The 56641-nt window shown below is 73.3% G+C and carries 50 protein-coding genes and 3 pseudogenes (1 of these 53 cut by a window edge); 29 read left to right on the forward strand and 24 right to left on the reverse strand.

Annotation, left to right across the window (positions count from 1 at the left end; translation table 11 throughout):
* Positions 1-1021: acyltransferase family protein (locus ABEA77_RS15060; protein WP_345646713.1), on the forward strand; the 1021-nt coding region annotated here is incomplete at its 5' end.
* Positions 1022-1193: 172 nt separating this feature from the next.
* Here ABEA77_RS15060 and ABEA77_RS15065 read toward each other — a convergent pair.
* Positions 1194-1646: an Lrp/AsnC family transcriptional regulator gene (locus ABEA77_RS15065; RefSeq protein WP_345646718.1), complete on the reverse strand. Its 453-nt coding sequence runs from the start codon at positions 1644-1646 to the stop codon at positions 1194-1196.
* Between the two features lie 123 nt (positions 1647-1769).
* On the opposite strand from ABEA77_RS15065, the gene ABEA77_RS15070 reads away from it, so the two are divergent.
* From ABEA77_RS15070 to ABEA77_RS15080, 3 genes are all read left to right on the forward strand, one after another.
* On the forward strand, positions 1770-2387 hold the full coding sequence (locus ABEA77_RS15070; RefSeq protein ID WP_345646721.1) for a LysE family translocator: 618 nt from the start codon (positions 1770-1772) through the stop codon (positions 2385-2387).
* Positions 2388-3053: 666 nt separating this feature from the next.
* Positions 3054-3266, forward strand: coding sequence for a type II toxin-antitoxin system CcdA family antitoxin (locus ABEA77_RS15075; protein WP_345646724.1), 213 nt, complete (start codon positions 3054-3056; stop codon positions 3264-3266).
* Positions 3263-3583, forward strand: a complete 321-nt coding sequence (locus ABEA77_RS15080) for a type II toxin-antitoxin system PemK/MazF family toxin (protein WP_345646727.1) — start codon at positions 3263-3265, stop codon at positions 3581-3583. The genes ABEA77_RS15075 and ABEA77_RS15080 overlap by 4 nt, the downstream gene beginning before the upstream one ends.
* 1967 nt (positions 3584-5550) lie before the next feature.
* Here the strand turns inward: ABEA77_RS15080 and ABEA77_RS15085 are convergent.
* The gene (locus ABEA77_RS15085; protein ID WP_345646981.1) at positions 5551-6441 is read right to left on the reverse strand and encodes an amidohydrolase family protein; all 891 of its coding nucleotides are present in this window, start codon (positions 6439-6441) and stop codon (positions 5551-5553) included.
* Between the two features lie 180 nt (positions 6442-6621).
* Between ABEA77_RS15085 and ABEA77_RS15090 the strand changes: the two genes are divergently transcribed.
* On the forward strand, positions 6622-7239 hold the full coding sequence (locus ABEA77_RS15090; RefSeq protein WP_345646729.1) for a TetR/AcrR family transcriptional regulator: 618 nt from the start codon (positions 6622-6624) through the stop codon (positions 7237-7239).
* 138 nt (positions 7240-7377) lie between these two features.
* Here ABEA77_RS15090 and ABEA77_RS15095 read toward each other — a convergent pair.
* Positions 7378-8037, reverse strand: a pseudogene (locus ABEA77_RS15095) (MmyB family transcriptional regulator); the annotation flags it as partial.
* Between the two features lie 404 nt (positions 8038-8441).
* Here ABEA77_RS15095 and ABEA77_RS15100 point away from each other — a divergent pair.
* The gene (locus ABEA77_RS15100; protein WP_345646732.1) at positions 8442-9281 is read left to right on the forward strand and encodes an SAM-dependent methyltransferase; all 840 of its coding nucleotides are present in this window, start codon (positions 8442-8444) and stop codon (positions 9279-9281) included.
* Between the two features lie 598 nt (positions 9282-9879).
* On the opposite strand, the gene ABEA77_RS15105 is transcribed toward ABEA77_RS15100, so the two are convergent.
* Both ABEA77_RS15105 and ABEA77_RS15110 read right to left on the reverse strand, forming a co-directional pair.
* The gene (locus tag ABEA77_RS15105; protein WP_345646735.1) at positions 9880-10410 is read right to left on the reverse strand and encodes a DUF4241 domain-containing protein; all 531 of its coding nucleotides are present in this window, start codon (positions 10408-10410) and stop codon (positions 9880-9882) included.
* A 384-nt stretch (positions 10411-10794) separates the two neighbouring features.
* Positions 10795-11445, reverse strand: coding sequence for a TetR/AcrR family transcriptional regulator C-terminal domain-containing protein (locus tag ABEA77_RS15110; RefSeq protein ID WP_345646737.1), 651 nt, complete (start codon positions 11443-11445; stop codon positions 10795-10797).
* Between the two features lie 59 nt (positions 11446-11504).
* Between ABEA77_RS15110 and ABEA77_RS15115 the strand changes: the two genes are divergently transcribed.
* The 9 genes and pseudogenes from ABEA77_RS15115 (at position 11505) to ABEA77_RS15155 (ending at position 22591) form a co-directional block, all read left to right on the forward strand.
* On the forward strand, positions 11505-12977 hold the full coding sequence (locus ABEA77_RS15115) for an FAD-dependent monooxygenase (protein WP_345646740.1): 1473 nt from the start codon (positions 11505-11507) through the stop codon (positions 12975-12977).
* Between the two features lie 307 nt (positions 12978-13284).
* Positions 13285-14508, forward strand: coding sequence for an amidohydrolase (locus ABEA77_RS15120; RefSeq protein ID WP_345646983.1), 1224 nt, complete (start codon positions 13285-13287; stop codon positions 14506-14508).
* Between the two features lie 138 nt (positions 14509-14646).
* On the forward strand, positions 14647-15711 hold the full coding sequence (locus tag ABEA77_RS15125) for a BMP family lipoprotein (protein ID WP_345646743.1): 1065 nt from the start codon (positions 14647-14649) through the stop codon (positions 15709-15711).
* 261 nt (positions 15712-15972) lie between these two features.
* Positions 15973-17688, forward strand: a complete 1716-nt coding sequence (locus ABEA77_RS15130) for an ABC transporter ATP-binding protein (protein WP_425588279.1) — start codon at positions 15973-15975, stop codon at positions 17686-17688.
* Entirely contained in the window at positions 17685-18818 is a 1134-nt protein-coding gene (locus ABEA77_RS15135) for an ABC transporter permease (protein ID WP_345646746.1), read from the forward strand. Before ABEA77_RS15130 ends, ABEA77_RS15135 begins: the two co-directional genes overlap by 4 nt.
* On the forward strand, positions 18815-20110 hold the full coding sequence (locus ABEA77_RS15140; RefSeq protein WP_345646749.1) for an ABC transporter permease: 1296 nt from the start codon (positions 18815-18817) through the stop codon (positions 20108-20110). Before ABEA77_RS15135 ends, ABEA77_RS15140 begins: the two co-directional genes overlap by 4 nt.
* A pseudogene (locus ABEA77_RS15145) lies at positions 20107-20499 on the forward strand (cytidine deaminase); the annotation flags it as partial. The gene ABEA77_RS15140 and the pseudogene ABEA77_RS15145, both read left to right, overlap by 4 nt.
* A gap of 95 nt (positions 20500-20594) precedes the next feature.
* Positions 20595-21872 carry a thymidine phosphorylase gene (locus tag ABEA77_RS15150; protein WP_345646989.1) on the forward strand — a complete coding sequence of 426 codons (1278 nt, stop codon included), beginning with the start codon at positions 20595-20597 and terminating at the stop codon, positions 21870-21872.
* Between the two features lie 128 nt (positions 21873-22000).
* Positions 22001-22591, forward strand: coding sequence for a Uma2 family endonuclease (locus tag ABEA77_RS15155; RefSeq protein WP_345646752.1), 591 nt, complete (start codon positions 22001-22003; stop codon positions 22589-22591).
* A gap of 11 nt (positions 22592-22602) precedes the next feature.
* On the opposite strand, the pseudogene ABEA77_RS15160 reads toward ABEA77_RS15155, so the two are convergent.
* Both ABEA77_RS15160 and ABEA77_RS15165 read right to left on the reverse strand, forming a co-directional pair.
* Positions 22603-23135 (reverse strand): annotated as a pseudogene (locus tag ABEA77_RS15160) (sigma factor).
* A 119-nt stretch (positions 23136-23254) separates the two neighbouring features.
* Positions 23255-24511, reverse strand: coding sequence for an MFS transporter (locus tag ABEA77_RS15165; protein WP_345646755.1), 1257 nt, complete (start codon positions 24509-24511; stop codon positions 23255-23257).
* A 63-nt stretch (positions 24512-24574) separates the two neighbouring features.
* On the opposite strand from ABEA77_RS15165, the gene ABEA77_RS15170 reads away from it, so the two are divergent.
* Positions 24575-25567: a LysR family transcriptional regulator gene (locus ABEA77_RS15170; RefSeq protein WP_345646758.1), complete on the forward strand. Its 993-nt coding sequence runs from the start codon at positions 24575-24577 to the stop codon at positions 25565-25567.
* Between the two features lie 209 nt (positions 25568-25776).
* Here the strand turns inward: ABEA77_RS15170 and ABEA77_RS15175 are convergent, their stop codons facing one another.
* Complete coding sequence (locus ABEA77_RS15175; RefSeq protein WP_345646760.1) at positions 25777-26652, reverse strand: SigE family RNA polymerase sigma factor; 876 nt, start codon at positions 26650-26652, stop codon at positions 25777-25779.
* 233 nt (positions 26653-26885) lie between these two features.
* On the opposite strand from ABEA77_RS15175, the gene afsQ1 reads away from it, so the two are divergent.
* The 5 genes from afsQ1 (at position 26886) to ABEA77_RS15200 (ending at position 31094) form a co-directional block, all read left to right on the forward strand.
* Positions 26886-27563: a two-component system response regulator AfsQ1 gene (afsQ1, locus tag ABEA77_RS15180; protein ID WP_345646763.1), complete on the forward strand. Its 678-nt coding sequence runs from the start codon at positions 26886-26888 to the stop codon at positions 27561-27563.
* Between the two features lie 139 nt (positions 27564-27702).
* The gene (locus tag ABEA77_RS15185; RefSeq protein ID WP_345646992.1) at positions 27703-29364 is read left to right on the forward strand and encodes an ATP-binding protein; all 1662 of its coding nucleotides are present in this window, start codon (positions 27703-27705) and stop codon (positions 29362-29364) included.
* A complete protein-coding gene (locus ABEA77_RS15190) occupies positions 29361-30011 on the forward strand; it encodes a hypothetical protein (RefSeq protein ID WP_345646766.1) in 651 nt (216 codons plus the stop codon). The genes ABEA77_RS15185 and ABEA77_RS15190 overlap by 4 nt, the downstream gene beginning before the upstream one ends.
* A gap of 174 nt (positions 30012-30185) precedes the next feature.
* Positions 30186-30794, forward strand: coding sequence for a VanZ family protein (locus ABEA77_RS15195; RefSeq protein ID WP_345646769.1), 609 nt, complete (start codon positions 30186-30188; stop codon positions 30792-30794).
* 96 nt (positions 30795-30890) lie between these two features.
* The gene (locus ABEA77_RS15200) at positions 30891-31094 is read left to right on the forward strand and encodes a PspC domain-containing protein (protein WP_345646771.1); all 204 of its coding nucleotides are present in this window, start codon (positions 30891-30893) and stop codon (positions 31092-31094) included.
* Between the two features lie 254 nt (positions 31095-31348).
* On the opposite strand, the gene ABEA77_RS15205 is transcribed toward ABEA77_RS15200, so the two are convergent.
* Entirely contained in the window at positions 31349-31690 is a 342-nt protein-coding gene (locus tag ABEA77_RS15205) for an ATP-binding protein (RefSeq protein WP_345646774.1), read from the reverse strand.
* 147 nt (positions 31691-31837) lie between these two features.
* Entirely contained in the window at positions 31838-32980 is a 1143-nt protein-coding gene (locus ABEA77_RS15210) for an adenosine deaminase (RefSeq protein WP_345646777.1), read from the reverse strand.
* A 114-nt stretch (positions 32981-33094) separates the two neighbouring features.
* Between ABEA77_RS15210 and ABEA77_RS15215 the strand changes: the two genes are divergently transcribed.
* The gene (locus tag ABEA77_RS15215; RefSeq protein ID WP_345646780.1) at positions 33095-33898 is read left to right on the forward strand and encodes an alpha/beta hydrolase; all 804 of its coding nucleotides are present in this window, start codon (positions 33095-33097) and stop codon (positions 33896-33898) included.
* Between the two features lie 42 nt (positions 33899-33940).
* Here ABEA77_RS15215 and ABEA77_RS15220 read toward each other — a convergent pair whose 3' ends face one another.
* Positions 33941-34612, reverse strand: a complete 672-nt coding sequence (locus tag ABEA77_RS15220; RefSeq protein WP_345646783.1) for an ATP-binding protein — start codon at positions 34610-34612, stop codon at positions 33941-33943.
* Positions 34613-34779: 167 nt separating this feature from the next.
* Between ABEA77_RS15220 and ABEA77_RS15225 the strand changes: the two genes are divergently transcribed.
* Positions 34780-35178, forward strand: a complete 399-nt coding sequence (locus ABEA77_RS15225) for a hypothetical protein (RefSeq protein WP_345646786.1) — start codon at positions 34780-34782, stop codon at positions 35176-35178.
* 108 nt (positions 35179-35286) lie between these two features.
* On the opposite strand, the gene ABEA77_RS15230 is transcribed toward ABEA77_RS15225, so the two are convergent.
* From ABEA77_RS15230 to deoC, 3 genes are read right to left on the reverse strand one after another with little or no spacing between them, the layout of a single operon-like run.
* The gene (locus tag ABEA77_RS15230; RefSeq protein ID WP_345646788.1) at positions 35287-36192 is read right to left on the reverse strand and encodes an aldehyde dehydrogenase family protein; all 906 of its coding nucleotides are present in this window, start codon (positions 36190-36192) and stop codon (positions 35287-35289) included.
* Positions 36185-37657: an aldehyde dehydrogenase family protein gene (locus ABEA77_RS15235; RefSeq protein WP_345646790.1), complete on the reverse strand. Its 1473-nt coding sequence runs from the start codon at positions 37655-37657 to the stop codon at positions 36185-36187. Before ABEA77_RS15235 ends, ABEA77_RS15230 begins: the two co-directional genes overlap by 8 nt.
* Positions 37658-37662: 5 nt before the next feature.
* The gene (gene deoC, locus ABEA77_RS15240) at positions 37663-38616 is read right to left on the reverse strand and encodes a deoxyribose-phosphate aldolase (RefSeq protein ID WP_345646793.1); all 954 of its coding nucleotides are present in this window, start codon (positions 38614-38616) and stop codon (positions 37663-37665) included.
* A gap of 217 nt (positions 38617-38833) precedes the next feature.
* Here deoC and ABEA77_RS15245 point away from each other — a divergent pair, with 217 nt between their 5' ends.
* Complete coding sequence (locus ABEA77_RS15245) at positions 38834-39535, forward strand: PH domain-containing protein (RefSeq protein WP_345646795.1); 702 nt, start codon at positions 38834-38836, stop codon at positions 39533-39535.
* Between the two features lie 206 nt (positions 39536-39741).
* On the opposite strand, the gene ABEA77_RS15250 is transcribed toward ABEA77_RS15245, so the two are convergent.
* The 3 genes from ABEA77_RS15250 to ABEA77_RS15260 all read right to left on the reverse strand — a co-directional run bounded on the left by ABEA77_RS15250 (position 39742) and on the right by ABEA77_RS15260 (position 43081).
* A complete protein-coding gene (locus ABEA77_RS15250) occupies positions 39742-41394 on the reverse strand; it encodes a phospho-sugar mutase (RefSeq protein ID WP_345646797.1) in 1653 nt (550 codons plus the stop codon).
* Between the two features lie 110 nt (positions 41395-41504).
* Complete coding sequence (locus tag ABEA77_RS15255) at positions 41505-42341, reverse strand: purine-nucleoside phosphorylase (protein WP_345646800.1); 837 nt, start codon at positions 42339-42341, stop codon at positions 41505-41507.
* 302 nt (positions 42342-42643) lie between these two features.
* On the reverse strand, positions 42644-43081 hold the full coding sequence (locus ABEA77_RS15260; RefSeq protein WP_345646803.1) for a gamma-glutamylcyclotransferase family protein: 438 nt from the start codon (positions 43079-43081) through the stop codon (positions 42644-42646).
* A 237-nt stretch (positions 43082-43318) separates the two neighbouring features.
* On the opposite strand from ABEA77_RS15260, the gene ABEA77_RS15265 reads away from it, so the two are divergent.
* Positions 43319-44758 (forward strand): NAD(P)H-quinone dehydrogenase, encoded by a 1440-nt coding sequence (locus ABEA77_RS15265; RefSeq protein WP_345646806.1) that lies wholly within the window; start codon positions 43319-43321, stop codon positions 44756-44758.
* A 186-nt stretch (positions 44759-44944) separates the two neighbouring features.
* Positions 44945-45931, forward strand: a complete 987-nt coding sequence (locus ABEA77_RS15270; RefSeq protein WP_345646808.1) for a DeoR/GlpR family DNA-binding transcription regulator — start codon at positions 44945-44947, stop codon at positions 45929-45931.
* A 63-nt stretch (positions 45932-45994) separates the two neighbouring features.
* Here ABEA77_RS15270 and ABEA77_RS15275 read toward each other — a convergent pair whose 3' ends face one another.
* Both ABEA77_RS15275 and ABEA77_RS15280 read right to left on the reverse strand, forming a co-directional pair.
* Positions 45995-46612 carry a TetR/AcrR family transcriptional regulator gene (locus ABEA77_RS15275; RefSeq protein ID WP_345646810.1) on the reverse strand — a complete coding sequence of 206 codons (618 nt, stop codon included), beginning with the start codon at positions 46610-46612 and terminating at the stop codon, positions 45995-45997.
* Positions 46613-46734: 122 nt separating this feature from the next.
* Positions 46735-48489: an acetyl/propionyl/methylcrotonyl-CoA carboxylase subunit alpha gene (locus ABEA77_RS15280; RefSeq protein ID WP_345646813.1), complete on the reverse strand. Its 1755-nt coding sequence runs from the start codon at positions 48487-48489 to the stop codon at positions 46735-46737.
* A 370-nt stretch (positions 48490-48859) separates the two neighbouring features.
* Between ABEA77_RS15280 and ABEA77_RS15285 the strand changes: the two genes are divergently transcribed.
* Positions 48860-49375, forward strand: coding sequence for a hypothetical protein (locus ABEA77_RS15285; protein ID WP_345646816.1), 516 nt, complete (start codon positions 48860-48862; stop codon positions 49373-49375).
* Here the strand turns inward: ABEA77_RS15285 and ABEA77_RS15290 are convergent.
* The 4 genes from ABEA77_RS15290 to ABEA77_RS15305 form a co-directional block, all read right to left on the reverse strand.
* On the reverse strand, positions 49319-49921 hold the full coding sequence (locus ABEA77_RS15290; protein WP_345646819.1) for a nucleoside triphosphate pyrophosphatase: 603 nt from the start codon (positions 49919-49921) through the stop codon (positions 49319-49321). The two genes, ABEA77_RS15285 and ABEA77_RS15290, sit on opposite strands and share 57 nt — an antisense overlap.
* Before the next feature lie 123 nt (positions 49922-50044).
* A complete protein-coding gene (gene mmpB / locus ABEA77_RS15295) occupies positions 50045-50173 on the reverse strand; it encodes a morphogenic membrane protein MmpB (RefSeq protein ID WP_345646822.1) in 129 nt (42 codons plus the stop codon).
* A 72-nt stretch (positions 50174-50245) separates the two neighbouring features.
* Positions 50246-50461 carry an acyl-CoA carboxylase epsilon subunit gene (locus tag ABEA77_RS15300; RefSeq protein WP_345646825.1) on the reverse strand — a complete coding sequence of 72 codons (216 nt, stop codon included), beginning with the start codon at positions 50459-50461 and terminating at the stop codon, positions 50246-50248.
* Between the two features lie 50 nt (positions 50462-50511).
* Positions 50512-52134, reverse strand: a complete 1623-nt coding sequence (locus ABEA77_RS15305; RefSeq protein WP_345646828.1) for an acyl-CoA carboxylase subunit beta — start codon at positions 52132-52134, stop codon at positions 50512-50514.
* Positions 52135-52231: 97 nt separating this feature from the next.
* Here ABEA77_RS15305 and ABEA77_RS15310 point away from each other — a divergent pair, with 97 nt between their 5' ends.
* Together ABEA77_RS15310 and ABEA77_RS15315 are read left to right on the forward strand one after the other, a co-directional pair.
* On the forward strand, positions 52232-53110 hold the full coding sequence (locus ABEA77_RS15310; RefSeq protein WP_345646831.1) for a biotin--[acetyl-CoA-carboxylase] ligase: 879 nt from the start codon (positions 52232-52234) through the stop codon (positions 53108-53110).
* Positions 53111-53500: 390 nt separating this feature from the next.
* Positions 53501-54619 (forward strand): adenylate/guanylate cyclase domain-containing protein, encoded by a 1119-nt coding sequence (locus tag ABEA77_RS15315; RefSeq protein ID WP_345646995.1) that lies wholly within the window; start codon positions 53501-53503, stop codon positions 54617-54619.
* 67 nt (positions 54620-54686) lie between these two features.
* Here ABEA77_RS15315 and car read toward each other — a convergent pair whose 3' ends face one another.
* On the reverse strand, positions 54687-56641 hold the 3' portion of the coding sequence (gene car, locus ABEA77_RS15320; protein WP_345646834.1) for a carboxylic acid reductase. Its footprint extends 1594 nt past the window's final position; only the last 1955 of its 3549 coding nucleotides appear in the window; the start codon falls outside the window, past its right edge; its stop codon occupies positions 54687-54689.

Consider the following 56641-nt stretch of genomic DNA (forward strand, 5'->3'; position numbering starts at 1 on the left):
CTATGGGGGCCGCGAGGGCGACGTGAGCACCGCATGGGGCAGCTCGCCCGCCACCCAGTTCCCCTCGCTGCACCAGTGGTTCGCGTACGGGCCGCTCGGGGTGCAGATCTTCTTCGTCATCAGCGGGTTCGTGATCTGCATGAGCGGCTGGGGCCGCTCGCTCGCGGCGTTCTTCGCCTCCAGGGCCGCCCGGCTGATGCCCGCGTACTGGTGCGCGGTCGTCCTGATCACCGTCGTCTTCGCGCTGCCGGGCGTCGTGTACGAGACGGTCTCCGCGAGCGACGCGCTGCTCAACATGACCCTGCTCCAGATGCCCGCGGGCGGAGCGCGGGTCATCGGCGTCGACTGGACGCTGTGGGCGGAGATACGGTTCTACGCCCTGTTCGCGCTGTGCGTGGTGCTGCCCGGTGTGACCAGGCGCCGCGTCGTGCTGTTCGGCGCGCTGTGGACCCTGGGCGCGGTTCTCGCGGACGCCGCGAACTCCGCGCTGCTCGAACAGGTCCTGATGCCGGAGTACGCGCCGTTCTTCGTGGGCGGCATGGGCCTGTACCTGGTGCACAGGGACCACCGCGACCCCCTCGGCTGGGGCCTCGCGGGCGCCGGATTCCTGCTCGGTCAGCACTACGCGGTCGCCGGCCTCTGGCACCCGACCAGCCACTTCGGCTACCGGCACACCACTGTCGTCATCGCGATCGTCGCGCTCGGCTTCGCCGCGGTCGCGGCCGTCGCCCTCGACCGGCTGCGCTGGGCGCACTGGGGGTGGCTCACCACGGCAGGCGCCCTCACCTACCCCTTCTACCTGGTCCACGAGCACCTCGGCTGGGTGGTGATAGGGGGCCTGCACCGCACCCTCGACCTGCCCGCCGCGGCCACGCTCCCGCTGACCGTGCTCGCCATGCTGCTGCTCGCCTGGCTGCTCCACCGGCTCGTGGAACGCCCCCTGACCCCCTGGCTGCGCACCCTGCTCGCCCGCGGCGGCGGCGGACCCGCGGGTCCGCCGCGCGGCGCGCACACCGGGTGAGCGGCGACGGCGCCGCGCCGGCCTGCGCGAGACGTACGGCCGCGGGCCACCGCGCCCCCCCGTGCCCCGGCCGGCGGCTGACCCGCCTGGCGCGCGCCCCGGCCGGCGGCTGACCTGTCGGGGCTGCAGAGAGGCCGCGGCGCACCTTTCGGGGGCTGCAGAGAGGCCGCGGTTACTCCGGCAGCGGCCGGTCGTGCACGACGTTCTTCATGACCAGCGTCGAGACCAGCCGCTGTACGCCCGGCAGCTTGGCGAGCCGCTCGTCGTAGAGGCGCTGGAAGGCAGGCAGGTCGGCGGTGGCGACGCGCAGCAGGTAGTCGGGCTCGCCGAACAGCCGCTGGGCCTGCAGGACATGGGGCACGGCCGCCACCGCCTCCTCGAAGGCCGCGACGGTGTCGCGGTCCGCCGAGCGCATCGTCACGAAGACCAGCGCCTCGAAGTCGAGGCCCACGGCACCCGGGTCCACCACGGCGCGGTAGCCGCTGATCACGCCCGCGCGCTCCAGGTCGCGCAGACGCCGGTGGCACGGCGAGACGCTCAGCCCCACCCGGCCGGCCAGCTCCGTCACCGTCAGCCGGCCGTCCACCTGCAGCTCGGTCAGAATCTTCCGGTCCAGGGCGTCCATGGAGAAGATTCTCCCCCAGTTCCCGCGGTCGCGGCGAAAAGACACAAACACTTTCGGGCCTTCTCCGCCTAACGTTCCCTCCCGTAGTGAGACACGCCCTTACGCACGAGGGAACGACGCCCCATGAACACCACCACGCTCGCGGCCTTCCTCGCGGTGGACCTGCTGCTCGTCCTCACCCCCGGCGCGGACTGGGCCTACGCCATCGCGGCCGGGCTGCGCGACCGGTCGATCGTGCCCGCGGTCGCCGGGCTGATCGCCGGGTACGCGGGCTACACGCTGCTCGCCGTGGGCGGCCTCGTGCTGATCGTGGCCCGTTCGCCCGGCGTGCTCACCGCGCTGACCGCGACGGGCGCCGCCTACCTGATGTGGCTCGGCCTGGGCGTCCTGCGCCGCCCCACGGTCCCGGCCGCAGGCACCCCGGCACCGGCCGCCCCGCCGGGCCGCACCCTGCTGAGGGGCGCCGGGGTCAGCGGCCTCAACCCCAAGGCGCTGCTGTTCTACTTCGCGCTGTTCCCGCAGTTCGTCGATCCCGCGCACGGCTGGCCCGTCGCCGCCCAGACCGCCCTGTTCTGCGTGGTCCACCTGGTGTCCTGCACCCTGGTCTACCTGGCCGTGGGCGCCCTGGCCCGCACCGTACTGCGCACGCGCCCCACCGTGGCCCGCACGGTCACCCGCGCCTCGGGCGCCGCGATGATCGCCATCGGCGCCCTCCTCCTCCTGGACCGCCTGCCCCACTGACCGCGCGGCCCCTGCCGGCACCCCCGCGTGCGGGCGGGCTGCCGGTCGCCTCTCGGCAACCAGTAGCCTGTGGGGGCTACTTGACGCTCGGCATGAGGAGAGGGTCATGTCGGGCACGGCGGACTGGATGCGGGCAGGCGGGGCGCGGGAGCGGATCGACCTGAAGACTCATCAGCCGCATCCCGTGCGGGTCTACGACTTCCCGCTGGGGGGACACGACCAACTACGCGCCCGGCCGGCAGATGGCAGCCGAGGCGTTCGAAACGCTGCCGACGGCCGAGCGGAACGCCCGCGGTCCGCGTGCCCCGTAACGCCGGGCCGTCCCTGAACGTCACGCCCCTGGAACGGCAGAATGCCGCCGCCCTGTGCCGCTGCGCTCCGTGGCAGATCGGGCCATGCGCAGGCTGCGGCACACCAATACACGGCTACGGCTACGGCTCCGGCTCCTGGCACGCTTGCCGTCGGTGCCGCGACCGCGCCCCGGTCTGAGGGGCGCAGCAGCAGTATCTGCGGACCGAACAAGGACCAACGGCGACCGACGGAGCGCAGCCTGGCCTTGTCGGGCAGTAGCGCCTGGAGGAACCGCGTGACCCGGCTCAGGGCGTCTTGCACGCGTTCGCACCCACCATCCACGCCGGGTTGTCACACGAATGTATGCTGCTGTGTATGACTTCACGTGCGCGTACCACGGTCACGCTGCCGGCCGACCTCCTGGCGCATGCGCGCGCCGCTTCCGGGGGCAACCTGTCGGCCTACGTCGAGCACGCCCTGCGGGCGCAGCAGCTCCGTGACGCGGCCCCCGCCGTGCGGGCCTGGCGCGAGCAGGCCGCGCGCGACACGGAGGAACTCGCCGATCTCTTCGGCGAGGACGTCGCGTGACCGCTCTCGCCCGGGGGCAGGTCTGGCGGGTTCAGCTGGCGACCAAGAGCCGGGCGGTCGTCATCGTCGAGTCGGACGCCGCACTGGACGCCCTGCCCGGCACCGCCGTGTGCATGATGGTCGATGAGACCCGGGGAGCCCCGGACACCGTGGTCACCATCCCCGTGACCGACCCGGTGCGCGGTGCCGCTGTCGCTGTCGACCTGACGGCCCTCACCGACAAGCGCCTCGCGGCCGGGGAACTCCTCGGCACACTCGACACCGAGGCCATGGACCGGATCTCCGCAGCCCTGCGCGTCACCCTCGACCTCACCTGAGCAGGGCCGGGGACCGACGCGGTGGCTTCCGCTCCGTTTCCAGTCCCCGACTCTGCTCAGCCGCTGGGCAGAACGGCGTGAAGAGCAGACCGGAGAGGGAAGCGACGGAGCGGGTAGACCCGTGGAACGACCCCAACCACCGTTGGAACAAGGTCGCTTCGGAACCGGAGCCGCCTTGCGGCGTGTGGTGAACGAGGCTCGCCCGCCCCGGAGGAACAGGGTGAGTTCTGGATCTCTTCGCAACGCAAGACCCCGAAGGCGTTGCAATGGCGAGGAAACGTAGAAGAGGGGGGCGGATTCCAGCACCCGTCGCAGACAATTTGCCCGCCAGCGCCTGCTCACCCCCGCTCCCCCCAACCCTCCCCTGTCTCTCCCGACCGCATCCCGGCAGGACCGCAGGACACCCCAGCCAGACAGAGCCACGCCACACACCCCGCGGCCCTGCCGAACCGGCCAGGACTATCCTCGATCCTGTGCCCGGACGCAGACGAACCGGCTGACCCGCCTGACAAAGTACGGGCAAAGCCGCCTCTAAATGCCTGATCAGGAAGCGTCCTCCCCGCAGGCGCGGGGGTGTTCCGCCCGCGAACTGCATGCGCACCTGCGAGCCGAGGTCCTCCCCGCAGGCGCGGGGGTGTTCCGGTGCGGTAGACGGCGCGCTCCTGCCCCAGGGTGTCCTCCCCGCAGGCGCGGGGGTGTTCCGTCGGACTCGGGACCGGCGGAGTGGAAGCCGGAGCCCTCCCCGCAGGCGCGGGGGTGTTCCCGTACGCGCGGCGGGTGCTGAAGCTGGTCGGCGCGGTGTGACTGTCTCCGAGCGGCACGACCGCTGCGGCGTCGGCTCTCCGGAGCGGCAGTACTTCGGGCTGGAGGGGCTGGCACCCGCCGAGGTGCGGTGCCGCCTGGTCGGGCTGGTCGCCGCGGGCCGGGGCGTCGGGCCCGGTCTGACCGGCTCGGGACGGTTGAAGCCTGCGGCGTGTGCCCGGGGCGGGGCCGCCCACCGACGGGCGGCCCCGCCCCGGGCACTGCGACGGTGAGCATCGCTGTCGCCGAGCTTTTCGCTTGGAGGGGGCCGAACTCGGACGGTGTGGGGGGAGCTGCGCCCGGCCCGGTCTGTGACGTGTCCGGTACACCTCAGAGCACTGGACTCGACAAGAGCGGAGGGCCATCCTCCGTTTTTGCGGTGATCCTGTCGTTTCGGGCTCGTCGCCAGGCGGCTGCTGTGCGGACCGCCGCCACGGGAAAAGGGCGCCGGGACCGGGCAGGGGGCGCCGCCGTGGCTACCACGTCTGCCGGAGGGTCCCCCTCGCTCCGTATTCGAGCACGGTCTCCACCCCGGTCGCCGCGGCCGGGCCGAGTTCGCGGGCGACCAGCCACAGCCACAGCCACAGCCCCAGCCCCAGGTCCAGCCCCGAGGTGATGCCTCCCGGTGATGCCTTTCTCCGTCACCCTCGCGGGTGGCGGTCGCGTAGGACGAGGCGTGCTGTGCAAGCGGATGCCGAGAGCAGGGCGGCGCTCCGGGCGGCCGTGCTTGCTCCGAGGACCGCGCCCACGATCGCTGCCGCCGCGTACAGCGCCGTCAGAAGCGAGCTGGCAGCTTGGGAGTGGCGCCTGCGGCGAGCGGTCGTGCGGTTCGGGTCCCTCGGGTCCATAGCGGTCTCCTGCCGTGGGTTTGCAGCGACGAGGCGCGGCGGCAAAGTTTCTGCGGTGGAGCGGGAGCGTGTCGCGCAGGCGAGGGGCTGTGGTTCGACGGGGGAGGCGCCTCACGTGCACAGGAGCGGCCCGCGGCCGCAGAAGCCGACGGTGCATTGCGGAGGTCGGCCGTCCAGCCGGGTGGTGGCAAGCGCGCTTGCTCTCGCCGGGGATGCGCCGGCCCCCTCCGCTCCCGCCGGGCGGTGAGTCCCACCTCGGGGATCAGGTCGACACGGCGAGAGCGGAGGCGACGGGGCCGTTGTCCACCAGGTGTGAGATCAGTGCTCGTGGGCGTGGAGACGTTCCGCGAGGCGCGGGAGGATGCGCAGTGCGTTGCCGCTCGCGACGCGCCGTGCCGCGTCGGTGCCGAGCAGACGCGTGAGATCGTGTTCGCCGGTCCGCGCGTGGTCGAACAGCTTGTCGGCGTAGATCCAGTCGGTGCCGAAAAGCATCCGGTCCGTGCCGACGGCGTCGGCCATCGTGTTGATCTGCACCGGGGAGTCGGCCACCGCCACGTCGTAGTAGACCGAACTCAGGTATGCAGACATCGGACGGCGGACGAGTTCGCGGTAGTGCTCGACGACCCGGGGGGCGGCGGCCATGCGGTGGCCGAGGTAGGGGACGGCCCCGCCGCCGTGCGAGAGGATCCAGTTGATGTGGGGGTAACGGTCCAGCACGCCGTTGAAGACCAGAGTCATGAAGACCCGTGTGGTGTCGAATACGTACTTCCCGATCCAGTGCTGCCAGGGCAGGTCCGGAGTCTGCTTCGGCTCCACCGGGTGGAGGAGGACGGTGGCGCCCCGCTTGTCGAGGGCGTCATACACAGGTTCCCACTTCGCATCCCCCACGTAGGTCCCGTCCACCTGCGACACCACATACACCCCGTCCAGGCCGAGGTCGTCGTAGATGTGGTCTATCTCCGCCAGTGTTGCGTCCACGTCCGGCAGCGGCACCGCCCCGAACACACCGAACCGATTCGGATGCCTTTGCATGATATCGGCGCCGATGTCGTTGACGTTCCTCGCCAGCTCGGTGGCTTCTTGCTGGTCTCCGAAGTAGACCCCGGTCTCGGCCAGGCAGGACAGCACCCCGACATCGATCGCCCAGTCGTCCATGAAGCGAAGGTGGGCTTCGGGGTCCACGGGTCGAGGTCGACACCGCCGGTCCAGTTGATGTCGTGACGGATCAGGGTCTCGATGTAGGGCTCCGGCAGGAAATGCGTGTGCACATCGATCTTGGGCATGAGCACCTCTCTTTTTGGGTCAAGCTATCCAGAAAGCTAGCACTCCAGTTTCTGGGTAGGCAACACCAGAAATCCCGTAGGCTGCATCCAGGGAGGTGGTGCCGACATGGCGTCGGAAGGGTGGACAGCGAAAGGGGCGGCCACACGGGCCCGTATCATCGACGCAGCCGCGAAGCTGATCTACGAGCGTGGCCTCGGATCGTGCGGCATCAACGACGTGCGGGCAGCCAGCTCCACGAGCCATGGCCAGATCGCCCACTACTTTCCCGGCGGGCGGGCCGAACTGCTCAGAGCCGTTGTGGAACGACAGGCGCGACAGGCCATGGAGGACCAGGGGCCCGAGCTCGACGCGCTGGACTCCTGGGAGTCGTGGGAACGGTGGCGCACCCATCTGCTCGCGGTGCACTCGGCCCGCGGCGGTGTCGGCGGATGTCCCCTGGGCTCACTGGTGGCACAGATGACGGAAAGCGATCCGGTCGCCGCCCAGCTGATCGCCGCCGGATTCAACGCCTGGAGCGGCGCGTTGGAGCGTGGAATCGACACCATGCGCCACAAGGGAGACCTGGCGCCGGACACGGACGCGCCGCTGCTCGCGACAGCCGTCCTGTCCATCGTGCAAGGGGGCCTCGTGCTCATGCAGGCATCCCGTTCCGTCGAGCCGCTGGCACAGTCCCTGGACACCGCGCTGCGCACGCTGCGCAACCACGCGTTCACCCCTGAATGAGCTTGCCGTACCGCACCTGGCTTGGGCGACCAGAACGGACGGCAGCCGTACACCATTTCGGGAGGCGCGCCGCCGCACACGCAAATCGAACCGTCCAGCAGATGCGACAGCGGCCGGCGCCATCCCTGTGGAAAGCCGTCAGCCCCGAGGTGTCCCCGGCGCTGGGTGGGCGTTGTTGGGTCGCTCGCGGACCGGAGCGTTCGCTGTGGGATGCCCGTCATCGCTGTCCGCGCCCAGGCCCGCCAGCCGGCGCGGCCCGTCCTCGGCGGGGCTGCCGGGGGCCGCGGACTGCGGCAGCGGCTCCGTGCTGGATTCGTCCGGTGGTGCGACGTTCTCCCGGTGCACTTCCAGCACCCCGACCAGCGGATGCCGATACGCCTTGCGTCCATGCGTGCGGGCGCGCGCGTCCGCGCGGGCCCAGAGGTGGCGGAAGCGCTCGCCGCCCATCGCCAACTCGCCGGTGAGCGAAGCCGGGCGAGGGTCCTCGGGGGCATTTGCCGGCGCCCAGGCGCCGGTGCCCGACCACGTTGAGGGCGCATGTCTCCCAGTCCGCGTAAAAAGACCCGCTCGGCCTCCTCGCGGAAGATGTGCCGGGCGGTGTTCAGGCCTGGCATCGGCCGTCCGTAGAGGAGCCCGGCGAGACGGTTCCCGGCGAGCGCGGCCAGGCGGTGATCCATGATCAGCGCGGGTGCGTCGGCGACCAGATCGAGGACGCGCGGGAGCTCCGGCCGGTCCGCCCGCCCGGCGGCGGCGCTGCCGGGCGAGCCGGTCAGGGTGCCCGCGTTCGGTCTCGTCGAGGGCGGCGCACGCACCATGCCTGCGCCGGGGAGCCGTTGGCCCCGCACCTTGCACGATGTCGAGAACGGGCGCCAAACACTCAAGACCACCCCGAAAAACACCAGGAGATGGTCAAACGGACATGGCAAGTAGTTGCATTCTCAAAAAACGGCGTCAAATCGGGTTCTGACCTGGCGTTACATCGGCGGTGACGAACCGCGCCTTGCACCTGAAATCGCGTAAGTGGGCAGGACCATGCGGGAGTTGACGCTTTCTGTAGGTGTAGAGGGAGCCGAATGCCCGCCGCGGTGTGATCCGCCGAGGGCGGGGCGGCTCCTGCACCGCCGGGCGGCAGACGTCGGCGGGGGTCTATCGTGCGGTTCCTGACGGCGACTTGGGAGGGCGCGATGACGAGTACGGGCTGGATGAGCGGATCAGACGGCGGCCGGGAGGCCGTGGACCTGCACACCGACCGCCCGCACGCGGCGCGGGTCTACGACTTCCTGCTGGGGGGCAAGACCCATTACCCGGCAGACCGGGAGGCGGGGGAGCGGACGCTCGCGAACGTCCCGACGGCGGCGGTCACCGCCCGGGAGGGGCGCGCGTTCATGCACCGCAGCGTCCGCCATCTGGCGGCCGAGGCGGGGGTGCGGCAGTTCCTCGACATCGGTACGGGCATCCCGACCTCGCCCAACCTCCACGAGATCGCCCAGGGCATCGCCCCCGAGAGCCGCGTCGTCTACACGGACAACGACGCGATCGTGCTCGCCCACTCACGCGCGCTGCACACCGGGACGCCCGAGGGGCGCACCGCGTACATACAGGCCGACGCGACGGACCCGGAGGGCATCCTCGGCCACCCGCTGCTGCGGGAGACACTCGACCTCTCGCGGCCCACCGCGCTGATCCTCAGCCTGCTGCTGCACTGGCTGCCCGACGACGCGGATGCCTACGCGATCGTCCGCACGCTCGTGGGCGCGCTCGCGCCCGGGAGCTATCTGATGATCGCCCACGTGGCCAACGACATCTTCCCGACCGAGCAGGTCGGCGCGGTCGCCAGGGACTTCAAGAGCAGCGGGGGCCAGATGAACCCCCGCAACCGGGCAGAGGTCGCCCGGTTCTTCGAGGGGATGACGCTCGTCGAGCCCGGCATCGTCGTGCCGCAGCGCTGGCGCCCCGACACCCCGCCCGTCGAGGTGGGCGCGCCCGGCGCGGGCCCCGGTGACGGCGACGTCCCCGTCTGGGCGGGCCTCGCCAGGATCTGACGGCCCGGCCCCGCGGCGAGACCACTGGGTGGACACGCGAAAGCCGCGTCCACCTTCCCCGGTGTCTCACTTCCCAGGGGCGTGGCGACCGCCGCCGCCGGTCCGAGGCTCCGTTCGTGACCGGCAGCGGCCGGTTCGCCAGGAACCCGCAGGGCCGGTACCCCGTCGACCGGGCCCGACGCGTCTGCTGCCTGCGGGTCCCGGCTCCGCTCCATTCCCCTGGTGTGACCTCGGATCGACCCGCCGCCCCTGCCGGGAGTTTGTCGCAGGGCGCGGTGAAGCGTGCGATCGTTCCGGTCTCCTGAGCGGTCCGCATCGCGCCGGACGAAGTCCGACTCCGGATACCGCACCACCACGTGCGGCCTCATCCGCCGCAGCCTCGCCGGATCCCGCCCGGTCCCGACCGACCGGCCCTCGGCCGTCCGCGTGCCCGCGGCCGGCGTTCGCCTCCGCAAGCGCCCTCTTGGGCGTCAGCGGGCGGTCCGTCGTCGGCCGGGCGATCGAGTTGCCCTGCTCCTCCGTCGCCGTGCGCTCGCCGGAGGCTCGCCGCGGTCCGAGTCCCGGGCCGTACGGCCCCGCGCCGATGGTCGGCCGCTCCTCACTCTTCCCCCTCGGTGGAATGGAGACGGAAGTCGACGACGACGCAGCCGACCTGTCCGTCATCGGTGCGGCCGATCCAGACGGGGTGGGCCCCGTCGCCCTTGCCGGCGCGGAAGGCGATGAGGTTCGGCTCGGGCTCCCTGCCGGGCCATTCGACGGCGAAACGGCTGTTGAGGGGTATGAACAGGTCCTCGTCCAGCTGGTCTTCGGCCACCGTCCGAGTCGCGTCCATGAAGGCCACAGTGCCGGTATCCACGCCAACCCCGTAGAACTGGCCCTCACCGAGCGGCCCCAGGTCCTCGTCGGGCTGGACGGCCATGTCCCACTCGCGGGGCGGGGCGTCCAGGAACGTCACCCTGGCCGCGGCGACATCGGCCTCGCCCGTCGTGCGCACAAGCGACAGCGTGACCGGGAACTCGCCCGGTGGCACGGCGACGGTCAGCGGGGTCTCTCCGGTCAGGCCAGGGTCCGAGACCGCCAGCCGCCCCGACGTGATCCGCAGCGGGTCGGCGTCAACGGGCTCGACCACGGCCGGTCCATCCGGAGTGTCGCACGGGCCAGGACTGAGCAGTTGCTCGATCCCGGTGGCGCGCAGCGGTCCCGATCCCTCGTCCACCGGCACGTCGCTCAGGACGACGGTCGCGGCGGGCTCGTGGCCCTGCTGGGCGAGGAACGGCGCGACACCTGCCAGTCGCCGAACTCCGGTACGGGGCAGGGGAAGCTTTCGACGGGCTCCCGGAACCGCCGCACGGGGACGCTCGACGGGCCGGATGCCCACGCGTGTCGCGCGGGGGCGCGGGCGGCGTCGAGGTCGGCGCCCGGCGCCGTCCGCCGGTACGCGGCCCCGCAGCGGAGCCTTCGTCCGGAACGGGCCGGGGCGGCAGGGCACCCGGCGCGGGCACGCGCCCTGCCGCTACCCGTCCCGTGGCAGCAGGGTCGCCGCGATACCCGCCACCACCGCGGCGAGGCCGGTCTCGAAGCCCTCGTCCTGGGCGGCGAAGAGTTCGTAGCCCGCCTGCGCGGCCAGCGGGTAGTCGGTGAGGCGCTCGGCGCGGGCCGCCAGGTCGATCGCCTCGCGGTCGGGCGCGGCCGCCACCGACTGCTCCTCGATCACGTAGCCGATCGTGTAGTGGTACGCCGTCGCCCAGGCGCGGGCGGCGCGCGGCGGCGTGAAGCCCGCGGCGACGAGCATCGAGAGTGCCGCGTCCATGCCGCCCGCGTACGCGGTGTCGGTGAAGCGGCTGCCGCTGTAGACCTTCGCGCCGTCGCGGTAGCGCAGCAGGTGCGCGCGCAGGCCGCGCATCATCAGCGTGACGCGCTCCCGCCAGTCGCCCCCGGCCGGGGGGAACTCCCCGTCCGGCGTGTCGAACATGCGGCGCATCATCTCGGTCGCCATCTCGTCGAGCAGCGCCTGCTTGTCCTTGAAGTGCCAGTACAGCGCGGGCGCCTTGACGCCGAGCTCCGCCGCGATGGCCCGCAGGGTCAGCCCTTCGAGACCCACGTCGTTGAGCAGGCCGAGGGCGGTGCGGGCGACCAGCGCGCGGTCGAGTCGGGGAGCAGCCACGCCCCCAATCTATCCGGAGCGCTTGACAGCTTAACAACGTTAAGTGCATGCTCGCGGACATGGAACTTAACGACGTTAAGGAGGGTTCCGCGGTGCAGGAGAGTCCCATGGTCGACGTCCTGGTGGTCGGCGCGGGCCCGACCGGCCTCACCCTCGGCTGCGACCTGCTGCGCCGCGGCGTCTCCGTACGGGTCGTGGAGCGCACGGACGGCCTCTTCCCCGGCTCCCGGGGCAAGGGCATGCAGCCGCGCACCCTCGAAGTCCTCGACGACCTCGGCGTCGTCGCGCGGATGTTCGCCGCGGGCGGCCCCGCGCCGGTGAACATGGTCTGGGCCGGCGGCGAGCGGCAGGGCGAGTACCGCATGTTCGACGAGGTCGAGCCCACCGAGGACGCCCCGTACGCGATCCCGTGGATCGTCCCGCAGTACCGCACCACGCGGATCCTGCACGACCGGTTCACCGCGCTCGGCGGCCGCGTCGACTTCGGTGCCGCGCTCACCGGCCTCGACCAGGGCGCGGACACCGTCACCTGCACCCTCGCCACCGGCGAGAGGATCACCGCCGCGTACGCGGTCGCCGCAGACGGCGGCCGCAGCACCGTGCGGGCCCTGCTCGGCGTCGCACTGCGCGGCGAGAGCGTGGACCCCGCGCCGATGGTCGTCGCCGATGTGCGGGTGCCCTCCCTCGACCGCCGCAACTGGCACGTCTTCCGCGAGGAGGACGGCAGGTACGCCGCGCTCTGCCCGCTCCCGCACACCGACGACTTCCAGCTCGCCGCCGCGTACGAGCCCGGCACGGTGCCCGACACCTCGCCCGAGGGGGTGCGCGCCCTGATCGCCGAGCGCACCCACCTGGACGCCGACGACGTCACCGACGTGCTCTGGGCCTCCGACTTCCGGGTGCGCGCCGCGCTCGCCGACCGCTTCCGCGCGGGCCGCGTCTTCCTCGCGGGCGACGCCGCCCACGTGCACTCGCCCGCGGGCGGCCAGGGCCTCAACACCAGCATCCAGGACGCCTACAACCTCGGCTGGAAGCTCGGCCAGGTCCTGCGCCACGGCGCGCCCGACGCGCTGCTCGACACGTACGAGCAGGAGCGCAGGCCGCTCGCCGCCGAGATGCTCGGCCTGTCCACCCGTATCCACCGCGGCGAGCAGCGGCGCGGCGCCGCCACCCGCCAGCTCGGCCTGCACTACCGCGGCGGGCCCCTCGCCTCGGGAGCCGCGGGCGCGCTGGTCGCGGGCGACCGTGCTCCGGACGGTCTGCTGGCCGACGGCACCACCCTCTTCGACGCCCTGCGCGGGCCCCACTTCACCCTGCTGCGCATGGCCACGGACGCGCCGCTGCCCGAGGAGCTGCCGGCCGCGGTGCGCGTCGTCGACCACCCGGCGCCGTACGCGCCCTACGGCACGGGCCTCTTCCTCGTCAGGCCGGACGGCTACGTCGGCTGGGCGGGCGAGCACGCGGAGGGCCTGCTTGCCTGGCTCGCCCGGGTCGGCGTGACCGACCGGCCGACAGGCCTCCAGGCGGCGTGAACCTGCGGGCGCCAGGGGCGTACGGCTCCGATGCGGACGGTCGGCGCGCACTCCGGCGCGGACCTCGTCGCCCGTTACGGCTCCGGCGCGGACGCCCCGGCCCGCACGGGGCCGCCCCGGGCGTCGCCCGCACGGACGCCCCGGCCCGCACGCGGGCGCGCACGGCGGCGAACCGGTCGCTCTACCCATCCCGGGCCCGGACCATGCGCCCCGGCACGCCCCCGGTTCGCTCCTGTGGCTGAAATTTTGCCCAAGCGGGCATGGTGGATCGTGTGGGGGCCCTACCCTTCAACAGGTGAGCCAGACGATGTCGCACGAGCCCGACGCCGAACTCCCCGGCGAAGTCGCACTTCCGGGCGGGCTGCCGGAGGCGCTGCGCGCGGAGCTGATCGCCTTCCGCCGGGACATGCACATGCACCCGGAGCTCGGGCACCAGGAGGTGCGGGCGACCGCCGCGATCAGACGGCGTCTTGAAGCCGCCGGTCTGCGCCCCCGCGTCCTCTCCATGGGGACGGGTCTCCTGTGCGACATCGGCACCCCCGACCCCGCCCGCCCCATGCTCGCCCTGCGCGCCGACATCGACGCGCTGCCGATCCCCGACACCAAGACCGGGGTCCCGTACCGCTCGACCGTGCCCGACCGGGCGCACGCCTGCGGGCACGACGTGCACACCACCGCTGTGCTCGGGGCCGGCCTCGTCCTCGCCGACCTGGACCGCGAGGGCCTGCTGCCGGGCGCGGTGCGGCTGATCTTCCAGCCCGCCGAGGAGGTGCTGCCGGGCGGTGCCCCCGAGGCGATCGAGTCCGGTGTGCTCGACGGCGTCGGCCGGATCCTCGCCGTCCACTGCGACCCGAAGGTCGACGCGGGCCGCATCGGGCTGCGGGTCGGTCCGATCACCTCCGCCTGCGACCGGCTGGAGATCGCGCTCGACGGCCCCGGCGGCCACACCGCGCGCCCGCACCTGACCACCGACCTGGTCACCGCGGTCGCCAAGGTCGCCGCCGAGGTGCCCGCGCTGCTCGCCCGCCGTGTCGACGCGCGCGCCGGACTCGCCGTGACCTGGGGCCGCATCGCCTCGGGCCACGCGGCCAACGTCATCCCGCAGCACGCCGAGCTCTCCGGCACGGTCCGCTGCCTCGACCTCGCCGCCTGGCACGACGCGCCCGACCTGGTGCACGCGGCGGTCGACGAGGTCGCCGCGCTGCACCACGCGAAGACCGAGGTCACCTACGTGCGCGGCGTCCCGCCCGTGGTCAACGACGCAGCGGCGGTGGAGCTGCTGCGCGCCGCGCACAGCGCGCGCCGTGGCGCCGACGCCGTGGAGGACACCGAGCAGAGCCTCGGCGGCGAGGACTTCTCCTGGTACCTGGAGCAGGTGCCGGGCGCCATGGCCCGCCTCGGGGTGCGCCCGCCCGGCGACGGGGCGCGCTACGACCTGCACCGCGGCGACTTCGACGTGGACGAGCGGGCCATCGAGGTCGGCGTGGAACTCTTCACCGCCGCCGCGTTGATCGACGGCAACCGGCTGTGACCGGGCCCGACACCTGGCGTTCGCGACGATCCGATAACGGCTTCCACAGGGGGCTTTATCTGACATCTACGCGCGTTACGATCGCCGCGAAACCAGCGCCGGAAGAGGCGCTTCGGTCAGTTTGAAGGGACCACCCTCTTGCGCCGGGTAACCAAAGTCGCCGCGTCGGGGATAGCCTCCGCCGCGCTCGCGCTGTCTCTCGCCGCTTGCGGCAGCACCTCGGAACAGAAGGCCCAGGCGGACTCCTCGTCGTCCGGCACGGGCGCGGCCGGCGGCGTCAAGGTCGGCGTGGCGTACGACGTCGGCGGCCGCGGCGACCACTCCTTCAACGACTCCGCGGCGCGCGGCATCGACAAGGCGAAGAAGGAGTTCGGCGGCTCCGTCAAGGAACTGACCGCGAAGACGACGGACACCGAGGCGGACCGCCTCGACCGCCTCTCGCAGCTCGCCGAGGCCGGCTACAACCCGGTCGTCGGCATCGGCTACGCCTACGCCAACTCGATGAAGCAGGCGGCGCAGAAGTACCCGGACACCACCTTCGGCATCGTGGACTCCTCCGTCGACGCGAAGAACGTCGACAGCATCGTCTTCACCGAGGAGCAGAGCTCCTACCTCGGCGGTGTCGCCGCGGCGCTCAAGACCAAGACGGACCAGGTCGGCTTCATCGGCGGTGTGGACGTCCCGCTGATCAAGAAGTTCCAGGCCGGCTACGAGCAGGGCGTCCACGACACCAACCCGAAGATCAAGGTGGACGTGCAGTACCTCTCGCACGGCTCCGACACCTCCGGGTTCGCCAGCCCCGACAAGGGCCAGGCGGCGGCGCAGGGCATGCTCGACAAGGGCGCGGACGTCATCTTCGCTGCGGCCGGCTCCTCCGGCTCCGGCTCGATCGAGGCCGTCCACGGCAAGAAGGGCGCCTGGGCGATCGGTGTCGACTCCGACCAGTACCAGCAGGCGTCGCTCGCGCAGTACAAGACGTCGATCCTGACCTCGGTCGTGAAGAACGTCGATGTCGGTGTCTACGACCTGGTGAAGTCGATCCACGACAAGAAGCCGCTGACCGGCACCAACACGTACTCGCTCGCCGAGAACGGCGTCTCGCTGACCGCCAGCGGCGGCTACCTCAAGGACATCCAAGCGAAGATCGACGCCGCCAAGCAGAAGATCGTCGACGGCAAGGTCAAGGTCAAGACCACCCCGTGACCCGTTGAACCCGGCGCGCGGCCCCGCCTCTGGGACGGCCCGCGCCACCGCGGGCCCGGAGAGGGCGTCCCGTACCCCCTCACCGGGCCCGCGCCATGCCCGCCGGATCTCCGCCGGGCCGCGGCCACAGCCATGACGAAGTGTCAACTCTACGCGCGTAGTGGGGAGTTGGCGCCCTATGGGCACCCCCGGCCGTAGGCTGAGGGCGTCACCGACACGCACCCCCGCCCCACCCCTCCTTACCTCCGAGGAGAGTGCGCCATCAACGCGTCAAGCCCTCCCACTCCCCAAGGCCCGCCCGGCACCCCTGCCGAGACCGGGGCCCCCGCGGTCCGCCTGCGCGGCATCACCAAGCGGTTCCCCGGCGTCGTCGCCAACAGCGACATCGACATCACCGTCCGCAGGGGCACCGTCCACGCCCTCTGCGGCGAGAACGGCGCCGGCAAGTCCACCCTGATGAAGATCCTCTACGGCATGCAGAAGCCGGACGAGGGCACCATCACGATCGACGGCACCGATGTCTCCTTCGCCGGCCCCGCGGACGCCATCGCCCGCGGCATCGGCATGGTCCACCAGCACTTCATGCTCGCGGACAACCTCACCGTGCTGGAGAACGTCGTCCTCGGCAGCGAGAAGCTGTACGGCATCCGCGCCCGCGCCCGCGCCAGGATCCGGGAGATCTCCGACGCGTACGGCCTGGGCGTGCGCCCCGACGCCCTCGTCGAGGAACTCGGCGTCGCCGACCGGCAGCGGGTCGAGATCCTCAAGGTCCTCTACCGCGGCGCCCGCACGCTCATCCTGGACGAGCCCACCGCCGTCCTCGTGCCGCAGGAGGTCGACGCCCTCTTCGACAACCTGCGCGGACTCACGTCCGAGGGACTCACCGTCATCTTCATCTCGCACAAGCTCGGCGAGGTGCTCTCCGTCGCCGACGAGATCACCGTGATCCGCCGCGGCACCACCGTCGGCACGGCCGACCCCCGTACGACCACCTCGCGGCAGCTCGCCGAGCTGATGGTCGGCAGCGAACTGCCCTCGCCCGAGACCCGCGAGTCCACCGTCACCGACGTGCCCGCCCTGCGCGTCAGCGGGCTGCGGCTGACCGCCACCGACTCCGACGGCGTGGTACGCGAGGTGCTCGGCGGCATCGACTTCACGATCCACCAGGGCGAGGTGCTCGGCATAGCCGGCGTCGAGGGCAACGGCCAGGCAGAACTGGTCGAGACTGTCATGGGGATGCGCACCCCGGACTCCGGCACGGTCGTCCTCGCCGGCGAGGACATCTCCACCGTCCCGACCCGCAGGCGCCGCGAGAGCGGCATCGGCTACATCCCCGAGGACCGCCACCGGCACGGGCTGCTGCTCGAAGCGCCCCTGTGGGAGAACCGCATCCTCGGCCACGTCACCGAGACCCCCAACTCGCGCCGCGGCCTGCTCGACGGCCGCGCAGCCCGGCTCGACACCGAGCGGATCGTCCAGGAGTACGACGTCCGCACGCCCGGCATCGACGTCACCGCGGCGTCCCTGTCCGGCGGCAACCAGCAGAAGCTGATCGTCGGCCGCGAGATGAGCCACCACCCCAAGCTGCTGATCGCCGCGCACCCCACCCGCGGCGTCGACGTCGGCGCGCAGGCCCAGATCTGGGACCAGATCAGACAGGCGCGCCGCGAGGGGCTGGCGGTGCTGCTGATCTCCGCCGACCTCGACGAGCTGATCGGCCTGTCCGACACACTCCGGGTGATGTACCGCGGCCGACTGGTCGCCGACGCCGACCCGGCCACCATCACCCCGGAGGAGCTGGGCTCCGCGATGACCGGCGCCGCAAGCGGCCACCTCGACCACGAGAACCACGAGAACCACGAGAACCGCGCTGATCGGTCAGCCCCCGGCACCCCGGCCCCCGGCGCCGAGACGCGCGGCGCCGAGACGCGCGGCGCCGCGGCCCAGGCCGCACCGGAAGGCGGCGAGGACGCATGAACAAGCTGACCGCCCGCATCGACAAGGAGCGGCTGCTCCTCGCGCTCGCGGCCCCCGTGCTCGCCGTCGTCGCGGCCCTCGTGGTGACCGCGCTGGTCATCCTCGCCACCGGCAAGAACCCGTTCGAGGCGTTCAACGACATGCTGTCGTACGGCTCGGCGAGCGACAGCCAGATCTACATCCTGAACAAGGCGACCACGTACTACCTCGCGGGCGTGGCCGTCGCCGTCGGCTTCCGGATGAACCTCTTCAACATCGGCGTCGACGGCCAGTACCGCATCGCGGCCTTCTTCGCCGCGGTCGTCGGCGGCGCCCTGCACCTGCCGGGGCCCCTCCAGATCATCGTGATCATCCTGGTCGCGATGGTCGTCGGCGCCATGTGGTCGGGCATCGCCGGCATCCTCAAGACCTCGCGCGGGGTCAGCGAGGTCATCTCCACGATCATGCTCAACTCGATCGCGACCGCCGTCATCGCGTACCTCCTGCAACCCGGCAAGCTCGGGCAGCTGGACGACGCCGGCACGCTCGTGTCGACCAGGAACCTGCCGAAGGCCGCGTGGTTCTTCACCTTCCACGCGGGCCCCGCAGGCGACCTGTGGGGCTTCATCGTGATCGCCGCGCTGGTCGGCGTCGCCTACTGGTTCGTGCTCGGCCGCACCCGCTTCGGCTTCGACCTGCGCACGGTCGGCCAGTCCGAGAGCGCGGCCGAGGCCAGCGGCGTCGGCGTCAAGAAGATGGTCGTCACCAGCATGGTCATCTCCGGCGCCGTCGCGGGCCTCGTCGGCATGCCGACCCTGCTCAACGACAGCCACGCCTTCAGCAACGACTTCCCGCTCGGCGTCGGCTTCACCGGCATCGCCATCGCCCTGCTCGGCCGCAACAACCCCGTCGGCATCGCCATCGCCTCGCTGCTGTGGGGCTACCTGGAACGCACCACGGGACACCTCGAACTCATCGGCTACGACAAGGAGATCCTCGGCGTCATCCAGGGCGTGATCGTCCTGTGCGTCGTCATCGCCTACGAACTCGTGCGCCGCTTCGGCCTGCGCCGCCAGCAGCAGCGCGTCGGAGCCGAACTCGCCGCCCAGGCGGCCGCAGCCACCGACGAGAAGCTGGAGGTGGCGCGATGACCGCCACGACCACCGCCACCACCCCGCCGCCCGCCGCGCCCAAGGCCCCCGGCAGCCCCCGGGCGGGCCGCGGCAGGCTCTCCCCGGGGAAGATCCTGCTGATCGTCGTGTGCGCGCTCGTCCTCGTCTCGGCCGTGCGCATCCTCACCGGCGCGCAGCAACTGGACTCCGAGGGCCAGATCGCCGCGGCGCTCGGCCTCGCCGTGCCCATCGGCATGGCCGGACTCGCGGGCCTGTGGTCCGAGCGCGCGGGCATCGTCAACATCGGCCTCGAAGGCATGATGATCCTCGGCACCTTCGGCGCGGGCTGGATCGGCTGGCAGTCGAGCCCCTGGCTCGGGCTGCTCGCGGGGGTCGCGTTCGGCGTGCTCGGCGGGCTGCTGCACGCCGTCGTCACCGTCACCTTCGGCGTCGACCACATCGTCTCCGGCGTCGCCATCACCCTGCTCGCGCAGGGCGTCACGCAGTACCTCGCGAAGCTGTTCTTCAACCACGGAAGCGCCCTCGACAAGGGTGGCAATCCCAAGCAGTCGCCGCCCGTCGACTCACTGCCGCAGTTCACCGTGCCGGGCGTCTCCAGCGGGCTCAACTCCGTGGCGGGCCACCACTGGTTCCTCGTCTCCGACCTCGCGGGCATCGTCGGTGGGATCTTCACCAACCTGTCGGTGCTGACGATCCTCGCCGCCGCGCTGTTCGTCGCGACCTGGCTGGTGCTCTGGCGCACCTCCTTCGGGCTGCGGCTGCGGTCCGTGGGCGAGAACCCGGTCGCCGCCGAGTCGCTCGGCGTCAACGTCTACTCGTACAAGTACATCGGCGTGGCGATCTCCGGCGGGCTCGCCGGGTTCGGCGGCGCGTTCCTCGCCATGGTCTCCTCGCACTTCTACCTGGAGGGCCAGACCGGCGGGCGCGGCTACATCGGCCTCGCGGCGATGATCTTCGGCAACTGGCGTCCTGGCGGGCTCGCCATGGGCGCGGGCCTGTTCGGCTTCTCCGACGCGCTCCAGCTGCGCAACGGCGGCGACACCGTGCACGCGCTGCTTCTGCTGCTGGTGGTGCTGCTGGTACTGCTGGGCGCATGGAAGGCGTACAAGAAGGCGGCGGTCCAGGCGATCGCGAGCGGGGCCATGGCCGCGCTGATCCTGGTGTGGTACCTCCTGACGGACTCGGTGCCCGACGACTTCGTCGGCGCGACGCCGTACGTGGTGACCCTGCTGGTCCTCTCCCTGTCGGCGCAGCGCCTGCGGATGCCGAAGGCGGACGGCCTCAGGTACCGCAAGGGCCAGGGGTCGTGACGCCGCCCGCCGCGCCCGACTGGGCGGCGCTGCGGGCGGCCGCGCGCGCGGCGATGTCGCACGCGTACGCGCCCTACTCGCGCTACCCGGTCGGCGCGGCGGCGCTGGTCGACGACGGCCGCACGGTCACCGGCTGCAACGTCGAGAACGCCTCGTACGGCGTCGGGCTGTGCGCCGAGTGCGGCCTCGTCTCCGCGCTCCAGCTCTCGGGCGGCGGCCGCCTCACGCACTTCACCTGCGTCGACGGCACCGGTGATGTGCTGGTGCCGTGCGGCAGGTGCCGCCAGCTGCTGTACGAGTTCGGCGGGCCCGCGCTCGTCCTCGACACCCCGGACGGGCTCCGCACCCTCGACGAGATGCTGCCGCAGGCCTTCGGCCCCGGGCACCTCGCGGAACAGGGCGGAGGCCGGGCGCGGGACGACGACTCTTCGAAAGACACGAACACCGCGAAGAACCCGAAGGACCCGAACCAGAAATGAGTGACATGGACGTCATCTCCGTGATCCGCACCAAGCGCGACAAGGGCGAGCTGACCCCGGAACAGATCGACTGGGTGATCGACGCGTACACGCGCGGCGCGGTCGCGGACGAGCAGATGTCCGCGCTGGCGATGGCGATCCTGCTCAACGGCATGAACCGGGCCGAGATCGCACGCTGGACGGCCGCGATGATCGCTTCCGGCGAGCGCATGGACTTCTCCGGGCTCGCCCGCCCCACCGCGGACAAGCACTCCACGGGCGGCGTCGGCGACAAGATCACCCTGCCGCTCGCACCGCTCGTCGCCGCCTGCGGCGCGGCCGTCCCGCAGCTCAGCGGCCGGGGCCTCGGCCACACCGGCGGCACCCTCGACAAGCTGGAGTCCGTGCCCGGCTGGCGCGCCTCGCTCAGCACCGAGGAGATGCTGCGCGTCCTCGACACGACGGGCGCGGTCGTCTGCGCCGCGGGCGACGGGCTCGCCCCCGCCGACAAGAAGCTCTACGCGCTGCGCGACGTCACCGGCACCGTCGAGGCCATCCCGCTGATCGCCTCCTCGATCATGTCCAAGAAGATCGCCGAGGGCACGGGCTCCCTCGTCCTCGACGTGAAGGTCGGCTCGGGCGCCTTCATGAAGACGGTCCAGGACGCCCGCGAACTCGCGTCGACCATGGTCGGCCTCGGCACCGACCACGGCGTAAGGACCGTCGCCCTGCTCACCGACATGGCCACCCCGCTCGGCCTGACCGCGGGCAACGCGCTCGAAGTGCGCGAGTCCGTCGAGGTCCTCGCGGGCGGCGGCCCCGCCGACGTGGTCGAGCTGACGCTCGCACTCGCCCGCGAGATGCTCGACGCGGCGGGCCTGCCGGACGCCGACCCGGAGAAGGCGCTGGCGGGCGGCGCCGCGATGGACGTGTGGCGTCGCATGATCGCCGCGCAGGGCGGCGACCCGGACGCGCCCCTGCCCGCCGCCCGCGAACAGCACGTCGTCACCGCGCCCGCCACCGGCGTTCTGACCCGGCTCGACGCGTACGACGTCGGCGTCGCCGCCTGGCGCCTCGGCGCGGGCCGCGCCCGCAAGGAGGACCCCGTCCAGGCGGGCGCCGGCGTCGAACTCCACGCCAAGCCGGGCGATCCCGTCACCGAGGGGCAGCCCCTCCTCACCCTCCACACCGACACCCCCGACCGCTTCGCCTACGCCGCGCAGGCCCTGGCCACCGCGTACGACGTGGCCGCCCCTGGCACTCCGTACGAGCGCGGCCCGGTCGTCCTGGAACGCATCGCCTGAGCGGCGTGGAGCTGCGAAGCTCAGCCACAGGCATATGCCCATGACACGCACGGGTGAACGGTGCCGGTAGACCCGTGCCGTTCCTCTTCGGCATGCTGGGATGGGTGATGACCGACAAGGAGACCGCCATGAGCGCACTCGCTGCCGAGCCCTACGCCCTGACCGGGCAGGGCTGGGGCGACACCGTCCGGCTCTGGGAGAGCACGGACGCACCTGAGGGCTGCAAGGTGGAGATCATCGAGGGAATCGTCACCGTGGCACCACCGCCGTCCAGCGACCACAACCTGATTGCCGACCTCGTCCAGGAAGTCCTGTACGCGGTAAAGCCGAAGGACTGGGGGGTGTATCAGACCCAGGGCCTGACGGTGCCGTCGAAGAAGGGGCTCTACATCCCTGATCTCGTCGTGATGGACAGGGCCGACTTGGCGGGCCGCCGGAGCTCCATCCCCGCCGACCGCGCCGAACTCGTCGTGGAGATCACCTCCGAGGCCAACGCCAACCACGACCGCGTCGCGAAGGTCCGCGGCTACGCGGCCGCCGGGGTGCCGCTCTACCTGCTGCTCGACTCCTGGCACTCGGCGCGGCCGACCTTCACGCTCTACGGGGAGCCCGAGGACGGCACGTACCGCACCCTCCTCACCGGTGAGTTCGGGGAGAGGCTGACACTGCCGGAGCCGTTCGACTGCGACATCGACACCTCCGCCTTCCCCGTCCCCTGACGGTGGCGCCTTCAGCGGGCAGGGAGGCGTAGGGGGAGGTCGAAGAGGGAGAAGAGGCGAGGGGTGTCGAGGAAGGCGGTGATGGCGGTGACGCGCCCCGACTCGATCTCCAGGAGCATCAGGGCCCACGTGGTGTGTCCCGCGCCGTCGTCGGCCGCGTGGTAGTGGGCGAAGGCGGGGGTGCCGTTCGCCGTGAGGGGGAGCGGGCGGGAGCCGCGGCAGACCGAGCCCACGCCCTGGAACCAGCCCACGATGTCCGCGTGGCCGCGCAGCCACAGGTCGTACAGGGGCGTGGAGAGCGTGGCGTCCTCGCGCGGCAGCGCCGTCAGCGCCTCCATGTCGTACGCCTCGAAGGCCCGCACCCAGCGAGCGACGACCTGCCCTCGAAGCGCCCGAGGCCGCGCCAGGCCCGCACCATCGTGTTCTGCACCGCGTCCCCGGCCTCGAACGGTGAGCCGCGCATGCGGTAGCAGTAGCCGGTCAGCTCCCTGCGGTGCCGCTCAAGCCGCTCGTCCAGGCCCCGCGTCGTCACCGTCTCCGGCATGGGGCACCCCGCCGGCCCCGTGGCACCCGGTCGGTGCCTCTGCCTTCGGAAGCTACCGCAGCCCACTGACAATCGCGCACCGCGCCGGAAGCGCAGACCTCGCGGGCAGGAGAGCCGCCTCAGCGGCCCGGCGCCCCCGCGGCCCCCGCGTGCCGGGCGGCGCGGCGGGCCGCGGCGGTGCCGTACAGCGTCAGGCCCGCGACGCCCGCCATCGCGACCAGGCCCATGGCGACCGTCGCGGCCCACCCGGCCGAGTGGAAGGCGGCGGCGCCGGCCGCGCCGCCCGCGCTGCTGCCCAGGTAGTACGCCGCCTGGTACAGCGCGGACGCCTGCGCCCGCCCGTGCGTCGCCGTGCGGCTCACCGAGGAGGACGCCACCGCGTGGCCCGTGAAGAAGCCGGCCGTGATGAGCACGAGGCCCGCGACGACCGCGGCGAGCGAGTCCACCAGCGTCACCAGCAGCCCGGCGGCCGTGGTGGACAGCGCCGCGTACAGCGCGCCGCGCCGGCCCAGCACCGCCACCACCCGGCCGGAGGACGCCGAGGCGAACGTGCCGATCAGGTACACCACGAACACCGACCCCGCGATGCCCTGCGGCAGGCTGAACGGCGCGCCTGTCAGCCGGTAGCCGATCACCGTGTAGACGCCGCCGAAGACGACCATGAACAGCGCGCCGATCCCGTACAGGCGCAGCAGCAGCGGGTCGGCGAGGTGCCCGCCCACGGTGCGGGCGAAGGCACGCGGCGACAGCGGGCGCGGGGTGAAGTGGTGCGCGGCGGGCACCATCACCCGGAACACCAGCGCGCAGGCCACGGCGGCGACACCGACCGCGAGCAGCGCCGCGCGCCACCCCCAGGCCTGGGAGATCCAGCCGGTGAAGATCCGGCCGCTCATGCCGCCGATGCTGTTGCCCGCGACGAACAGGCCGATCGCCGACACCAGCGCGCGCCCTTCCACCTCCTCGGCGAGGAACGCCATCGCGGAGGCGGGCAGCCCGGCAAGCGCCGCGCCCTGCACGGCGCGCAGCACGACGAGAAGCGCGAGGTTCGGCGCGAACGGCACCGCGAGCCCCACCGCGACCGCCACCACGAGCGACGCGGTCATCATCGAGCGCCGCCCGAACCGCTCGGAGAGCGCGCTCAGCGGCACGACCGCCACGGCGAGCCCGCCGGTCGCCGCGGCGACCGTCCAGCTCGCGTCCGCGGGGGAGACGCGCAGTCCGTCGGAGATCGCGGGCAGCAGCGCCTGCGTCGAGTACAGCAGCCCGAACGTCGCGATCCCCGCGACGAACAGCGCCAGGCTCAGCCGCCGGTAACCGGGGCGGCCGGGGGACAGGAGTGCGGGCGCCGAGGGCGCCGTCGTACTGACGGTGGCCATGCCACGACCGTACGAACACCCCGCCTGATGCGTCCAATGCATCAGTCGGCGACAATCGTTCCCATGGTGCATGAACCGAGGTCCGAGCGGTGGACCACACCCGGAAGTGACGAGAACCGCACCGGCCCGCGCGCAGCGCCCGCCCCGTACGCCCCCGGCCTGGCCCGCGTCCTCGCCCCGCGGCTCGCCCACTTCGCACTGGTCGCCCGGCACGAACACGTCACGAGGGCCGCACTCGACGCCGGCGTCCCGCAGTCCACCCTGTCCCGCGCCGTCGTCCGGCTCGAACGCGACCTGGGCGTGCCCCTCTTCGACCGCAGGGGCCGCACCGTGGCGCTGACCCGCGCGGGCCGTTCGTTCCTCACCGCGGTGGAGGCCGCGCTCGCCGACGTCGAGCGCGCCGCCGAGTCCGTACGGGCCGACGCGGACCCCGCCTCGGGCAAGGTCGCCTTCGGCTTCCTGCACACCATGGGCTCGGAGACCGTGCCCGGCCTGCTGCGCGCGTTCCGCGCCGACCACCCGCGCATCAGGTTCCAGCTCGTCCAGACCTACGGCGAGGCGATGCTTGAGCGGCTGCGCGCGGGCGAACTCGACCTCTGCCTCACCTCGCCCGTGCCCGACGAGCCCGGCCTTGTCGCCCGCAGGCTCGACGAGCAGCGGCTGCGTCTCGTCGTGCCCGAGGACCACCGGCTCGCCCGCCGCAGGCGCGTACGGCTCGCGGAGGCCGCCGACGAGGAGTTCGTGACCCTGGAGCCGGGCTTCGGGCTGCGCCGCATCACCGACGACCTGTGCGCGCGGGCCGGCTTCCGGCCGCGCGTCGCCTTCGAGGGCGAGGAGGCCGAGACCCTGCGAGGCCTGGTCGCCGCGGGCCTCGGCGTCGCGCTGCTGCCCCCGCCGGCCTTCGCGCGCCCCGGCGTCGTGGAACTGACGGTCACCGCGCCACGCGCCGCCCGCGAGATCGGCGTCGCCTGGCTCGAAGGCCACCACGACACACCCCCCGTGGCCGCCTTCAAACGGTTCCTCCTCTCCCGGAGAAACCTCCTCACCGCGCCCTGACGCCGCCGTGGCCGGGTGCGCACGGGCGGAGCCGGACAGGACCCCCTGGCCTGTCCGGCTCCGTGTTCTTTCCCTGCGGGGTCCCCCGTGGCCCCCGCCCCCCTCGGTGGCCGGTCCGGCCCGTTTCCGAGTGCGGTGCCGCCCCCACGACGGCGCCGCGTTCCCCCGGTCCCCGTTTATTCGGGCCCCCGTGCCTTCTGGCGTGTCGGTCAGGCGACCAGTTCGCCGAAGGACTCCTCGTGGTCGCGGCCCTGGCTGAGGGCCTCGTCGTCGCGCAGGCGGCGCAGGCAACGCCAGATGCTCGACTTCACCGTGCCGACGCTGATGCCGAGGATGTCGGCGATCTCCGGGTCGGTGCGGCCCTCGTAGTACCGCAGCACCAGCATGGTGCGCTGGGTCTCCGGCAGTCGCGCCAGCGCCTGCCAGAGCACCGCGCGCAGTTCGGTGCCGCTCATCGCGTCCGTACCCGCCGCCGTCTCCGGCAGCTCCTCCGTCGGGTACTCGCTGAGCTTGCGCCTGCGCCACGCGCTGATGTGCAGGTTGGTCATCGTCCTGCGCAGGTAGCCGCCGAGCGCGGCCTTGTCGCTGATCCGGTCCCAGGCGCGGTAGGTGGAGAACAGCGCGCTCTGGAGCAGGTCCTCCGCCTCGTACCGGTCGCCGGTCAGGTGGTAGGCCGCCGCGTACAGGGAGGCCCGCCGCTCCCTGACGTACGCGGTGAACGCCGCGTCGTCCGCGCCGCCCGCGCGGGCCGTGTCCGTGCGCTTCAGGTCCGCACGGTCCGTGCCCCCCGCCAGCACGGCGACGGCCTCGGCGCGGCCGGCCTGGGCGCGTACGGCGGACTCCCGCGGACGCCCCCCGGCCTCCGCGGGCCTCCCGTACGGAGCGGGAACCGTCCCCGTGCCCCCCGTGAACACGGAGACGGAGTCGGCGTCGTGCCCCACCGCCGCCCGGTGTGACGGCTTGTACGGGCGCCCGGCGGCGCGCACGCACCCCCGTCCGCCCACACCACCCGGCTTCTCCGTGGCCCCCAGGTCGTGCAGACGCGTGACGACCGCGCCCGCAGCCGTCTCGTGCAGTGCGTCCATCGCGCGCCTCCCTCGGTCGGAGCCTCGTTTCCCTTGCGCCGACGAGCTTGCCGAACCCACTTCATCGCGCTGTCCTGCGAGTGTCACAGAGCTGTCACAGGGGACGACGCGCCCTCGTGGCGTGCGGCGCACGGCGGCGGAAACGTGCCGAACCGGCCGTATGCCGCGGGCCCCCGGGGCTTCGCACGCGGGACGGTCGAACTGGGACGCCCGCATGGTTCAGAATGACCCTCGTGCCTTTCCTGTTGCTGATCGAGGACGACGACGCCATCCGCACGGCTCTCGAACTCTCGCTGTCACGCCAGGGCCACCGGGTGGCCACCGCGGCGACGGGAGAGGACGGCCTGAAACTGCTCAAGGAGCAGCGGCCCGACCTGATCGTGCTGGACGTGATGCTGCCCGGCATCGACGGTTTCGAGGTGTGCAGGCGCATCCGGCGCACGGACCAGCTGCCGATCATCCTGCTCACCGCGCGCAGCGACGACATCGACGTGGTCGTCGGCCTGGAGTCGGGCGCCGACGACTACGTCGTCAAGCCCGTGCAGGGCCGGGTGCTCGACGCCCGCATCCGCGCCGTGCTGCGCCGCGGCGAGCGCGAGGCCACCGACTCCGCGACGTTCGGCAGCCTCGTCATCGACCGCTCCGCGATGACCGTCACCAAGAACGGCGAGGACCTCCAGCTCACCCCGACCGAGCTGCGGCTGCTGCTCGAACTGAGCAGGCGGCCCGGACAGGCCCTGTCGAGGCAGCAGTTGCTCAGGCTGGTGTGGGAGCACGACTACCTCGGCGACTCGCGGCTCGTGGACGCCTGCGTGCAGCGGCTGCGCGCCAAGGTCGAGGACGTACCGGGGTCACCGACCCTGATCCGCACCGTGCGCGGTGTCGGATACCGGTTGGACGCCCCCGCGTGAGGCCCGGGCACGGCAGGTGAGGGACGACGACGCCCGCGAGGGCGCACAGCGCACGGACCGGGGGCACACGGACCGGGAGCGCACGGAGCGCGGGGCCGCGGAAGAACCGGCGGGGCGGCGCCCCTTCGGCCGCCTCGGCCTGCGCTGGGGCAGCCTGCGGCTGCGCCTCGCGCTGGTCTTCGGCGCGGTCGCGCTGACCGCCGCGGTCTCCGCCTCCGGCATCGCGTACTGGATCAACCGCGAGGCGGTGCTGACCCGCACGCAGGACGCCACGCTGGGCGACTTCCGCCAGCAGATGCAGAGCCGCGCGGCCGACCTGCCCGCCCGGCCGAGCGCGACCGAACTGCGGGATGCGGCACGGCAGATGGCGGCCGACGGTACCGCGTACGACGTGCTGCTCACGGCCACGGGCAAGGACGGCCGCCCGCTCAGCGGCGCCTCTGATCCGGGCGCCTTCACCCTCTCCGACGTGCCGGCCCGGCTGCGCTCCGCGGTGGGTGAGAAGCAGCGGGTCTCGGCCGCCAACAAGTACCCGTACCACCTGTTCTGGCAGCGCGTCGACCGTGACGGCACGCCCTACCTGGTCGGCGGCGCGCATATCGAAGGCGGCGACCTGACCGGCTACCTGTTCAAGTCGCTGGCGCAGGAGCGCGCCGACCTCGACTCGCTCGCCTGGTCGCTGGGGATCGCCGCGGTGATCGCGCTGGTGGGCGCCGCGCTGATCGCCCAGGTCGCGGCCCGTACGGTACTCAAGCCCGTGCAGCGGCTCGGCGAGGCGGCGCGCAGGCTCGGCGAGGGCAGGTTCGAGACGCGGCTGCGCGTCACCGGCACCGACGAACTCGCCGATCTTTCACGGACGTTCAACAACGCCGCCGCCTCGCTGCAGAAGAAGGTCGAGGACATGAGCGCGCGGGAGGAGTCGAGCCGCCGCTTCGTCGCCGACATGTCCCACGAACTGCGCACGCCGCTCACCGCGTTGACCGCGGTGACCGAGGTGCTCGAAGAGGAGGCCGACAGCCTCGACCCGATGATCGCGCCCGCCGTGACGCTGGTGGTCAGCGAGACCCGCAGGCTCGGCGACCTGGTGGAGAACCTGATGGAGGTGACCCGCTTCGACGCGGGCACCGCCCGGCTGGTGCTGGACGACGTGGACGTCGCCGACCAGGTCACCGCCTGCCTCGACGCGCGCGCCTGGCTCGACGCCGTCGAACTCGACGCGGAGCGCGGCATCGTGGCCCGGCTCGATCCGCGCAGGCTCGACGTGATCCTGGCGAACCTCATCGGCAACGCCCTCAAGCACGGCGGCGCGGGCGTGCGGGTCTCGGTGCGCACCGAGCGGGCGGCCGGGGACGGCGAGGACCTGGTGATCGCCGTGCGCGACCACGGCCCCGGCATCCCGGAAGAGGTGCTGCCGCACGTCTTCGACCGGTTCTACAAGGCGTCCGCCTCCCGGCCGCGCTCGGACGGCAGCGGCCTCGGCCTCTCCATCGCCATGGAGAACGCGCACATCCACGGCGGCACCATCACCGCGTCCAACGTGCCGGACGGCGACGGCGCCATGTTCGTGCTCAGGCTGCCGCGCGGCGGCCCGCGCGCGACCGGGGAACAGGACCGCGACGGGTCCGGGCCCCGGGGTCGCGACGGATCAGCGCGGCAGGACCCCGACGAGGGCGAGGAGCCCGGCGGGGGCGAGGGCCGCGGCACCGGGCCCGCCGGGGAGGCGCGCGCCGGTTCCGCAGGGCCCGGCGGGGCCTTGGGAGGCGAGGACGACGGCGGTACGGACGGGGACCGGGAGCGGTGAGCGGCGCCCGAGGCCCCCGCGGGCGCCGCACGGCGGCGCTCGCCTGCGCCGCCCTGTGCGCGGCGCTGCTCGCGGCGTGCGGTGTGCGCACCACGTCCGTGCCGGTCGACGCGGGCGCCGCCCCGTCCAGGTCGCCCTGCGAGGCGGGCGGCAAGGGCGTGGTCACCCGGTCAGACCCGGGCAGCGTGCCGGTGCGGGTCTACCTGGTGTGCGCGTCGGGGCTCGTCCCCGTGGAGCGCGCGGTGCCGCTGTCCGACCGTTCCCCCGGCACGTCCGAGGAACGCGTGCCGTTCGCGCAGGCCCTGCTCGACGCGTTGGCGGCGAGGCCGTCCGCGGACGAGCGCCGGGCCGGGTTCAGCACGTCCGTGGACGCGCGACTGCTGGTCACGGCGGGCCGGGCGGGCGATCCCGCGGGCACGCTGCGGCTCTCCGCCGGGCCCGACGGCCTGCCGGCCACGGCGCTCGCCCAGGTCGTGTGCACCCTCGCGGAGAACGACACGGACGGCGGTGCCACCGCGGGCGGCGCGGCACGGGTCCTGCTCGCCGGGCCGGGCGAGCAGGACCCGCCGCGCGCCTACGGCTGCGACCCCGGAGTGAAGGCGGACCCCGACGCCCCGCTGCCCGCGGCGAGCCCGTCCGCCTCCTGAGACCCCGTCCTTCCGTGCGCGGGGCGGGACCGGCGCGGGTTGTACGGCGAGGGAGTGACGCTGCTCTCACGGGGAACCGGGCGCGCACGCCCGGACGTCTAGGGGATCGTGCGTCACGGTACGGGCGGCAACGCCGCCATCCGCCTGCGAACGGCGGGAGCCCTCCTCCTCCTCATGCATCTGCTGATCGTGGGGTGGCTGACGCTGAGACCCGTCGACGCGCCCTGGGTGACCGCGGCCAACCTGCGCCCGCTCGCCGGGATCAGGGCCGACTTCGCGGCCGGTGCCGCGCACGGCGTGCGCAGCGTCGCCGAGGGCCTCGCGCTGCTCGCGCCCGCCGGGGTGCTGCTGCCCGTGGTCAGCGGCCGGCTCTGGGTCTCCCCGTGGGCCTCGCTCGTCAGGACGGCCGGCGCGGGCCTGCTGGTCTCGCTCGCCATCGAGCTCCTGCAGACCGGCGTGCCGGGCCGGGTGCTCGACATCGACTCGCTGATCCTCAACACGCTCGGCGTGGCGCTCGCGCACGCCCTCGTCGTACCGCTCGGGCGGGCCAGGCTCCGGCGGGCCCTGCGGGCGTCCGCCGCGGCGCGGGGCGCGGAGTCCGGGCCGCGGTCGCCCGCGGGGCCGCGGCCGGACCCCGGCGCCCTCGGCGCCGGCCAGGTCAACGGATACGCGTACGGCGTGCTCGACCCGAGGGCCGACGTGTACGACCCGGACGCGGTCCCTGAGGGGGACGCCCCCGAGGGGCCCACCCCGACGATTCCCAGGGTCGGGCTCGCTCCGTAGGGCGACGCGCGGAAAGCGGGTACCCGGCGAGCATGGAGTCATCGGGAACCGACCGGCACGGCGGTTCCCCCGACGCTCTCGTGAAGGAGCCCCACCATGGCCGGTGCACTCGTCCGCCCGCGCGACGGACGCATGATCGGTGGAGTGTGCGCAGCGCTGGCACGGCGCTTCGGCACCTCCGCGACGACGATGCGCGTGATCTTCCTGGTCTCCTGCCTGCTGCCCGGCCCGCAGTTCCTGGTCTACCTGGCGCTGTGGGTGCTGCTGCCCGGAGAGAAGTCCGCACGGGCCGCCTGGTAGCCCGGGGGGCCGCAGCCGCCCGGTGAGCCGCGTGGCCTGAGCACGACAGGTGGCTCGCGCGGGTCCGGGGGCCGGCGGGTGGCTCGCGCGGGTCCGGCGGCCGGCGGGTGGCGCGCGCGGGTCCGGGGGCCGGCCGGGTCCGTGAAACGTGGCGCGGGGCGCACCCCGGGGTTACCGGGGTGCGCCCCGTCGTGCCGTCCGGGGCCGGCCGGCACGGGCGCGGCGGCCGGGCCGGCCGCCGGGTGTCGCCGAGATCAGCCGCCGAGGCCGTTGACCGGGAGGCCGTTCTGGAGGCCGTTGACCGGCAGGCCGCCGAGCAACGAGCCGACCGGGTTGGCCGCCTTGACGGCCTGGAGGACCGGGGGAGCGGCCTCGTTCACGGCGGTCGAGGCGGAGCGGGTCGCGGTCAGCGTGTCGTTGCCCGCGTTCGGCAGCTCCTTGACGACCTGGTCCACCGGCAGCTTGTTGACGGTGTCGAGTGCCTTGCCGGTGTCGGGGAGGGGGCCGACGGCGGCGGAGGCGGTGCCGGCCGCGGTGGCGGCGAAGGCGGCACCGAGCACGGCGGCGCCGAGGGTCTTGGCGGCTGACCTGTTCATCTGAGATTTCGTCCTTGGGGGTGTGGAAAAACGAGCGGCTCTGCAACCTAGCCAGCGCGGCTCGCCGCCCGCAAATATCCCGTGGCTTTCCTTATGCGTGTCCCAGCGGATGGACGGAAAGGTGTGATGGACGTACTCGGTGGAGAACTAGCTGGTCACGGCTGTCTGTCGGAACAGCCATTCGGATTTCAGTTCGGCGTATCCGGGCTTGATGACGTCATTGATCATGGCCAGTCGTTCATCGAAAGGAATGAATGCTGATTTCATCGCATTGACCGTGAACCACTGCATGTCGTCGAGGCCGTAGCCAAAGGTCTCCACCAGCGCGCCGAATTCGCGGCTCATGCTCGTGCCCGACATGAGGCGGTTGTCCGTGTTGACGGTGGCGCGGAAGTGCAGCCTGCGCAGCAGGCCGATCGGGTGCTCCGCGTACGAGGCGGCGGCGCCCGTCTGGAGGTTGGAGCTCGGGCACAGTTCGAGCGGGACGCGCTTGTCGCGCACATAGGCGGCGAGCCGCCCCAGCCTCACCGTGCCGTCGTCGGCGACCTCGATGTCGTCGATGATGCGCACGCCGTGGCCGAGGCGGTCAGCGCCGCACCACTGGAGCGCCTGCCAGATCGACGGCAGGCCGAACGCCTCGCCCGCGTGGATCGTGAAGTGGTTGTTCTCGCGCTTGAGGTACTCGAAGGCGTCCAGGTGCCGGGTGGGCGGGAAGCCCGCCTCCGCACCCGCGATGTCGAAGCCGACGACGCCCGAGTCCCGGTGGGAGTTGGCCAGTTCGGCGATCTCCAGGGCGCGCGCCGCGTGCCGCATCGCGGTCAGCAGGGCGCCGACCCTGATGCGGTGGCCGTTCGCCCGGGCGCGCCGCTCGCCCTCCCTGAAGCCCTCGTCGACCGCCTCGACCACCTCGTCCAGGGTCAGGCCGCCCTCCAGGTGCTGCTCCGGCGCGTACCGCACCTCGGCGTAGACGACGCCGTCCTCCGCCAGGTCCTCCGCGCACTCGGCGGCCACCCGGAACAGCGCGTCGCGTGACTGCATGACGGCACAGGTGTGCGCGAACGTCTCCAGATAGCGTTCGAGCGACCCGGAGTCGGCCGCCTCGCGGAACCAGGTGCCGAGCCGGTCGGCGTCCTGCTCGGGCAGGCCCGCGTAGCCCGCGTCCCGCGCGAGATCCACCACCGTGCCGGGCCGCAGCCCGCCGTCCAGGTGGTCGTGCAGCAGCACTTTGGGGGCGCGGCGGATCTGGTCCGCGCTGGGCAGTGGAGGGCTCTGACCGGATGGGCTCGTCATCCGTCCAATCTAACGCCTACGCGCGTAGAGCGGGCGTCCGCGCGCAGGTGTCGATACGTAACAGTGACCGCGCGGAAGGGGGGAGTCGACGCGCGCTTCTGACAGTGTTCTGCCATGGGACATCAGGCAGGCCAGGGTGCAACGGAGCGCCCGCAGCAACCAGAACGCGAAGGGACCGGCCCACTGCCCAGGCTGGGGCGGCCCGTCGCCCCGCCCCCCGCGGGCGTCCCCACGGGCGGCGTCGTCCTGGTACTCCCCGATGGCGCGCAGGCCTCGACGCGCCGCCCCTCGCCGCTCGCCAGGGCCGCCGTCGCGCCCTTCGCCAGGTCCCTCGCCAGGGCGGGCGCCCGCGAGGGTGTGCAGGTCCACGTGGTGCGCTACCGCTACGGCGGCTGGAACGGCCGGGACGCCGCGCTCGGCGCCGACGCGGCCTGGGCCGCCTCCGAGGTGGTACGGCGGTACGGGGACGTGCCGGTGTGCCTCGCGGGCTTCGGCATGGGCGGCCGGGCCGCGCTGCGGGCGGCCGGCCACGCGGCCGTCAACTCCGCGCTGGCGGTGGCCCCCTGGCTGCCCGAGGACGACATCGCGGCGCCCGAGGAGCCGGTGCGGCAGCTGGTCGGGCGGCAGGTCCTGATCGTGCACGGCACCAACGACCGGCGCACCGACCCCGAGTTGTCGTTCCGGCTGGCCGAACGTGCCAAGAAGGCCAACCGCGACACCTGCCGCTTCGAGGTCCACTCCGACGGCCACGCGCTGCGCCACCACTCCCGCGAAGTCATCGCCCTTGGCAAGGACTTCGCACTTGGCGCGCTGCTCTCCCGGCCCTACGCGCGCCCGGTGGAGGACGCCCTCGCGGCGCCGCCGCCGCTCGGCCTGCGGATGCCGCTCGCCGCGGGGTTCGGCAAGACGCTGACCTGACCGCGGGACAGCTGACCTGGCCGCGCCCACCCAGGGCGCCGCCTACCGCGCCGTGCGGTCCGCAGCACCGGGGGCCGGGGCCCGGCGCGGGGCGGGCGGCGCCGAGGCGGCGGCGAGAGCCGCGTCCACCCGGGCCAGCGCCTCCGGCCTCGCGCACGCGTACGCGCCGAGCGCGACCTGCCCCGCCACGATGCCCCGCTCGGCGCGCATCAGCCGCCACCCCCTGCGCAGCAGGAAAAGCACCGACTTGCGGCCCTCCCGCAGGTCCCGCAGCAGGCGCCGCCTGAACGTCGTCGAGGGCCGGCCGCGCAGGCACAACGCGTCGGCCAGCACGCCCCGCTCGCGGCAGCGCACGATGATCTGCGCCGCGAAGATGCCCTCCGCGACGAACAACGGCGCCTCGCCGAGGGAGAGTTCACCGGTGCCCGTGCGGGAGCTAGTCGCGATGTCGTACACCGGCACGGCCGTGCGGCCCGTCGCGTACAGCTCGCACACGGCGGCCACCGCCGCGTCGGCGTCCCACGAGCCGGGCGCGTCCCAGTCGATGTCGGCGCTGCCCGGCACCAGCGGCAGCGTCGGGTCGTCGCCCTCCTTGTAGAAGTCGTCGAGCCGCAGCACCGGCAGGCCGGTACGGGCCGCAAGGGACGACTTGCCCGACCCTGAGGGCCCCGCGAGCAGGAGGACGGGCGTCGGGCGGCGGTGGGGATGCGTCACAGAACACCAGTGTGAGGCATGCACCCGGGCAGGGGACCCCCGGGGACGGCCCGGGTCCGTACCGGCGGAAGAGGTGGTGGCCCACCCGTCCGGGCAATTACTGTACGCACCGGAAGCACCACGCACAGAGACACCGCAACACAGACCCCGCAGTGGAACGGAACCCCATGGCACGTCACGCAGCCCCCTCCTCCTCCCGCCGCACGCTGCTGCGCGCGGGCCTGACCGTCACCGCAGCGGGCGCCGCGCTCGGGCTCGGCGGCGCGGCGGCCCAGGCGGCGGACGCCCAGGACGCGGGCGTCCAGCAGGGCGCGCAGGCCACGGCGCAGGCCCTGACGGGCGGCCTCGGCACCGCGGTCACCGAGGGCGTCACGAAGCCCGTCACCAACCTCCAGATCGACCCGCTCGCAGGCACCGGCGTCGACCCGCTGGACAACGGCGTCGGCACCCAGGTCGCGGACTTCAAGCCGCTCTCCACCACCGCGCTCACCGACCCGGTCACCCACGGCGGCGCGCTCGCCACCCTCCCGGTGACCGGGCAGGTCACGAGCCTGCTGGGCGGCTGAGCCGCCCAGCAGGCCGGGCGCACCGGGCGACCGGCGCACCGGCCGGACGGCGCCGACCGGCGCACCGGCCGCCGTGGCCGGTGCGCCCCGTAGCGGCCCGATACGGCCTCAGTACGACGAGCCCGCGACGCCCAGCGCGCCCGTCGGGTGCCAGACCGTCTTGGTCTCAAGGAACGCCGCCATCCGGCGCGTCCCCGGTTCTGCGGCCCAGTCCTCGGCGCCGCGCGCCGGACGCAGCACCCGCTTGAGGTTGTCGGCGGCGGCGACCTCCAGGTCCTTCGCGAGCGCCGCGTCGGCGCCCGTCAGGTCGATGCCGTTGACGTCCTGGTGGGCGGCGAGCGGCGCCGCGATCTCCGCCGTACGCCCCGACAGCATGTTCACCACGCCGCCCGGCACGTCCGAGGTCGCGAGCACCTCGGCGAGCGAGAGCGCGGGCAGCGGCCGGTCCTCGCTCGCCACCACCACCGCCGTGTTGCCCGTCGCGATCACCGGCGCCACCACCGACACCAGGCCGAGCAGCGACGAGGCGCGCGGCGCGAGCACCGCGACCACGCCCGTGGGCTCGGGCACCGAGTGGTTGAAGTACGGCCCGGCCACCGGGTTCGCGCCACCCCGCACCTGGGCGATCTTGTCGGTCCAGCCCGCGTACCAGACCCAGCGGTCGACCGCCGCCTCCACGGCCGCCGCCGCCTTCGCCCGCGACAGGCCCTCCGCGTCCGCGACCTCGCGCGCGAACTGCTCGGCGCGGCCCTCCAGCATCTCCGCGACCCGGTAGAGCACCTGCCCGCGGTTGTACGCCGTGGCGCCCGACCATCCGCCGACCGCCTTGCGCGCGGCGACGACCGCGTCGCGCGCGTCCTTGCGGGAGGAGAGCGGGGCGTTGGCGAGCCACCGGCTCTTCGCATCCGTCACTTCGTACACCCGGCCGCTCTCACTCCGCGGGAACTTGCCGCCCACGTACAGCTTGTAGGTCTTCAGGACCGTGAGACGGCCCTGGCCGCCGCTGTCAGACATCGAGGTACGCCTCCAGGCCGTGGCGGCCGCCCTCACGGCCGTAACCCGACTCCTTGTAGCCGCCGAACGGCGACGTCGGGTCGAACTTGTTGAACGTGTTGGCCCAGACGACGCCCGCGCGCAGCCGGTCCGCGACGGCGAGCATCCGCGAGCCCTTCTCCGTCCACACGCCCGCCGACAGGCCGTACGGGGTGTTGTTGGCCTTCGCGACGGCCTCGTCAGGGGTGCGGAAGGTCAGCACGGAGAGCACAGGGCCGAAGATCTCGTCCTGCGCCACCGTGTGCGCCTGCGCCACGCCGGTGAACAGCGTCGGCGGGAACCAGTAGCCGGAGGTGGGCAGTTCGCACGGGGGCGACCAGCGCTCCGCGCCCTCCGCCTCGCCGATCCCCGTCAGCTCGCGGATCTTCGCCAGCTGCTGCGCCGAGTTGATCGCGCCGATGTCGGTGTTCTTGTCCAGCGGGTCGCCGAGGCGCAGCGTGCCGAGGCGCCGCTTCAGCGACTCCACCACCTCGTCCGCGACGGACTCCTGTACCAGCAGCCGCGAGCCCGCGCAGCACACCTGGCCCTGGTTGAAGAAGATGCCGGTGACGATGCCCTCGACCGCCTGGTCGACGGGCGCGTCGTCGAAGACGATGTTGGCGCCCTTGCCGCCGAGTTCGAGCGTGACCTTCTTGCCGGTACCCGCCACCTCGCGGGCGATCGCCTTGCCGACCTCCGTGGAGCCGGTGAAGGCGACCTTGTCCACGTCCGGGTGGGCGACCAGCGCGGCGCCCGTCGAGCCGTCGCCCGTCAGGATGTTGACCACGCCCCTCGGCAGCCCCGCCTGCCGGCACACGTCCGCGAAGAACAGCGCGGACAGCGGCGTCGTCTCGGCGGGCTTGAGCACCACCGTGTTGCCGGTGGCGAGCGCCGGGGCGATCTTCCACGCCAGCATCAGCAGCGGGAAGTTCCACGGGACGACCTGCGCGGCCACGCCCAGCGGGCGCGGGTCGGGGCCGAGCCCCGCGTGCGCCAGCTTGTCGGCCCAGCCCGCGTGGTAGAAGAAGTGCGCGGCGGCCTGCGGGACGTCGAAGTCGCGGGTCTCCTTGATGGGCTTGCCGTTGTCGAGGGTCTCCAGCACGGCCAGTTCGCGCGAGCGCTCCTGGAGGATGCGGGCGATCCTGAAGAGGTACTTCGCGCGCGCGGCGCCGGGCAGCGCGGACCACTTCTCGAAGGCGCGGCGCGCGGCGCGCACGGCGCGCTCCACGTCGTCAGGGCCCGCGTGCGCGACCTCCGAGAGCACCTCCTCGGTGGCGGGCGCGAGCGTCTTGAGGACCCGGCCGTCGGCGGCCGCGTCGAACGCGCCGTCGACGAACAGGCCGTAGGAGGGCGCGATGTCGACCACGGCGCGCGACTCGGGCGCCGGTGCGTACGCGAACGGCGAGCCGCCCGCGGCCGCGGGGGCGGTGGGTTTCTGCGATGCCATGGTGATCAGTCCACCGTCACGTAGTCGGGACCGGAGTAGCGCCCGGTGCGCAGCTTCTGGCGCTGCATCAGCAGGTCGCCCAGGAGGGACGAGGCGCCGAAGCGGAACCAGTGGCTGTCCAGCCAGTCGGGCCCCGCCGTCTCGCCGACCAGCACGAGGTACTTGATCGCGTCCTTGGTGGTGCGGATGCCGCCGGCCGGCTTCACGCCGATCTGCGTGCCGGTCTGCGCGCGGAAGTCGCGCACGGCCTCCAGCATCAGCAGGGTGTTCGCCGGTGTCGCGTTCGTGCCGACCTTGCCGGTGGACGTCTTGATGAAGTCGGCGCCCGCGAGCATGCCGAGCCAGGAGGCGCGGCGGATGTTGTCGTACGTGGACAGCTCGCCGGTCTCGAAGATGACCTTCAGCCTCGCCCGGTCGCCGCACGTCTCCCTGACGGCGCGGATCTCCTCGAACACCGCGAGGTAGCGCCCGGCGAGGAACGCGCCGCGGTCGATGACCATGTCGACCTCGTCCGCGCCCGCGTCCAGCGCGGAGCGCACGTCGGCGAGCTTCACGTCGAGCGCGGCGCGGCCCGCGGGGAACGCCGTCGCGACGGACGCCACCTTGACGGGGGAGTCGCCGAGCGCGGCGCGCGCGGTCGCCGCCAGGTCCGGATAGACGCAGACGGCGGCCGTGGCGGGCGTGCTCCGGTCGGTCGGGTCGGGGCGCAGCGCCTTCGCGGCGAGCGAGCGGACCTTGCCCGGGGTGTCCGCGCCCTCCAGGGTGGTCAGGTCGATCATCGAGATCGCGAGGTCGATCGCGTACGCCTTGGCGGTGGTCTTGACGGACCGCGTGCCGAGCGCGGCGGCGCGCGCTTCGAGGCCGACCGGGTCGACGCCGGGCAGCCCGTGCAGGAAGCGCCGCAGCGTGGTGTCCGACGCGGCGACGTCGGCGAGCGGGGGTGGGGTGCTGGTGGACATGGTCACAAGCGCAGCATATCTACGCGCGTAGCGGTATGTACAGGGCATGCGGGCGTGCGCGCGGGCGGCTGAGCGGGCCCGCGCGTGCGGTGCGGCGGCGGGCGTACGGGACCGGGGCGTGCCGGGCTCGGCCGGCCGGGGCCGCGCCGGAACCGATGCAGAACCGACCCCGAACTCCCTTCGCCCCTTCGCTCCCGCGTGCGGCAGAATCAGGGGTATGGCACGTTCCGAACAGCACCAGCCCGAGGCCGGCGGGGCCGACTCAGCCGCACCGGCGCAGGCGGCGGACGCGCCCGCGTACGCCGACCGCGTGTACCGCTCGGGCGGCGGCATCGCCGGCGGTGCCCTGGTGCTCGCCCTGGTGCTCTGGCTCGGCATCGACGCCGTGGCCACGGGCGGCGGACGGGTGCCCTGGCTGTCGCTCGCCGCGCTGCTGTTCGTGGTGCCCCTGCTGGTGGCCTTCACGGTGCGGCCCGCGGTCTTCGCGGGCCCGAACGGCGTGCGGATCAGGAACCCGTTCCGCACGATCTCCGTGCCGTGGGGCGCGATGAAGCACATGAAGGCGCGCTTCAGCACGGAACTGTTCACGCGGGACGGCGCCAAGTACCAGATGTGGGCGATCCCGGTCAGCCTGCGCCAGCGCAAGCGTACCGACCGAAGGCTGAGCCGCCTCGAACGCTCGGCGACCGCGTCCTCGGGCTCGCGCCAGTCCGCGCTGACCTTCGCCTCCTCCGACACCGAGCCGAAGCTCGCCCAGGCCGACCAGGCACTGGTCGAGATGCGCGAACTCGCGGACCGCGCCGAGGAGAACGGCGCGGAAGCCGCCAAGGGCGCCCCGGCGGTCCGCTGGTCCTACGAGATCATCGCGCCCTCGGCGGTCGGCGCGATCCTGCTGATCATCCTGCTCGTACTGGGCTGAGGCCGGCACTGCGGAGCCCCCGGGCGCGCGCCCGGGGGGCCGTGCCCGGAACGTGCACCGACTATCGGTCTTCCCGGGCCGGGAGCGACAGCTCTGGTCCGGGTCCTGGGTACGTGTGCCCGTCCACCCTCGACCAGACTGTCCGCACTTCGCATCCCCTCGCGCATGAGGGCTCCGCGGGACCGGCCCCGCGGGGTCTCGGGCCCTCAGAGGCCCGCTGCCTTGGCGAGGTCGTGCTTCAGGGCGGCGAGCAGCTCCGCGGCCGCCGTCCTGGCCGCGGGCAGGGCCTCGGGGGAGGGGACCGGGATCACGGCCTCCAGGTAGCACTTGATCTTGGGTTCGGTGCCGCTGGGGCGGACGATGACGCGGGCGTCGTGCGCGCCGGTCAGGGTGTAGCGCAGGCCGTCGGTGGGCGGCAGGCCGTTCGGGCCGTCCGCCAGGTCCTCGGCGCGCGCGACGGTGAGGCCGGCGAGGTGTGTCGGCGGGTGCTCGCGCAGCCGGCGCATCGCGTCGGCGATCAGGGACAGGTCGGCGACGCGGGCCGACAGCTGGTCCGTGGCGTGCAGGCCGTGCGCGAGCGCCAGTTCGTCCAGCAGGTCGGTGAGCGTCCTGCCCTCGGCCGCCAGGACGGAGACCAGCTCGGCCACGAGCAGCGCCGCCGTGATGCCGTCCTTGTCGCGCACGCCGTCCGGGTCGACGCAGTAGCCGAGCGCCTCCTCGTACCCGTACCGCAGGCCGGGTACGCGGGCGATCCACTTGAAGCCGGTCAGCGTCTCCTCGTGCGGCAGCCCCGCCGCCGCCGCGATCCGGCCGAGCAGCGACGACGAGACGATCGACTCGGCGAACGTGCCCCTGGCGCCCGAGCGGATCAGGTGCGCGGCGAGCAGCGCGCCCACCTCGTCGCCGCGCAGCATCCGCCAGCCGCCGTCCGCCGCCGGATCGGGGACGGCCACCGCGCAGCGGTCCGCGTCGGGGTCGTTGGCGACGACCACGTCAGGCCCGGCCGCGCGGGCCGTGGCGAAGGCCAGGTCCATCGCGCCGGGCTCCTCCGGGTTGGGGAAGGCGACGGTCGGGAACGCCGGGTCGGGCCCGGCCTGTTCCGGCACGACGACGGGCGCGGGGAAGCCCGCCCTCTCGAACGCGGCGAGCACCGTCTCCGTGCCCACCCCGTGCAGCGCCGTGTGCACCACCCGGGCCGTGCGCGGCGAGCCGGGTGTCAGGACGGCGCCGGTGCGCTCCAGGTACGCGTCGAGCACCGAGTCGTCGAGGACCTCCCAGCCGTCCTCGGGGCGGGGGACGCCGGCGAGCGCGGCCACCGCCTCGATGCGCGCGGCGATCGCGGCGTCAGCGGGCGGCACGATCTGCGAGCCGCCGCCGAGGTACACCTTGTAGCCGTTGTCCCTGGGCGGGTTGTGGCTCGCCGTCACCTGCACGCCCGCCACCGCGCCGAGGTGCTGCACCGCGAAGGCGAGCACCGGCGTCGGCAGTGCGCGCGGCAGCAGCGCGGCCCGCAGCCCCGCGCCCGCCATCACCGCGGCGGTGTCCCGCGCGAACTCGGCCGACTTGTACCGGGCGTCGTGGCCGACGACCACGAGCCCCCCGCCCTCGCCCTGCTCCCCGAGGTACGCGGCGAGGCCCGCGGCGGCCCGGATCACCACGGCGCGGTTCATCCGCATCGGACCCGCGCCCAGTTCGCCGCGCAGCCCGGCCGTGCCGAACTGGAGCAGCCCGGAGAAGCGCTCGGCGAGCGCCTCCCGGTCGCCCGCGTCGAGCAGGGCGCGCAGCTCGGCGCGGGTGTCGGGGTCCGGGTCCTCGGCGAGCCACGCCTCGGCGGGTGCGGTCACGGGGTCCTGGGTCACGGTGGGTCCTTCCCGGCGGGTGGGGTGGGTGGCGGGTCGTGCCGTACGGGGGGCGGCGGCGGTCCCCCTCGGGGCGTGCCGTACGGGGCGCGTGCCCCGGCCGCGCGCGGTCAGACGCGGTCGAGCACCCGGGCGAGCAGCGCGCCCATCTGCTGGGCGGAGTCCCGCCCCGCCCTGATGACCTCTTCGTGGTTGAGCGGCTGGCCGCTCATGCCCGCGGCGAGGTTGGTCACCAGCGAGATGCCCAGCACCTCGGCGCCCGCCTCACGCGCCGCGATGGCTTCGAGGACGGTGGACATGCCGACGAGGTCGGCGCCGAGCACCCGGACCATGGCGATCTCGGCGGGGGTCTCGTAGTGCGGGCCGGGGAACATCGCGTACACGCCCTCTTCGAGCGCCGGGTCGATCTCCTTGCACAGCGCGCGCAGCCGCGGCGAGTACAGGTCCGTCAGGTCCACGAAGCGGGCGCCGACGACGGGGGAGACGCCCGTCAGGTTGAGGTGGTCGCTGATCAGCACCGGCTGGCCGGGGCGCATGCCCTCGCGCAGTCCGCCGCAGCCGTTGGTCAGGACGACCGTCTTGCAGCCGGCCGCGACCGCCGTGCGCACGCCGTGCGCCACGGTGGCCACGCCGTGGCCCTCGTAGTAGTGCGTGCGGCCGAGGAAGACCAGCGCCCGCTTGCCGCTGCCGTCGATGCGGTACGAGCGGACGGTGCCGCCCTGGCCCTCGACGACGGGCGGCGGGAAGCCCGGCAGGTCGGCCATGGGGAACTCGGCCTCGGGGGCGCCGAGCGCCCTCACGGCGGGGGCCCAGCCCGAGCCCATCACGAGGAGGATGTCGTGGCTCTCGGCGCCGGACAGCTCGCGCAGCCGGGCGGCGGCGAGGTCCGCGGCGGCGTGGGGGTCGGCGGGGCCATCGGCGGTCGCCGACGTAACAGATGCGTTCACGTCATGAGCCTAGCCGGTCATTCCCTACGCGCGTAGATGAACGAGTGCACGGTCCTGCGATTGTTGCCTTGTCGTTTCCGACGGGTGAAGGGCGGCGACGGCGCGTCCCCGCGGGCGGACGCGGGCCTGCGGCGTCGGCGGGTGAAGTGCGGTGGAGCCTTCCGCGTGCGACCGCGTGCGACCGCGTGCGACCGCGTGCGACCGCGTGCGACCGCGTGCGACGCCGGGCGACCGCGTGCGACCACCGGCGGACGGGCCGTCGACGGCCCCGGCGGGCCCGGCCGGGGCCGCGCCCAGCAGGCTCAGCAGGGCCGCTTGCGCAGCTCCATCACATAGTCGTGCGGCGCGCCGGCCGACTCGGCGGCGTCCGCGATCTCGCCGAGGTAGCGGGCGGACGGCAGCCCGCCCTCGTAGCCGTTGAGCACGTACAGCCAGGACGGCTCCGCGCCTTCGAGGGTGTCGACGCGGACCCGCATGCGCCGGTAGATGTCGAGCCCGACGCCCTCCCAGCGGTCCATGGAGTCCTCGTCCATCGGCGCGATGTCGTACAGGGCGACGAAGACCTGCTCGCGGGGTGCCTCGACGATCGTCGCGAGGGCGCCCTCCCAGCCCATCTGCTCGCCGCCGAAGGTGAGCCGCCACCCGTTGAGCCACCCCGTGCCGCGCAGCGGGGAGTGCGGGGCGCGGCGGGACATCAGCCGCGCATCGAGGTTGCCGGCGTACGCGGCGTAGAGCGACATGGGATCGAGGGTACGGGAGGGGCGGCAGGGGCGTGGGGCGCGGGCCACAACCGGGGTGGCGCGGCGGGGTGGCGCACCCGGCCCGGGGCGCCTGGCGGGCCCCGGGCGGCGGCACCCGCGGCGTGCGGGACAATGAGACACGTATTCCCACACCCCCGGAGGGTCCTCCCGCCCGGGGCACCCAGCAGCCCGGCCGGGGTGAGTGACGGCCGGCAGACGACGCGAGGCTGATTTTTCGTGACCCGGATCGTGATCATCGGTGGCGGACCCGGCGGCTACGAGGCGGCCCTCGCGGGCGCCCAGCTCGGCGCGGAGGTGACCGTCGTCGACTGCGACGGGCTCGGCGGCGCCTCGGTGCTGACGGACTGCGTGCCCTCGAAGACCCTCATCGCGACGGCCGAGGTGATGACGTCCTTCGACTCCTCCTACGAGGAGCTGGGCATCCTCGTCGCGGACGACACGCCCCCCGCCGAGCGGTCGGCGCGGGTCGTCGGCGTGGACCTCGGCAAGGTCAACCGCCGGGTCAAGCGCCTCGCGCTCGCCCAGTCGCACGACATCTCCGCGTCCGTCACGCGGGCGGGCGCGCGGGTCCTGCGCGGCCGAGGCCGGCTCGACGGGCGGCAGGCGGCGGACGGCTCGCGCACGGTCCTGGTGGACCTGCCGGAGGGCGAGCAGGAGGTGCTCACGGCCGACGCGGTGCTGATCGCGACGGGCGGCCACCCCCGCGAGATCCCGGACGCGCTGCCGGACGGCGAGCGCATCCTCAACTGGACGCAGGTCTACGACCTCGACGAGCTGCCCGAGGAGCTGATCGTGGTCGGCTCTGGCGTCACGGGTGCCGAGTTCGCCGGCGCCTACCAGGCGCTCGGCTCCCGCGTGACGCTGGTCTCCTCCCGCGACCGGGTGCTGCCGGGCGAGGACCCGGACGCCGCGGCCGTGCTGGAGGACGTGTTCAGGCGCCGCGGCATGAACGTCATGTCGCGCTCCCGTGCCGCCGCGGCCAAGCGCGTCGGCGACCGGGTCGAGGTGACGCTCGCGGACGGCCGTGTCATCACCGGCAGCCACTGCCTGATGGCGGTCGGCGCGATCCCGAACACCGCGGGCATGGGCCTTGAGGAGGCCGGGGTGGTCCTCAAGCCCTCGGGGCACATCAAGACCGACCGGGTCTCCAGGACGTCCGCGCCCGGCGTCTACGCGGCGGGCGACGTGACGGGCGTGTTCGCGCTCGCGTCGGTGGCCGCGATGCAGGGCAGGATCGCGATGTACCACTTCCTCGGCGACGCGGTCGCCCCCCTCAACCTCAAGTCCGTCTCGGCGAACGTCTTCACCGACCCGGAGATCGCGACCGTCGGCTACAGCCAGGCCGACATCGACGCGGGCCGGATCGACGCCCGCGTCGTCAAGCTCCCCCTGCTGCGCAACCCGCGCGCGAAGATGCAGGGCATCAGGGACGGCTTCGTGAAGATCTTCGCCCGCCCCGGCACCGAGATCGTGGTGGGCGGCGTCGTCGTCGCGCCGCGCGCGAGCGAGCTGATCCACCCGATCTCCATCGCCGTCGACAACAACCTGACGGTGGAGCAGATCGCGAACACCTTTACGGTGTACCCGTCGCTTTCGGGTTCGATCGCCGAGGTGGCGCGGCAACTGCACGCCCGCAAGGCCGCGCAGGAGGGCTGAGGGCGCGGGGCGCGGCCCCACCTGCCGCGCGTGTGCGCCGCGTTGGCCCGGCGGCAGCGGCCGGGCCGGCGCGCGAGGCGGGCCGCCCGACCTCGTATACCACTTACCGGAACCCCGTACGTACAACTTCGGTAATTAGGTGCAAACTGCTGAAAGCAGACGGTCATTGGGGTTACTGTCAGTTCCGTGTTCGCTGCAGAACGTCGTCAATTGATCCTCGAAATGGTGCGCGCCAACGGGGCCGTGTCGCTCCGTGAGCTCGCCCGTGTCGTCCAGACCTCAGAAGTGACCGTACGGCGTGACGTGCGCGCGCTGGAAGCCGAAGGGCTCCTGGACCGCAGGCACGGCGGAGCGGTCCTGCCCGGCGGGTTAGCGCGGGAGTCCGGCCTCCCGCAGAAGTCGCACCTCGCCTCGGCGGAGAAGACGGCCATCGCCGACCTCGCCGCGACCCTCGTGGGAGAGGGCGAGGCCGTGGTGGTGGGCGCCGGCACGACGACACAGGAGCTGGCCCGCAGGCTGGCCAGAGTGCCGGGCCTGACCGTGGTCACCAACTCGCTGCTGGTCGCCCAGGCGCTGGCCCACGCGAACCGCGTCGAGGTGGTGATGACCGGCGGCACGCTGCGCGGTTCCAACTACGCCCTCGTCGGCAGCGGGGCCGAGCAGTCCCTCCAGGGCCTGCGCGTCAGCCGCGCCTTCCTTTCGGGTACGGGCCTGACGGCCGAGCGCGGCCTCTCCACCTCCAACATGCTCTCCGCCAGCGTCGACCGGGCGCTCGTCCGCGCGGCGGGCGAGGTGGTGGTCCTCGCCGACCACACCAAGCTGGCCACGGACACCATGTTCCAGACCGTGCCGACCGAGCTGATCAGCCGACTGGTCACCGACGAGCCGCCCGCGCACGACGAGCGCGCGGCGCGCGAGCTCCAGGCCCTCGCCGACCAGGGCGTCCAGGTCTCCGTGGCGGGTGCGAACGGCGCGGCGAGCGGCGGTGGTGGCGGCACGGGCGAGCAGGCCGCCGAGCGGGGCGGCCAGGCCCCGCTGCCGGGCCAGCGGCGCACCCCGGGCACGCCGGGCCATCTGCGCAGCGCCTCGATGCCGCCTTCCCCGTCCGCGGCCCTCCCGGAACCCGAGCGCGAGCGGGAGCGTGCCCGCGTCGCGGACCTGCGCAGGAGGTAGGGGGATCCGCACGGAAGCCGACGGCGGGCGCCCGCCCGGCCGCCCGCGGGTCCTGCGGCCTCCTCACGGCCCCGCCGGGGCCGCGGGCGGGCGCGGAGAGAGGCCCTTGAGGGTCAACGCGAGCAGCCGGTCCGCGAGTTCGGAGTCCTCGGGGGTCTGCTCGGAGGCCAGCGCGATCGCGTTGGTCAGCTGGAGCAGGTCGTCGACGGACACGTCCTCCCGTACGGCACCGGCCTGCTGGGCCCGGCGCAGCAGCGACTCGCCCGCCGCGCGCAGCGGCGCGTTGCAGCGCCCGAGCGGTGAGGTGTCGTCGTCGCGGGGCGCGGACATCAGCGCCCGTGACAGGCCGCGGTACTCGCCCGCGTACGTCACGAACGCCCGCAGCCAGTCGACCAGCGCGCGGCACGGGTTCACGGACTCGGCCAGCTCGCCCGCCCGGTCGAGGAGCACGGCCAGCGCGTCCTGGAAGACCGCGCTCATCAGGGCCTGGCGGTTGGGGAAGTGCCGGTAGAGGGTGCCGATACCGACCCCGGCGCGGCGCGCGATGTCTTCGAGGGAGGCGTCCGTGCCGTGCGCGGCGAAACCGGCGCGCGCCTCGGTCAGCAGGCGCTCGTAGTTGCGGCGCGCGTCGGCGCGCATGGCCCTGCGCGGCGTCGGGGTCGTCGCCGTGTCCCTCGCCATCTGCCGTGTCCTTCCTGACCGGTTGCCGCGGCTCCCGGCTCCCCGGCGGGGACAAGGATGCCACCGGGCGGCACCGGGGTGTGCGGGCGCCGGGATGTGGTTGTCCCGGCGCCCGTGTTGTTTCAGTCCTTGATCTCGCAGATGGTGGCGCCGGAGGTGAGGGAGGCGCCGATCTGTGCGGTGAGGCCCTTGACGGTGCCCGAGCGGTGGGCGTTGAGGGGCTGTTCCATCTTCATGGCTTCGAGGACGACGACGAGGTCGCCTTCCTTGACTTCCTGGCCCTCTTCGACGGCGACCTTGACGATGGTGCCCTGCATGGGGGAGGTGAGGGCGTCGCCCGACGCGGCGGATGCGGCCTTCTTGGCGGTGCGGCGCTTCGGCTTGGCGCCCGCGGCCAGGCCGGTGCGGGCCAGGCTCATGCCCAGGGACGAGGGCAGGGAGACCTCAAGGCGCTTGCCGCCGACCTCGACCACGACGGTCTCCCGGCCTGTCTCGTCGCCCTCGCCTTCGGGCGTGGGGGCGGCGAACGGCGGGATGGTGTTGGTGAACTCGGTCTCGATCCACCGGGTGTGGATGGTGAAGGGGTCGCTGGTGAAGGCGGGGTCGGTGACGACGGCGCGGTGGAAGGGCAGGGCGGTGGCCATGCCTTCGATGGTGAACTCGCCCAGGGCGCGGGCGGCGCGCTGGAGTGCCTGGGTGCGGGTGGCGCCGGTGACGATGAGTTTGGCGAGGAGGGAGTCCCAGGCGGGGCCGATGACGCTGCCGCTCTCGACGCCGGTGTCGAGGCGGACACCGGGGCCGGTGGGCGGGTCGAAGCGGGTGACGGTGCCGGGGGCGGGCAGGAAGCCGCGGCCGGGGTCCTCGCCGTTGATGCGGAACTCAAGGGAGTGGCCGCGGGGGGTGGGGTCGTCGTAGCCGAGGGCTTCGCCGTCGGCGATGCGGAACATCTCGCGCACCAGGTCGATGCCGGAGACTTCTTCGGTGACGGGGTGTTCGACCTGGAGGCGGGTGTTGACTTCCAGGAAGGAGATGGTGCCGTCGGCGCCGACGAGGAATTCGACGGTGCCGGCGCCGACGTAGCCGGCCTCCTTCAGGATGGCCTTGGAGGCGGTGTAGAGCTGGGCGTTCTGCTCCTCGCTCAGGAACGGGGCGGGGGCTTCTTCGACGAGCTTTTGGTGGCGGCGTTGCAGGGAGCAGTCACGGGTGGAGACGACGACCACGTTGCCGTGGGTGTCGGCCAGGCACTGGGTCTCGACGTGGCGGGGTGTGTCGAGGTAGCGCTCGACGAAGCACTCGCCGCGGCCGAAGGCGGCGACGGCCTCGCGTACGGCGGAGTCGTAGAGTTCGGGGACCTCGTCGAGGGTGCGGGCGACTTTGAGGCCGCGGCCGCCGCCGCCGAAGGCGGCTTTGATCGCGATGGGCAGGCCGTGTTGCTGGGCGAAGGCGACGACTTCGTCGCTGCCGGAGACCGGGTCGGGCGTGCCCGCCACCAAGGGCGCGCCGGCGCGTTGGGCGATGTGGCGGGCGGCGACCTTGTCCCCCAGGTCGCGGATGGCGTGCGGTGGCGGGCCGATCCAGGTCAGTCCCGCGTCGAGGACGGCCTGGGCGAACTCGGCGTTCTCCGAGAGGAAGCCGTAGCCGGGGTGGACCGCGTCCGCGCCCGAGTCCGCCGCGGCCTTGAGGACCTTCGCGATGTCGAGGTAACTCTCCCCGGGCGTCTGCCCGCCCAACGCGAACGCCTCGTCCGCGACCCGCACGTGCAACGCGTCACGGTCCGGCTCCGCGTAGACCGCCACACTCCCGATCCCCGCATCCCGGCACGCCCGCGCCACCCGGACAGCGATCTCGCCACGATTCGCGATCAGCACCTTGCGCACGATTGCTTCCTCCAAATAAAACAAGCTGAGTTTAGGGACTGCCGACACGGCCGTGCGAGCCGTCCCCAATGGTGAGCTCGTCCACACGGAGCGTGATACGAGGTTCGCCCAGGTAACGAAATCCCTTGTGGCACCACGGTACGCCGGGATTCTTCCTCGCACAGTAGCGCCCTGATGTGGCCCACCTCTCTGTGCGACTGCTCCGCGCTGAATCCTGTTTCTTTGTGGGAAGTCCATAAAGGCACCGGGGAGCCGCCCGGTCGTCGGGCCGATTCGTCCGGGCTCGGTGCGACCCCTTGTCCCTCCGTTTACCGATGAGTAGCGTGCGCGGGACGCTCTGTACTCGGGGTAACAGGAAGGGGTGGGCGCCGTGGCTCGCCGACCGGTGGTGTGGGTGGCCTGGGTGGCGGCGGTGTTCGTCGCCGTGGAGGCCGTGGTCCTGGTCGCGGTGGCCGCGCTGCTCTCCAGGGTGGTGGGCGCCCAGCACATGTCACTCGCGGGCCTCAAACCCTCCGCGATGACGCTCGGGGCCTGGGTCGCGTGCGGCATCGGCGCGCTGTTCTCGCTGGTCTGCGCGTTCGTCCTGGCGCGCACCGCCCGCGCCGACCGCGGCCCTGGCCGGGTGGGGCGGATCCTGCTCATCGTCGCCGCCGTCGTCCACGGGCTGCTGGGCGCGGTGGCGTCGGGCCTGCTCGGCTGGGGCGTGTTCGCGGTGCTGATGGCCGGCCTCGGGCTGCTCGTGTGGGTGCTGCTGTCCTACGGGCCGCCGCGTGCCGAGGCGGCGCGCGGCTCCGGCGGGCCGGAGCCCGGCGCGGGCATTCCGCGCCAGTCAGGCCCAGAGGTCCGTGAGGGACCCTCCCACCTCGTGGAGAAGCCGGCGGAATAGCGGCAGCGAAAGGCCGATCACGTTCGACGGGTCGCCCTCGACGCCGTCCACGAACGGCGCCGAGCGGCCGTCGAGGGTGAACGCCCCGGCCACGTGCAGGGGTTCGCCCGAGGCGACGTACGCGGCGACCTCGGCGTCGGTCGGCGTCCCGAACCGCACGGTGGTCGACGCGGTCGCCGCCGCGCGCCGCCCGCTCGCCGTGTCGATCAGGCAGTGGCCGGTGCGCAGCACGCCCGAGCGGCCCCGCATCGCCTTCCAGCGCGCGGTGGCGTCCTCGGCGTCCACGGGCTTGCCGAGGGCCTCGCCTTCGAGGTCGAGCACGGAGTCGCAGCCGACCACCAGCGCCCCTGCGGCCTCGGGCCGCGCCGCCACGCTCGTGGCCTTCGCCTCGGCGAGCAGCAGGGCGAGTTCGCCCGGCGTGGGCGCGGAGAGCGCCTCCTCGTCGACGCCGCTGACGATCACCTCGGGGGTGAACCCGGAGGCCCGCAGCAGGCCGAGGCGGGCGGGGGACTGCGAGGCGAGGACCAGGCGGCGGGGTTCTGTCATGGCCCCGAGGCTATCGGCCCCCGCGGCCCGGTACGCACCCGCCGGTCCCGCGCCCACCCCGGCCCGGAGCCCCGCGGCCGGGCACCGCACCGCGCCCCGGACCCGGCGCGGGCCCGCCCTGCCTCACAGCAGCCCGACCGCCAGCATTGCGAGCACCATCCCCAGCGCGATCACGATCCCCGCGCGCCGCAGCATCGTCTGCGCGTCACGCATCTCCTTCGGGGGGCCTTCTTCGGGATCGGACCAGAGCATGCGACTGATGGTCCGCCGCCCGCCCCTCCCCGCGCCTGAGTACGCGTACTCACCGGGGCGCGGCCCCGCCCGTCACCCGGGCCAGTACGTGTGCGCCCACGAGCGCGGGCCGGGACTCGGCACCCGGGTGCGGGCGATCCGCGCGGGCGCCGCCCACTCGGCCCGCCCGCCCGGGGACGGCGGCTCGGCGCCCGCCGCGCCCGCCGCGCCCGCCGCGCCGGCCCGGACGACCGCGACCGCCGCGGCCAGCTCCTCGGGTGTCGGATTGCCCCGTATCACCTTGATCATCGATGGCCTCCGCTCCTCTCGCGGCCCGCTACAGCGGGACGGTGCCGTGCTCACAGCGGGATGTTGCCGTGCTTCTTCGGCGGCAGCGCCTCGCGCTTCGTGCGCAGCTGCCGCAGCGCCTTCACCACGTGCGCCCGGGTGTCGGACGGCAGGATCACCGCGTCGACATAGCCGCGCTCCGCCGCCACGTACGGGTTGAGCAGGGTGTCCTCGTACTCCTGGATCAGCTCGGCGCGGCGGGCCTCCTGCGCGGCGGCGTCGCCCGCCTCGGCGATCGTGCGCCGGTGCAGGATGCCGACCGCGCCCTGCGCGCCCATCACGGCGATCTGCGCCGTCGGCCAGGCCAGGTTGACGTCGGCGCCGAGGTGCTTGGAGCCCATCACGTCGTACGCGCCGCCGAACGCCTTGCGGGTGATCACCGTGATCAGCGGGACCGTCGCCTCCGCGTACGCGAAGATCAGCTTGGCGCCGCGCCTGATGATGCCGCCGTACTCCTGGTCCACGCCCGGCAGGAAGCCCGGCACGTCCACGAAGGTCAGCACCGGGACGTTGAACGCGTCGCAGGTGCGGACGAAGCGCGCCGCCTTCTCGCTCGCGTTGATGTCGAGGCAGCCGGCCAGCTGCGTCGGCTGGTTGGCGACCACGCCGACGGGGAAGCCCTCGATCCGGCCGAAGCCCGTCACGATGTTCGGCGCGAACATCGCCTGCGTCTCCAGGAACTCCCCGTCGTCCAGGACGCGTTCGATGGCGCTGCGCATGTCGTACGGCTGGTTCGCCGAGTCCGGGATCAGCGTGTCGAGCTCGCGGTCCTCGTCGGTGGGCTCCAGCGACGCCTCCTCGGGGAAGGCGGGCGGCTCGGTCAGGTTGTTCGACGGGAGGTACGACAGGAGCGACTTGACGTACTCCATCGCGTCCTTCTCGTCGCCCGCCATGTGGTGTGCCACGCCCGAGGTGGTGCTGTGGGTGCGCGCGCCGCCCAGCTCCTCGAAGCCGACGTCCTCGCCCGTCACCGTCTTGATGACGTCGGGGCCCGTGATGAACATGTGCGAGGTCTGGTCGACCATCACCGTGAAGTCGGTGATCGCGGGCGAGTAGACCGCGCCGCCCGCGCACGGCCCCACGATCACGCTGATCTGCGGGACGACGCCCGACGCGTGCACGTTGCGGCGGAAGATCTCCGCGAAGAGGCCGAGCGCGACCACGCCCTCCTGGATGCGGGCGCCGCCGCCGTCGTTGATGCCGATCACCGGGCAGCCGGTCTTCATGGCGAAGTCCATGACCTTGACGATCTTCTCGCCGTAGACCTCGCCGAGCGACCCGCCGAAGACCGTGAAGTCCTGCGAGTACACGCACACCGGGCGGCCGTCGACCGTGCCGTAGCCGGTGACCACGCCGTCGCCGTACGGGCGCTTCTTCTCGATGCCGAAGTTGGTGGACCGGTGCCTGGCGAACTCGTCGAGTTCGACGAACGAGCCCTCGTCGAGCAGCAGGCCGATCCGCTCACGCGCCGTCAGCTTGCCCTTGGCGTGCTGCTTCTCCACCGCGACCGCCGTGCCGGCGTGCGTCGCCTCCTCGATACGCCGGCGCAGGTCGGCGATCTTCCCCGCGGTGGTGTGCAGGTCGGGGCCCGCGCCCTCCGCGGTGTTCTGGTCCGGCTCGGTCGGCTGGGTCATCGGCAACGACTCCTACTGATCCGTAACTTGTTTCCGTAGCGTATCGGCGGCCCCACGGTTCGGCAGTGCGGCGTTTGCCACACATAGTCTGGCCTGCATGACCGATCCGAACACCTCGGGAAGCCGCTGGTCCGACCTCGACCGGCCGCCCCTGAACGCCGAAGGCCTGCGGCGGGCGCTGATCAGGCCCGGCACCCTGTGGACCTCGCTCGACGTGGTCGACGCGACCGGCTCGACCAACTCCGACCTCGCGGCGCGGGTGGCGGGGAGGGCCGGGGACGCGCCCGCCGAGGGGGCCGTGCTGGTCGCGGAGGAGCAGACCGCGGGCCGCGGCAGGCTCGATCGGACCTGGAGCGCCCCCGCGCGCTCCGGCCTCTTCTTCTCCGTGCTGCTGCGGCCGGGAGACGACGTGCCCGCAGCCCGCTGGGGCTGGCTGCCGCTGCTGACCGGCGTCGCCGTCGCGACCGGCCTCGCCAGGGCCGCGGGCGTCGACACCTCCCTCAAATGGCCCAACGACCTGCTGGTCTCCGTCGACGGCGAGGAGCGCAAGGCCGGCGGCATCCTCGCGGAGCGCGCGGGCGAGGACGCCGTCGTCGTCGGCATCGGCCTCAATGTCTCGCTGCGCGCCGCCGAGCTGCCGGTGCCCACGGCCGGCTCGCTGGCCCTCGCGGGGGCCGTGTCCCTCGACCGGGAGACGCTGCTGCGCGCCGTCCTGCGCTCCATCGAGCAGTGGTACGGGGACTGGCGCGCGGCCGGCGGCGACCCGGCCGCCTCCCGCCTCCAGGAGGCGTACGCGGCGGGCTGCGCCACCCTCGGCCGCCGGGTCAGGGCCGAGCTGCCCGGCGCGCGCACGCTGACGGGCGAGGCCGTCGCGATCGACGGCGACGGCCGGATCGTGCTGGCCACGGAGACCGGGCTGCGCGAGCCGGTCGCGGCGGGCGACATCGTCCACCTGCGGACGGCCGACGCCGACTGAGCACCGGCGCGGCGCGGGCCCGTGCGCCCCGCGCCCCGGCGCACGGGGCGGCCCGGCCCGCGCCGCCCGGCCCCCTGAGCGGGGGAGCAGGCCGCACGGGCGGGACGTGAGCCAGGGCACACCTGCCGTATCGTTGAGGCAGTTCACGAAGATCGGTCACAGGATCGGCAGGACAGTGCGCAGGGAACGGGCAGGAGGCGGCTGGTGACCGTCGACGACACGAATTCCGGCGCGGACGACCCGCAGGACCCGCCGGACGCCGCCGGCGACCCGCCGACCCCCGACGAGCCCGCGGACCGGTCCGCGCCGGGGCCGGGTGCGGCAGGGCAGCGCGACGGAGCGCAGGCCCCCGCGGACGGTGACGGGGAGGACGGCCCCGGACCGCGGGCCGTGAGCGGCGAGCACCCCTTGCCGCACCACGTCGTGGAGCACACGGCGGAGCCGACCGACAATCCGCTCGCGATCCGCCTCGAACACCTGATCCTCGGCGCGGAGCGCCAGTACACGCCGTTCCAGGCCGCCCGCACGGCCGGCGTCTCCATGGACCTCGCCTCGCGGTTCTGGCGCGCCATGGGCTTCGCGGACATCGGCCAGGCCAAGGCGCTGACCGAGGCGGACGTCCTCGCGCTGCGCCGCCTCGCGGGCCTGGTCGAGGCGGGGCTGCTGAGCGAGCCGATGGCCGTGCAGGTCGCCCGGTCCACCGGGCAGACCACGGCGCGCCTCGCCGAGTGGCAGATCGACTCGTTCCTCGAAGGGCTGACCGAGCCGCCGGAGCCGGGCATGACCCGCACCGAGGTCACGTATCCGCTGGTCGAGCTGCTGTTGCCGGAGCTTGAGGAGTTCCTGGTCTATGTGTGGCGGCGGCAGCTCGCCGCGGCCACCGGGCGGGTCGTCCAGGCCGGCGACGACGACGAGATGGTCGACCGGCGGCTCTGCGTCGGCTTCGCCGACCTCGTCGGCTTCACCCGTCTGACCAGGCGCCTCGAAGAGGAGGAGCTCGGCGAGCTGGTCGAGGCGTTCGAGACGACCGCGGCCGACCTGGTCGCCGCGCACGGCGGCCGCCTGATCAAGACCCTCGGCGACGAGGTGCTGTTCGCCGCGGACGACGCGGGCATCGCCGCGGAGATCGCGCTGCGGCTGATCGAGACCATGACCCATGACGAGACGATGCCGGCGCTCCGCGTCGGCATCGCCTTCGGCACGGTCACCACGCGCATGGGCGACGTCTTCGGCACCACCGTCAACCTCGCGAGCCGGCTCACCTCGATAGCCCCGCGCGACACGGTCCTGGTCGACGGCGCCCTCGCGGAGGAGCTGATCCGCACGGGCGAGGCCCCCGAGTCCGAGGCGCTCGCCGCCGAGGAGGCGGCCACCGCGGAGAAGGAGGGCACCGAGCCGCCCGCGTACCGCTTCGGGCTCCAGCCGATGTGGCAGCGGCCGGTGCGCGGCCTCGGCGTGGTGGAGCCCTGGCTGCTGGCCCGCCGCCCCGCGGGCGGCACGGAGGAGTGACGCGGGGCGGGGCGCCGCGCCCCGCCCCGCCGGCCGTCGACAGCAGCCCGCCAGGCCGCGGGAGCGGTCAGAGCAGCCCGAGCTGCCGCAGGTCGCTGACGTACTTGGTGATCAGCTCGGGGGTGACGTGCGGGATGTCGTCGTACCCCTCGATGTCCGCCGCGCGCACCGCGCGGCGGAACTCGTCCGCGGGCGCCGCCCCCCGGTCGAGGGGGACGCCCGGCGTCCCGTACGAGTGCAGCAGCGGCAGCAGGGACTGCCTGCGCTGCGCCTCCGGCAGGGCGCGCAGCGCGGTGGAGAACCGGCCGAGCCACTCGTCGTAGTCGTCGATCCTGGTCATGGCCAGGCCGTCCGCCGCGAGCCAGTCGACGTACGTGTCGAGGGAGAGCCCGTCCTGGTGCGGGTTGAGCACGTGGTACGTGCGGTACCCCGCGGTGTTGGCCGCGCCGATGACGTCGACGGCCCGCGCGCTGAAGTCGGCGGGCAGCCCGTCGTAGTGGGCGCGCTGCCGGTTGCCTTCCCGGTCGAGCCGGTAGAAGGACTTCGGCGCGACGCCCGTGGCCACCAGGCTCAGGATGAGCCGGGTGAACATGTCGGGCAGGTTGAGCTGCCCCGTGTAGCGGCTGTGCGTGAGGATCATGTCCGAGCGGAACACCGACACCGGCAGCCCGCACTTCTCGTGCGCCTCGCGCAGCAGCACCTCGCCGGCCCACTTGCTCATCGCGTAGCCGTTGGCGTACGAGTCGTCGCACTTGCGCACCGGGCTGAGTTCGCGGATGTCGGAGACCTCGTCGAACGCCTCCTGGTCGACCTGGTCGCCCACGGCGACGGTGGAGACGTTGGTGAACGGCTTGATCCGCCCGGTCACGGCGAACCTGATCAGCTCCGCGGTGCCGACCACGTTCGGGCCGAACAGCTGCTCGTACGGCAGGACGTGATTGACGAGGGCGCCCGGGTGCATGACCACGTCGACCTCGCCCGCGAGCCTGTCCCAGGTCGCCCGGTCGAGCCCGAGGCGCACCTCGCCCAGGTCGCCCGCGACCACCTCCAGGTGGTCCGCGGCCAGCTCCCGGTAGTGGCGCAGGAGTTCCTGGTCGCCGGTGTCGAAGGTGTCGTCGAGCCGCCTGCGGGCCGCCGCGTCGTCGGCGCCGCGCACGACGCACACCAGCTTCCCGCCGCGCTCGGCGAGACGTTCGAGCCAGTCGACGCACATGAACCGGCCGAGGTAGCCCGTCGCGCCGGTCAGCAGCACCGTGCGCGGCGGCTCGCCGCCCGGCCGCGGCAGCGCGGCGGCGGCGTCGAGGACCGCGGGGTCGATGAACTTCTCCAGGCTCAGGTCCGCCGCGTGGACCTCGACGGCGTCCGCGCCGTGCACGGAGGTGAACGTGGGGCGGTCCGCGCCGGTGGCGAGCCTGGCCTCCACGTGGTCGGCGAGCGAGCGCAGGGTGGCCGCGGGGCCGATCACCAGGCCCACCGGCACCTCGACGCCGAAGGTCTCCTTGAGCAGGTTCGAGAACGACAGCGCGGACAGCGAGTCGCCGCCCAGGTCGGTGAAGCGCACACCCGGGTGCACGTCGGTGCCCGAGCAGCCGAGGAGCGCCTGAGCGGCGCGCGCGACCGTCTCGTACACCGGCTGGTCGGCGCCGCCGTGGCGCAGCGCGCGCAGCTGCTCGCTCTGGCTGCGGGCGAGTTCGGCGTAGAGGGCTTCGAGGCGCTCGCCGTAGCGCTCCCGCAGCCGGGGCCGCAGCAGCTTCCTGAGGTCGGAGAGCATGCCGTTCGCCGTCGTGAAGGGCTCGGTCTCGACCAGGAAGTCACGCGGGGTCTCGTACGACTCGAGGCCGGTCTCCTGCGCGGTGCGCTGCAGCGCGTCGGCCAGCAGGCGCTTGAGGGCGTCGGGCCCCTCGGCGGCGCGCAGCGCCGGCTCCGAGGGCACGACGACGGCGAGCAGGTACGGCTGCTCGCTGCTGCCGTACACGTAGATCTGGCGGATCAGCGGGTTCGAGGTGAACACCGACTCGACCT

Source organism: Streptomyces tremellae, from assembly GCF_039540215.1.
GTDB lineage: Bacteria > Actinomycetota > Actinomycetes > Streptomycetales > Streptomycetaceae > Streptomyces > Streptomyces tremellae.

Excerpts from the sequence above, each read along its gene's own strand:
- ABEA77_RS15065 (WP_345646718.1), bottom strand. The coding sequence starts at position 1,646 with ATGGACGCCCTGGACCGGAAGATTCTGACCGAGCTGCAGGTGGACGGC.
- ABEA77_RS15070 (WP_345646721.1), top strand. The coding sequence starts at position 1,770 with ATGAACACCACCACGCTCGCGGCCTTCCTCGCGGTGGACCTGCTGCTC.
- ABEA77_RS15075 (WP_345646724.1), top strand. The coding sequence starts at position 3,054 with ATGACTTCACGTGCGCGTACCACGGTCACGCTGCCGGCCGACCTCCTG.
- ABEA77_RS15090 (WP_345646729.1), top strand. The coding sequence starts at position 6,622 with ATGGCGTCGGAAGGGTGGACAGCGAAAGGGGCGGCCACACGGGCCCGT.
- ABEA77_RS15100 (WP_345646732.1), top strand. The coding sequence starts at position 8,442 with ATGAGCGGATCAGACGGCGGCCGGGAGGCCGTGGACCTGCACACCGAC.
- ABEA77_RS15115 (WP_345646740.1), top strand. The coding sequence starts at position 11,505 with ATGGAACTTAACGACGTTAAGGAGGGTTCCGCGGTGCAGGAGAGTCCC.
- ABEA77_RS15120 (WP_345646983.1), top strand. The coding sequence starts at position 13,285 with ATGTCGCACGAGCCCGACGCCGAACTCCCCGGCGAAGTCGCACTTCCG.
- ABEA77_RS15135 (WP_345646746.1), top strand. The coding sequence starts at position 17,685 with ATGAACAAGCTGACCGCCCGCATCGACAAGGAGCGGCTGCTCCTCGCG.
- ABEA77_RS15140 (WP_345646749.1), top strand. The coding sequence starts at position 18,815 with ATGACCGCCACGACCACCGCCACCACCCCGCCGCCCGCCGCGCCCAAG.
- ABEA77_RS15150 (WP_345646989.1), top strand. The coding sequence starts at position 20,595 with ATGGACGTCATCTCCGTGATCCGCACCAAGCGCGACAAGGGCGAGCTG.
- ABEA77_RS15155 (WP_345646752.1), top strand. The coding sequence starts at position 22,001 with ATGAGCGCACTCGCTGCCGAGCCCTACGCCCTGACCGGGCAGGGCTGG.
- ABEA77_RS15165 (WP_345646755.1), bottom strand. The coding sequence starts at position 24,511 with ATGGCCACCGTCAGTACGACGGCGCCCTCGGCGCCCGCACTCCTGTCC.
- ABEA77_RS15170 (WP_345646758.1), top strand. The coding sequence starts at position 24,575 with ATGGTGCATGAACCGAGGTCCGAGCGGTGGACCACACCCGGAAGTGAC.
- ABEA77_RS15175 (WP_345646760.1), bottom strand. The coding sequence starts at position 26,652 with ATGGACGCACTGCACGAGACGGCTGCGGGCGCGGTCGTCACGCGTCTG.
- ABEA77_RS15195 (WP_345646769.1), top strand. The coding sequence starts at position 30,186 with ATGCATCTGCTGATCGTGGGGTGGCTGACGCTGAGACCCGTCGACGCG.
- ABEA77_RS15200 (WP_345646771.1), top strand. The coding sequence starts at position 30,891 with ATGGCCGGTGCACTCGTCCGCCCGCGCGACGGACGCATGATCGGTGGA.
- ABEA77_RS15205 (WP_345646774.1), bottom strand. The coding sequence starts at position 31,690 with ATGAACAGGTCAGCCGCCAAGACCCTCGGCGCCGCCGTGCTCGGTGCC.
- ABEA77_RS15210 (WP_345646777.1), bottom strand. The coding sequence starts at position 32,980 with ATGACGAGCCCATCCGGTCAGAGCCCTCCACTGCCCAGCGCGGACCAG.
- ABEA77_RS15215 (WP_345646780.1), top strand. The coding sequence starts at position 33,095 with ATGGGACATCAGGCAGGCCAGGGTGCAACGGAGCGCCCGCAGCAACCA.
- ABEA77_RS15225 (WP_345646786.1), top strand. The coding sequence starts at position 34,780 with ATGGCACGTCACGCAGCCCCCTCCTCCTCCCGCCGCACGCTGCTGCGC.
- ABEA77_RS15230 (WP_345646788.1), bottom strand. The coding sequence starts at position 36,192 with ATGTCTGACAGCGGCGGCCAGGGCCGTCTCACGGTCCTGAAGACCTAC.
- ABEA77_RS15235 (WP_345646790.1), bottom strand. The coding sequence starts at position 37,657 with ATGGCATCGCAGAAACCCACCGCCCCCGCGGCCGCGGGCGGCTCGCCG.
- deoC (WP_345646793.1), bottom strand. The coding sequence starts at position 38,616 with ATGTCCACCAGCACCCCACCCCCGCTCGCCGACGTCGCCGCGTCGGAC.
- ABEA77_RS15245 (WP_345646795.1), top strand. The coding sequence starts at position 38,834 with ATGGCACGTTCCGAACAGCACCAGCCCGAGGCCGGCGGGGCCGACTCA.
- ABEA77_RS15260 (WP_345646803.1), bottom strand. The coding sequence starts at position 43,081 with ATGTCGCTCTACGCCGCGTACGCCGGCAACCTCGATGCGCGGCTGATG.
- ABEA77_RS15275 (WP_345646810.1), bottom strand. The coding sequence starts at position 46,612 with ATGGCGAGGGACACGGCGACGACCCCGACGCCGCGCAGGGCCATGCGC.
- ABEA77_RS15290 (WP_345646819.1), bottom strand. The coding sequence starts at position 49,921 with ATGACAGAACCCCGCCGCCTGGTCCTCGCCTCGCAGTCCCCCGCCCGC.
- mmpB (WP_345646822.1), bottom strand. The coding sequence starts at position 50,173 with ATGCTCTGGTCCGATCCCGAAGAAGGCCCCCCGAAGGAGATGCGTGAC.
- ABEA77_RS15300 (WP_345646825.1), bottom strand. The coding sequence starts at position 50,461 with ATGATCAAGGTGATACGGGGCAATCCGACACCCGAGGAGCTGGCCGCG.
- ABEA77_RS15305 (WP_345646828.1), bottom strand. The coding sequence starts at position 52,134 with ATGACCCAGCCGACCGAGCCGGACCAGAACACCGCGGAGGGCGCGGGC.
- ABEA77_RS15310 (WP_345646831.1), top strand. The coding sequence starts at position 52,232 with ATGACCGATCCGAACACCTCGGGAAGCCGCTGGTCCGACCTCGACCGG.